The 56,532-nt window shown below is 67.0% G+C and carries 54 protein-coding genes (2 of these 54 cut by a window edge); 27 read left to right on the top strand and 27 right to left on the bottom strand.

All coding sequences use genetic code 11. The annotated features are described in order from the left end of the window. A protein-coding gene (locus HDC95_RS08570; RefSeq protein WP_259062978.1) for a PadR family transcriptional regulator crosses the window boundary here: on the top strand, nt 1–17 show its end. Its footprint begins 619 nt before the window's first position; the window shows 17 of its 636 coding nt (coding positions 620–636); its start codon lies beyond the left edge, outside the window; it ends in the stop codon at nt 15–17. 112 nt (nt 18–129) lie between these two features. On the opposite strand, the gene HDC95_RS08565 is transcribed toward HDC95_RS08570, so the two are convergent. Then, nucleotides 130–672 (bottom strand): universal stress protein, encoded by a 543-nt coding sequence (locus HDC95_RS08565; protein ID WP_259062977.1) that lies wholly within the window; start codon nt 670–672, stop codon nt 130–132. 149 nt (nt 673–821) lie between these two features. Here HDC95_RS08565 and HDC95_RS08560 point away from each other — a divergent pair, with 149 nt between their 5' ends. Then, entirely contained in the window at nt 822–1,007 is a 186-nt protein-coding gene (locus HDC95_RS08560; protein ID WP_188438153.1) for a DUF3073 domain-containing protein, read from the top strand. A gap of 78 nt (nt 1,008–1,085) precedes the next feature. Here the strand turns inward: HDC95_RS08560 and HDC95_RS08555 are convergent, their stop codons facing one another. From HDC95_RS08555 to purM, 3 genes are read right to left on the bottom strand one after another with little or no spacing between them, the layout of a single operon-like run. Beyond that, entirely contained in the window at nt 1,086–2,399 is a 1,314-nt protein-coding gene (locus HDC95_RS08555; RefSeq protein ID WP_259062972.1) for a CynX/NimT family MFS transporter, read from the bottom strand. Continuing rightward, nucleotides 2,396–3,853, bottom strand: coding sequence for an amidophosphoribosyltransferase (gene purF / locus HDC95_RS08550; RefSeq protein WP_259062971.1), 1,458 nt, complete (start codon nt 3,851–3,853; stop codon nt 2,396–2,398). The genes HDC95_RS08555 and purF overlap by 4 nt, the downstream gene beginning before the upstream one ends. 6 nt (nt 3,854–3,859) lie before the next feature. After that, nucleotides 3,860–4,978 carry a phosphoribosylformylglycinamidine cyclo-ligase gene (purM, locus tag HDC95_RS08545; protein WP_259062970.1) on the bottom strand — a complete coding sequence of 373 codons (1,119 nt, stop codon included), beginning with the start codon at nt 4,976–4,978 and terminating at the stop codon, nt 3,860–3,862. Between the two features lie 79 nt (nt 4,979–5,057). On the opposite strand from purM, the gene HDC95_RS08540 reads away from it, so the two are divergent. Next, on the top strand, nt 5,058–5,663 hold the full coding sequence (locus HDC95_RS08540) for a zinc-binding alcohol dehydrogenase (RefSeq protein ID WP_259062969.1): 606 nt from the start codon (nt 5,058–5,060) through the stop codon (nt 5,661–5,663). A gap of 7 nt (nt 5,664–5,670) precedes the next feature. Here the strand turns inward: HDC95_RS08540 and HDC95_RS08535 are convergent, their stop codons facing one another. Genes HDC95_RS08535 through HDC95_RS08525 form a run of 3 tightly spaced genes read right to left on the bottom strand, consistent with a single transcriptional unit; the run spans nt 5,671 to nt 10,206 of the window. Then, on the bottom strand, nt 5,671–5,985 hold the full coding sequence (locus HDC95_RS08535; RefSeq protein WP_259062968.1) for a potassium transporter Trk: 315 nt from the start codon (nt 5,983–5,985) through the stop codon (nt 5,671–5,673). A 53-nt stretch (nt 5,986–6,038) separates the two neighbouring features. Next, a complete protein-coding gene (locus HDC95_RS08530) occupies nt 6,039–6,869 on the bottom strand; it encodes a siderophore-interacting protein (RefSeq protein WP_259062967.1) in 831 nt (276 codons plus the stop codon). A gap of 4 nt (nt 6,870–6,873) precedes the next feature. After that, nucleotides 6,874–10,206 (bottom strand): HtaA domain-containing protein, encoded by a 3,333-nt coding sequence (locus HDC95_RS08525; RefSeq protein WP_259062965.1) that lies wholly within the window; start codon nt 10,204–10,206, stop codon nt 6,874–6,876. A 168-nt stretch (nt 10,207–10,374) separates the two neighbouring features. On the opposite strand from HDC95_RS08525, the gene HDC95_RS08520 reads away from it, so the two are divergent. From HDC95_RS08520 to HDC95_RS08510, 3 genes are read left to right on the top strand one after another with little or no spacing between them, the layout of a single operon-like run. Beyond that, nucleotides 10,375–11,490 (top strand): hemin ABC transporter substrate-binding protein, encoded by a 1,116-nt coding sequence (locus HDC95_RS08520; protein ID WP_259062963.1) that lies wholly within the window; start codon nt 10,375–10,377, stop codon nt 11,488–11,490. Then, entirely contained in the window at nt 11,487–12,560 is a 1,074-nt protein-coding gene (locus tag HDC95_RS08515) for an iron ABC transporter permease (protein ID WP_259062962.1), read from the top strand. The genes HDC95_RS08520 and HDC95_RS08515 overlap by 4 nt, the downstream gene beginning before the upstream one ends. Next, on the top strand, nt 12,557–13,348 hold the full coding sequence (locus HDC95_RS08510) for a heme ABC transporter ATP-binding protein (RefSeq protein ID WP_259062961.1): 792 nt from the start codon (nt 12,557–12,559) through the stop codon (nt 13,346–13,348). Before HDC95_RS08515 ends, HDC95_RS08510 begins: the two co-directional genes overlap by 4 nt. A 13-nt stretch (nt 13,349–13,361) precedes the next feature. Here the strand turns inward: HDC95_RS08510 and HDC95_RS08505 are convergent, their stop codons facing one another. Then, nucleotides 13,362–13,730, bottom strand: coding sequence for a sterol carrier family protein (locus HDC95_RS08505; RefSeq protein WP_259062959.1), 369 nt, complete (start codon nt 13,728–13,730; stop codon nt 13,362–13,364). A 139-nt stretch (nt 13,731–13,869) separates the two neighbouring features. Between HDC95_RS08505 and HDC95_RS08500 the strand changes: the two genes are divergently transcribed. Together HDC95_RS08500 and purD are read left to right on the top strand one after the other, a co-directional pair. Then, complete coding sequence (locus HDC95_RS08500) at nt 13,870–14,553, top strand: CoA pyrophosphatase (protein ID WP_259062958.1); 684 nt, start codon at nt 13,870–13,872, stop codon at nt 14,551–14,553. Nucleotides 14,554–14,584: 31 nt separating this feature from the next. After that, nucleotides 14,585–15,877: a phosphoribosylamine--glycine ligase gene (purD, locus tag HDC95_RS08495; RefSeq protein WP_259062957.1), complete on the top strand. Its 1,293-nt coding sequence runs from the start codon at nt 14,585–14,587 to the stop codon at nt 15,875–15,877. A 16-nt stretch (nt 15,878–15,893) separates the two neighbouring features. Here purD and HDC95_RS08490 read toward each other — a convergent pair whose 3' ends face one another. The 3 genes from HDC95_RS08490 to HDC95_RS08480 form a co-directional block, all read right to left on the bottom strand. After that, complete coding sequence (locus tag HDC95_RS08490) at nt 15,894–17,072, bottom strand: ROK family transcriptional regulator (RefSeq protein WP_259062956.1); 1,179 nt, start codon at nt 17,070–17,072, stop codon at nt 15,894–15,896. 102 nt (nt 17,073–17,174) lie between these two features. Next, entirely contained in the window at nt 17,175–18,227 is a 1,053-nt protein-coding gene (locus HDC95_RS08485; protein WP_396652689.1) for an ABC transporter permease, read from the bottom strand. Nucleotides 18,228–18,229: 2 nt separating this feature from the next. Beyond that, nucleotides 18,230–19,714, bottom strand: coding sequence for a sugar ABC transporter ATP-binding protein (locus HDC95_RS08480; RefSeq protein WP_259063156.1), 1,485 nt, complete (start codon nt 19,712–19,714; stop codon nt 18,230–18,232). A gap of 309 nt (nt 19,715–20,023) precedes the next feature. Between HDC95_RS08480 and HDC95_RS08475 the strand changes: the two genes are divergently transcribed. The 3 genes from HDC95_RS08475 to HDC95_RS08465 all read left to right on the top strand — a co-directional run bounded on the left by HDC95_RS08475 (nt 20,024) and on the right by HDC95_RS08465 (nt 23,344). Continuing rightward, nucleotides 20,024–21,076, top strand: a complete 1,053-nt coding sequence (locus HDC95_RS08475; protein ID WP_259062955.1) for a substrate-binding domain-containing protein — start codon at nt 20,024–20,026, stop codon at nt 21,074–21,076. Nucleotides 21,077–21,160: 84 nt separating this feature from the next. Continuing rightward, on the top strand, nt 21,161–22,300 hold the full coding sequence (locus HDC95_RS08470; protein WP_396652688.1) for a Gfo/Idh/MocA family protein: 1,140 nt from the start codon (nt 21,161–21,163) through the stop codon (nt 22,298–22,300). Between the two features lie 39 nt (nt 22,301–22,339). After that, the gene (locus HDC95_RS08465; RefSeq protein WP_259063155.1) at nt 22,340–23,344 is read left to right on the top strand and encodes a sugar phosphate isomerase/epimerase; all 1,005 of its coding nucleotides are present in this window, start codon (nt 22,340–22,342) and stop codon (nt 23,342–23,344) included. Between the two features lie 49 nt (nt 23,345–23,393). On the opposite strand, the gene HDC95_RS08460 is transcribed toward HDC95_RS08465, so the two are convergent. Together HDC95_RS08460 and HDC95_RS08455 are read right to left on the bottom strand one after the other, a co-directional pair. Next, on the bottom strand, nt 23,394–23,924 hold the full coding sequence (locus HDC95_RS08460; protein ID WP_259062953.1) for a GNAT family N-acetyltransferase: 531 nt from the start codon (nt 23,922–23,924) through the stop codon (nt 23,394–23,396). Between the two features lie 56 nt (nt 23,925–23,980). Continuing rightward, nucleotides 23,981–25,408 carry a DHA2 family efflux MFS transporter permease subunit gene (locus tag HDC95_RS08455; protein ID WP_259063153.1) on the bottom strand — a complete coding sequence of 476 codons (1,428 nt, stop codon included), beginning with the start codon at nt 25,406–25,408 and terminating at the stop codon, nt 23,981–23,983. A gap of 132 nt (nt 25,409–25,540) precedes the next feature. Here HDC95_RS08455 and HDC95_RS08450 point away from each other — a divergent pair, with 132 nt between their 5' ends. After that, the gene (locus HDC95_RS08450; RefSeq protein WP_259062952.1) at nt 25,541–26,401 is read left to right on the top strand and encodes a phosphoribosylaminoimidazolesuccinocarboxamide synthase; all 861 of its coding nucleotides are present in this window, start codon (nt 25,541–25,543) and stop codon (nt 26,399–26,401) included. Between the two features lie 92 nt (nt 26,402–26,493). Beyond that, nucleotides 26,494–27,834, top strand: a complete 1,341-nt coding sequence (locus HDC95_RS08445) for a uracil-xanthine permease family protein (protein ID WP_259062951.1) — start codon at nt 26,494–26,496, stop codon at nt 27,832–27,834. A 129-nt stretch (nt 27,835–27,963) separates the two neighbouring features. Here the strand turns inward: HDC95_RS08445 and HDC95_RS08440 are convergent, their stop codons facing one another. The 4 genes from HDC95_RS08440 to HDC95_RS08425 all read right to left on the bottom strand — a co-directional run bounded on the left by HDC95_RS08440 (nt 27,964) and on the right by HDC95_RS08425 (nt 33,469). Next, nucleotides 27,964–29,676 (bottom strand): biotin carboxylase N-terminal domain-containing protein, encoded by a 1,713-nt coding sequence (locus HDC95_RS08440; protein WP_259062950.1) that lies wholly within the window; start codon nt 29,674–29,676, stop codon nt 27,964–27,966. Continuing rightward, nucleotides 29,673–31,328, bottom strand: a complete 1,656-nt coding sequence (locus HDC95_RS08435; RefSeq protein WP_259062949.1) for an urea amidolyase family protein — start codon at nt 31,326–31,328, stop codon at nt 29,673–29,675. The genes HDC95_RS08440 and HDC95_RS08435 overlap by 4 nt, the downstream gene beginning before the upstream one ends. Before the next feature lie 78 nt (nt 31,329–31,406). Next, nucleotides 31,407–32,171 carry a LamB/YcsF family protein gene (locus HDC95_RS08430; RefSeq protein ID WP_259062947.1) on the bottom strand — a complete coding sequence of 255 codons (765 nt, stop codon included), beginning with the start codon at nt 32,169–32,171 and terminating at the stop codon, nt 31,407–31,409. Between the two features lie 2 nt (nt 32,172–32,173). After that, nucleotides 32,174–33,469, bottom strand: a complete 1,296-nt coding sequence (locus HDC95_RS08425) for an NRAMP family divalent metal transporter (protein ID WP_259062945.1) — start codon at nt 33,467–33,469, stop codon at nt 32,174–32,176. Between the two features lie 128 nt (nt 33,470–33,597). Between HDC95_RS08425 and HDC95_RS08420 the strand changes: the two genes are divergently transcribed. Continuing rightward, nucleotides 33,598–34,236, top strand: a complete 639-nt coding sequence (locus tag HDC95_RS08420; protein ID WP_259062943.1) for a GntR family transcriptional regulator — start codon at nt 33,598–33,600, stop codon at nt 34,234–34,236. A 34-nt stretch (nt 34,237–34,270) separates the two neighbouring features. After that, nucleotides 34,271–35,122: a VOC family protein gene (locus HDC95_RS08415; RefSeq protein WP_259062942.1), complete on the top strand. Its 852-nt coding sequence runs from the start codon at nt 34,271–34,273 to the stop codon at nt 35,120–35,122. Between the two features lie 41 nt (nt 35,123–35,163). Here the strand turns inward: HDC95_RS08415 and HDC95_RS08410 are convergent, their stop codons facing one another. Further along, nucleotides 35,164–35,460: a hypothetical protein gene (locus HDC95_RS08410; RefSeq protein ID WP_259062941.1), complete on the bottom strand. Its 297-nt coding sequence runs from the start codon at nt 35,458–35,460 to the stop codon at nt 35,164–35,166. A gap of 81 nt (nt 35,461–35,541) precedes the next feature. Here HDC95_RS08410 and HDC95_RS08405 point away from each other — a divergent pair, with 81 nt between their 5' ends. Further along, nucleotides 35,542–37,506, top strand: coding sequence for a TPM domain-containing protein (locus HDC95_RS08405; protein WP_259062940.1), 1,965 nt, complete (start codon nt 35,542–35,544; stop codon nt 37,504–37,506). A gap of 30 nt (nt 37,507–37,536) precedes the next feature. On the opposite strand, the gene HDC95_RS08400 is transcribed toward HDC95_RS08405, so the two are convergent. From HDC95_RS08400 to HDC95_RS08380, 5 genes are all read right to left on the bottom strand, one after another. Beyond that, entirely contained in the window at nt 37,537–38,535 is a 999-nt protein-coding gene (locus HDC95_RS08400; RefSeq protein ID WP_259062939.1) for a LacI family DNA-binding transcriptional regulator, read from the bottom strand. 84 nt (nt 38,536–38,619) lie between these two features. Beyond that, the gene (locus tag HDC95_RS08395; protein WP_259062938.1) at nt 38,620–40,050 is read right to left on the bottom strand and encodes a GH1 family beta-glucosidase; all 1,431 of its coding nucleotides are present in this window, start codon (nt 40,048–40,050) and stop codon (nt 38,620–38,622) included. A gap of 5 nt (nt 40,051–40,055) precedes the next feature. Further along, nucleotides 40,056–40,943 (bottom strand): carbohydrate ABC transporter permease, encoded by an 888-nt coding sequence (locus HDC95_RS08390; RefSeq protein WP_259062937.1) that lies wholly within the window; start codon nt 40,941–40,943, stop codon nt 40,056–40,058. After that, nucleotides 40,940–42,043 (bottom strand): carbohydrate ABC transporter permease, encoded by a 1,104-nt coding sequence (locus HDC95_RS08385; protein WP_259062936.1) that lies wholly within the window; start codon nt 42,041–42,043, stop codon nt 40,940–40,942. The genes HDC95_RS08390 and HDC95_RS08385 overlap by 4 nt, the downstream gene beginning before the upstream one ends. 97 nt (nt 42,044–42,140) lie before the next feature. Next, nucleotides 42,141–43,448: an ABC transporter substrate-binding protein gene (locus HDC95_RS08380; RefSeq protein ID WP_259062935.1), complete on the bottom strand. Its 1,308-nt coding sequence runs from the start codon at nt 43,446–43,448 to the stop codon at nt 42,141–42,143. A 250-nt stretch (nt 43,449–43,698) separates the two neighbouring features. Here HDC95_RS08380 and HDC95_RS08375 point away from each other — a divergent pair, with 250 nt between their 5' ends. Continuing rightward, entirely contained in the window at nt 43,699–44,232 is a 534-nt protein-coding gene (locus tag HDC95_RS08375) for an adenine phosphoribosyltransferase (RefSeq protein WP_259062934.1), read from the top strand. A 10-nt stretch (nt 44,233–44,242) separates the two neighbouring features. Here the strand turns inward: HDC95_RS08375 and HDC95_RS08370 are convergent, their stop codons facing one another. Next, nucleotides 44,243–44,917, bottom strand: a complete 675-nt coding sequence (locus HDC95_RS08370; protein ID WP_259062933.1) for a MerR family transcriptional regulator — start codon at nt 44,915–44,917, stop codon at nt 44,243–44,245. 312 nt (nt 44,918–45,229) lie between these two features. Between HDC95_RS08370 and purS the strand changes: the two genes are divergently transcribed. Both purS and purQ read left to right on the top strand, forming a co-directional pair. Continuing rightward, nucleotides 45,230–45,478 (top strand): phosphoribosylformylglycinamidine synthase subunit PurS, encoded by a 249-nt coding sequence (gene purS / locus HDC95_RS08365; RefSeq protein ID WP_033105327.1) that lies wholly within the window; start codon nt 45,230–45,232, stop codon nt 45,476–45,478. Beyond that, nucleotides 45,475–46,182 (top strand): phosphoribosylformylglycinamidine synthase subunit PurQ, encoded by a 708-nt coding sequence (gene purQ, locus HDC95_RS08360; RefSeq protein WP_259062932.1) that lies wholly within the window; start codon nt 45,475–45,477, stop codon nt 46,180–46,182. Before purS ends, purQ begins: the two co-directional genes overlap by 4 nt. A 141-nt stretch (nt 46,183–46,323) precedes the next feature. On the opposite strand, the gene HDC95_RS08355 is transcribed toward purQ, so the two are convergent. Together HDC95_RS08355 and HDC95_RS08350 are read right to left on the bottom strand one after the other, a co-directional pair. Beyond that, complete coding sequence (locus HDC95_RS08355) at nt 46,324–47,205, bottom strand: hypothetical protein (RefSeq protein WP_259062931.1); 882 nt, start codon at nt 47,203–47,205, stop codon at nt 46,324–46,326. A gap of 46 nt (nt 47,206–47,251) precedes the next feature. Then, on the bottom strand, nt 47,252–47,680 hold the full coding sequence (locus HDC95_RS08350) for a DUF1761 domain-containing protein (protein WP_259062930.1): 429 nt from the start codon (nt 47,678–47,680) through the stop codon (nt 47,252–47,254). Nucleotides 47,681–47,915: 235 nt separating this feature from the next. On the opposite strand from HDC95_RS08350, the gene HDC95_RS08345 reads away from it, so the two are divergent. From HDC95_RS08345 to HDC95_RS08320, 6 genes are all read left to right on the top strand, one after another. Then, nucleotides 47,916–49,133 (top strand): four-carbon acid sugar kinase family protein, encoded by a 1,218-nt coding sequence (locus HDC95_RS08345; RefSeq protein WP_259062929.1) that lies wholly within the window; start codon nt 47,916–47,918, stop codon nt 49,131–49,133. Then, nucleotides 49,081–50,202, top strand: coding sequence for a 4-hydroxythreonine-4-phosphate dehydrogenase PdxA (gene pdxA / locus HDC95_RS08340; protein ID WP_259062928.1), 1,122 nt, complete (start codon nt 49,081–49,083; stop codon nt 50,200–50,202). Before HDC95_RS08345 ends, pdxA begins: the two co-directional genes overlap by 53 nt. A 26-nt stretch (nt 50,203–50,228) precedes the next feature. Continuing rightward, nucleotides 50,229–51,185 carry an aldo/keto reductase gene (locus HDC95_RS08335; RefSeq protein WP_259062927.1) on the top strand — a complete coding sequence of 319 codons (957 nt, stop codon included), beginning with the start codon at nt 50,229–50,231 and terminating at the stop codon, nt 51,183–51,185. Nucleotides 51,186–51,241: 56 nt separating this feature from the next. Beyond that, nucleotides 51,242–52,018 (top strand): SDR family NAD(P)-dependent oxidoreductase, encoded by a 777-nt coding sequence (locus HDC95_RS08330; protein ID WP_259062926.1) that lies wholly within the window; start codon nt 51,242–51,244, stop codon nt 52,016–52,018. Nucleotides 52,019–52,190: 172 nt separating this feature from the next. After that, entirely contained in the window at nt 52,191–53,081 is an 891-nt protein-coding gene (locus tag HDC95_RS08325) for a 2-dehydropantoate 2-reductase (RefSeq protein ID WP_259062925.1), read from the top strand. Between the two features lie 59 nt (nt 53,082–53,140). Then, nucleotides 53,141–54,094 (top strand): DUF4862 family protein, encoded by a 954-nt coding sequence (locus HDC95_RS08320; protein ID WP_259062924.1) that lies wholly within the window; start codon nt 53,141–53,143, stop codon nt 54,092–54,094. Nucleotides 54,095–54,099: 5 nt separating this feature from the next. On the opposite strand, the gene HDC95_RS08315 is transcribed toward HDC95_RS08320, so the two are convergent. Continuing rightward, nucleotides 54,100–54,867: an IclR family transcriptional regulator gene (locus HDC95_RS08315; protein ID WP_259062922.1), complete on the bottom strand. Its 768-nt coding sequence runs from the start codon at nt 54,865–54,867 to the stop codon at nt 54,100–54,102. A 128-nt stretch (nt 54,868–54,995) separates the two neighbouring features. On the opposite strand from HDC95_RS08315, the gene HDC95_RS08310 reads away from it, so the two are divergent. Both HDC95_RS08310 and HDC95_RS08305 read left to right on the top strand, forming a co-directional pair. Further along, nucleotides 54,996–55,850 (top strand): transketolase, encoded by an 855-nt coding sequence (locus tag HDC95_RS08310; RefSeq protein WP_259062921.1) that lies wholly within the window; start codon nt 54,996–54,998, stop codon nt 55,848–55,850. Then, nucleotides 55,847–56,532, top strand: partial view of a transketolase family protein gene (locus tag HDC95_RS08305; RefSeq protein WP_259062919.1) — the 5' portion only. The gene runs 298 nt beyond the window's last position; the window shows 686 of its 984 coding nt (coding positions 1–686); the start codon lies at nt 55,847–55,849; its stop codon lies beyond the right edge, outside the window. Before HDC95_RS08310 ends, HDC95_RS08305 begins: the two co-directional genes overlap by 4 nt.

Genomic DNA, 56,532 nt, shown 5'->3' with positions numbered 1-56,532 from the left:
GCGCGCCCGCCCCCTGACTCACGCCACGACCACGCCGGTGCCCCCTCTGCTCGCCGATGCCCCCTCGAACTCGCGCGGCCGCGGGGGGCATCGATCATGCGAGGGGGCGTCGGCGAAGGTATGCCCGGGCTACTCGGTCCAGATCTCGGCCTGGTCGTCCGGGACCGACTCCTCTAGCGGCACCACCAGGATGGAACGGTGCTGCCTGTGAGCGAGGCGCGCAGCGACGGATCCGGTGAAGAACTCCCGAATGGACTCACCGAGGCCGCGTTTGCGCGTGCCGACGACGATGAGCTGCGCGTCGAGCTTGTTCGCAAGCTGCTTGATCGCGAGAGCGGGATCGCCGACGAGCTGACGAGCGGTCCACGTCAGGCCCTTGCCGTCGAGTTCCGCGGCGGCAGCGGCCTGGACCTCCTCGAACTCGGCGACGCCCGCCTCGATGTTGAGATCGATCGGTGCGGAGTGCACGTAACCATCCGGATCCTCATATGTGACGAACCGCGTGACGTCCACATGGGCGACGACGAGCGGTGCGCTCAGCAGGCTCGCGTAATGCGCGGCCTCCTGCAGCACATGCGCGGACTGGCCTGGCTGCATGCCGACGATCACGGCCTTCTGCAACGCGGCGTTCTGCGCCGATTCGTCGGACGGGGAGGAGGCTGCATCTGTCATGTCAATCGTTCCCTTCACCTGCCGGCGAAGGCCAGCACACCTGGCCCTCGTGCTATCCTGAATGCTACTCTTACCGGCCGCACGCCGGTGTCGTGAATGCCTCGGGCACCTGATTGTCCGACAGCTTAAATCGTTAGGGGGTCTCGCGCATGGGCCGTGGCCGTCAAAAGGCGAAGCACACCAAGATCGCTCGCGAACTAAAGTCCTTCAGTCCTTCGGTGAACTACTCCGCGCTCGAGCGGGAGCTTGCTCATCCGACGGATGAAGACGCCTACGTGGACAAGTGGGCGGATGACTACGCGGACGAAGACGAAGACGAACTAGAAAAGGCCTGACCGCCTGATCTGACAACCCCCGCACGTAGTGCGGGGGTTTCGTCGTACCCGCATGATCATCGTTTCCGGCACCGCGCCTCACCAGCGCCCGTGCCGGCGCTCCCACGCGTCCTCGATCGTCTGCCGCCGGCCGGCGATCAGTCCGAACGGGACGGCGGTCACGAGGACGGCGCCGATGATCAGCAGCGGCAGGAGCCAGTCACCCGTCCGATCGTGAACGATGCCGAGCAGGATCGGAAATGCCGCAGCGCCGATGTAGCCCGCGCTCTGCACGAAGCTGCTCAGCGCGACGGCTGTCTCCGGTGTGCGCGCGCGAACGCTGATCAGGACCAGCGCCAGCGGGAAGAGCACGCCGACGATGCCGAACAGCGCGACCCACAGCCCCACCAAGGCGATCGATGGCAGCAGGATGAGCCCTGCGAGGCCCACGATGCCGCACGCGACGGCGACGAAGAACAGCGGTCTGGTCGCCTGGAAGCGCACGACCAGCAGTGGGACGAGAAGTGAGGCGGGCAGTCCCATGAACGCGAAGAGCGAGAGCAGCAGTCCCGCGACGGATGCCGTGACCCCTACGCGGTCGACCAGGATCGTCGGCAGCCATGCGAAAGAGATGTAGGCCATCGTCGACGACGTCCCGAAGACGACCGCGATCGCCCAGGCCAGCGGCAGACGCACGAGCCGCGCGAACACCCGGGAATTGGCCGGCGCGACGGCGATCGGTCCGGTGACGAGAGTCGCGGGATCGGATGCGTCGGCATCCTCATCATCGACACGCGAATGCGCCGCTTCACGGGAGACGGGCGCCGACACACCATCCGTGCGCCCGCGCAGCAGCATGAGCACCCACGGGATACTGCCGGCGAGTGCGAACACTCCCCACATCGCCAGCGACACACGCCAGCCGGCGGCATCCGCCACCGGCACCGCCACCAACGGCGGGATGAACGTCGATAGCGCCATAGCCGTCGTGTACAGCGTCATCATCAGGCCGAGGCGGTCGGGGAAGTGCTTCTTGACCAACGGCGGCAGCAGGATGTTCCCCATCCCGACACCGGCGAAGATCAACGCGGTGGACAGCAGAAGCGTGATCGCGTCCACTGAGAATCCGCGCAGCACGAGCCCGGCGGCGATCGCGATCAGGGCGATGACGGTGACCCGCTCCAGACCCAGCCGACGCTCGAACAGCGGCGTCAGCAGACCGAAGACGGCGAAGCAGACCGGCGGCGCAGTGCCGATCAGACCGACCACCGCAGAGGAGAGAGGGAAATCGGCGGCGACGTGATCGAACAGGGGCGACAGAGAGGCGACGGCGGAGCGCAGCGAGAAGGCGCACAGCAGTATGCCGAGCACCGCGAACACCCGACCCTGCCAGAGCGGGCGCGACGTGGTCACGACGACTGCGAGCTCTCGACCCAGGAGAGGTACTCGTCGGTGACGGTACCTGTGACGTAGCGGCCGTCGAAGCAGCTCATGTCGAGGTCGGTGACCTCTGACCCCTCGATGATCGCCGCCTTGAGATCCTCGACCTCCTGGTACACCAGGTGATCGGCACCGAGCTCGGCGGCGATCTCGGGGATCGTACGGTCATGTGCGATCAGTTCGTGCTTCGAGGGCATGTTGATGCCGTAGACGTGCGGGTACCGCACCGGTGGTGCAGCCGAGGCGAACGTGACGGAGAGAGCGCCGGCATCCCGCGCCATCTGGATGATCTGCTTGCTCGTCGTGCCACGCACGATCGAATCGTCGATCAGCAGCACGTTCTTGCCCTGGAACTCGGTCGACATCGCATTGAGCTTCTGTCGCACGCTCTTCTTGCGCACCGCCTGGCCCGGCATGATGAAGGTGCGTCCGACGTAGCGGTTCTTGTAGAAGCCCTCGCGATACTCGATGCCGAGCTTGCGGGCGACTTCCATCGCCGACGGACGCGCGGAGTCGGGAATCGGCATGACGACGTCGATCTTCTCGCGCGGCACGTGCTTGGCGATCGTATCGGCGAGGCGCTCCCCCATGCGCAGGCGAGACTCGTACACGGCGATGCCGTTCATGGTCGAGTCTGGGCGTGCGAGATACACGTACTCGAACGCGCAGGGTGTGAGTGTGGGGTTCTCGGCGCACTGCCGGCTGAACAGCTCCCCCTGGTCGGTGATGAAGACGGCCTCGCCCGGTGCGACCTCGCGGACGACCTCGTAGTCGCCGTTCTCGAGCACGAGCGACTCGCTGGTGACGACCCACTCGTCGTGCTCAGCGCCATCGCGGCGACCGAGGATCAGCGGACGGATGCCGTAGGGGTCGCGGAACGCCAGCAGCCCGTAGCCGGCGATCACGGCGATCACGGCGTACGCGCCCTCGATGCGCTGATGCGTGCGACTGACGGCTTCGAAGATGCGCTCGGGGTCGAGATCGACGTCGCTCGTCGTCGCCTGCAGCTCGCCGGCGAGAACGTTCAGCAGCAGCTCGGTGTCGCTGGAGGAGTTCAGGTGGCGGCGGTCGCGCTTGGCCATCTCTGCAGTGAGTTCACGCGTGTTCGTGAGGTTGCCGTTGTGGATGAGGACGATACCGTACGGCGCGTTCACATAGAACGGCTGCGCCTCCTCCTCGCTGGATGCTGTGCCCTTGGTCGCGTAGCGCACATGGCCGAGGCCGACGTTGCCGAGAAGGGCGCGCATGTCGCGGGTACGGAAGGCTTCGCGCACCATGCCTTCGGCCTTGATCGTGTGCATGACGCCGTTGGGCTCCGCGGTGGAGATGCCCGTGGCATCCTGCCCGCGGTGCTGCAGCAGCAGGAGAGCATCGTAGATGTCCTGATTGACCGGGCCGCCAGCGACCACTCCGACGATTCCGCACATGGGGTATTACTCTGCTCCGTCCGCGTATGCGCCGACGAGACGCACCGCACCACCATCGACGCCCTTGGCGCCCTCTTCGAATTCTCCGGTCGGGCGTGCACCCGTTCCGACTGTCGCGACCTGCCAGGCGTCGATGCCTTCTGCGGCGAGCGCTGCGATCGCGGCATCCTTCTGGCTCTGATCGATGACCGCGAGGAAGCCGATGCCGAGGTTCCAGGTGCCCTCCGCGGACTCCAGCGTTGAGCCGGCGATGTCGCTGAGCACGCGGAAGATCGGACTCGGCGACCAGGTCGCGCGGTCGACCTCCGCCCAGCTGCCCACCGGGAGCACGCGGGCGAGGTTCGCGGCGATGCCGCCTCCGGTGACGTGGCTGAGCGAGTGCACGCTGCCGTCGGCGAGCGTCTCGATCAGACGCAGCAGCGGAAGTGTGTAGAGACGTGTCGGCTCGAGCAGCGTCTCTCCCCAGGTGGCACCGAAATCGGCGGCGTTGTCGCCATAGCCGATGCCGGCACGGGTGACGATGTGGCGCACGAGCGAGTAGCCGTTCGAGTGCAGGCCGCTCGACGCGAGCGCCAGCACGACGTCGCCGTCCTCGACGCGCTCGGCACCGAGTACGGCATCAGCCTCGACGACGCCGGTGGCGGCTCCTGCGACGTCGTAGTCGCGGGGGCCGAGAAGCCCGGGGTGCTCTGCGGTCTCGCCGCCGACCAAGGCGGTGCCGGTGGCGGTGCAGGCGTCGGCGATGCCGCGGACGATGTCGGCGATGCGCTCGGGGACGACTTTGCCGCACGCGATGTAGTCGGTCATGAACAGGGGCTTCGCCCCCACCACGACGATGTCGTCGACGACCATGCCGACCAGATCTTGTCCGATCGTGTCGTGCTTGTCGATCGCCTGCGCGATCGCGACCTTGGTGCCGACGCCGTCGGTGCTGGTCGCGAGCAACGGCTTGGTGTAGCCGAGCAAAGCGGTGGCATCGAAGAGACCGGCGAAACCGCCGACACCTCCGAGCACTTCAGGTCCGTGCGTAGCGCGCACGGAAGACTTCATCAGCTCGACGGCACGATCACCTGCAGCGGTGTCGACGCCGGCTTCGGAATAGGAATTGGTGGAGGAGGCAGCCACCTCACAAGACTACCGGTGCCTGGACGGTCGAATCTCCGCGCAACCTCCACAGGACGCACGATCTCCATAGGATGGGGCCATGGCCGAGAAGCCGCAGTGGTTGATCCGTGAGGACGCCGGGATGCCGACGCTCGTCGCGCTCGCCCTGCGACAGATGCTCGGTATCCGCGAACCGGAGGGGCTGCCGAGCCTGCGCGATCTGCAGGTGCGCGCGCCGGACGCTGCCGACGCCAGCGCCGAGCTCGAAGCACAGTGGCGCGCCTACTGGGATATGGCCGTGGAGCCGCGTGCGCATCCCGCCGGGGGTCCGCTGGAACTGGTCGACGGGTTCGACACCCTGGTCGCGCTGCCCGCCACCGGCGCGGAAGAGCTGCGCGACGCGATCACCCCGCTCGCGGCATCCGCTCTGCAATACGCCCGCGATGCGCACAACCGGTATCTGGGCACCATGAAGACTGCCACCGGGGGCGGCGCGTACCGTGCCTACGCGAGTGCGATCGCCGAGTTCGAGCGCGAGATCGGCCGCCGCGCGCACTCGTTCGAACTGAACGTGCAGGTGCTGCCGTTCACCCAGCGCGGAATCTGGTGGATCGGTGCGCTCACCGTCGCCGTCACCGACGGCCTCAGACGCGACGTGGTCGCGTTCGACGCCGCCATCCGTCCGATCATCGCCGAACTGGCGTGAGCTGCGGTCAGTCCGACTCGATGATCGTCTCGTGGTCGACGCGCACGACGCGGTCGTGACGGCGGGCGACGCGCTCGAGGATGATCGCGACCACGCCGCCCAGAGCGAGCCCGATCGGAACCGTCCACAGCAGCGCGAAGCCGAATACCTGGCTGGGCGGGTAGATGACATCGAGCGCCTGGGAAGGCTCGTAGCCTCCGACCATGGTGAGGATGCCGGCGGCGATGATTCCGAGCACGACTCCGATGCCCATGAAGACGCCGTAGCGAGGCACCCGCCGGACGGTCGCCTCGACGGTCTCGTGAGAATCGGTGGAGGACATACGTCCATTGTCCCACTGTTCACCCATGACTGGACCTCGGATGCGCGTCAGCCCTACACCTGTCCGACGGCCTCGCGCTTCTCGGCCTGGAACGCATCCTCGCGACGCCCGTATGCCCAGTACGCCGACAACGACAGCTGTGCACGGTCCAGTCCGCGCTCATCGGTGAGGAACGGACGAAGCTGCTTCATCGCGCCGCGCTCACCGTGGGCGAAGACCTGCACGCGGCCGGCACGCCACTCCAGGGCGCGCACCGCATCGATGAGCTCGGTCGTCGTCCCCGCCTCACGATCACCGCGGTGCAGCCAGCGCACATCCATCCCCTCCGGCGCGCTCAGCTCGAGATGGTCGGACTCGTTCTGCACCTCCAGGAACACGGTGCCGACGGCATCCGCAGCCATCGCCTCCAGCGCCGAGGCGATCGCCGGCATCGATGACTCGTCGCCGATGAGCAGGTGCCAGTCGTACGTCGTGTCCGGCGCGTAGCCGCCTCCGATCCCGCCGAGTACGACAGGGTCGCCGGGTTTCGCATTCGCCGCCCACGGTCCCGCGACTCCTTCGTCACCGTGCGTGACGAAATCGATCCAGATCTGTCCGGATGCCAGATCGAAGCGACGGATCGAATAGGTCCGCACCGACGGCAGCAGTTCGACGGGCAGCCGCTCGCGCAGCTCTTCCATGTCGTACGGCGGCACGATTTGCGCCTCGGCCGGCGCGAAGTGCATCTTCGTGTAGGCGTCGGTGAAGCCGTTGTCCTCAACGGAGGCGATGCCCGGACCGCCGGCGATGATGCGCACCAGATGCGGGGTCAGCCGAATGCTCTCGATCACCTCCAGCACGATCTGCGGACGGGGGCGTCGCTGGGCACGTTCGCTGATCGTCATGGTGTCAATCCTCGCCGATGATGGCGGATGCTGCATCCCGACGCCGCTTGACGATGACGCCGGTGCCGACGCCCGCTCCGACGACGAGCAGACCGATGACCACCCACGCCCAGATCGGGAAGCCGGCGGTCTCAGCCGGGATCGGCGACACCTCGGCGCTGATCGCGGCGAACGGCTCGTCGACGCTCTTTTCCTCCACGGGGGCGATGCCGCAGTCCGCGCCGACGGGGAGGCGGAACGACACCGGGTCGAATGCATCTCCGGCCGCGTAGGTGCCGAACGCTGCGGCTCCGCTCTCGGTGAGCGTGGATGCCGCGTCGCTCAGCGTCAGCACGCCGTCGACGGTCTCGGCATCCGCGATGGAGAACTCGACGAAGCGCACGCTCTTCTGGTCGATCTGCTCGCCGCCCTGCGTGGCGCCGGCGATGTCGAAGAGGATGTATCCCTTGTCTCCGGCCAGTTCGACGCGCGCGTTGTTCAGCTTCGTCTCGAGCGCACCGTCGTGCCCATGGAACGCGATGGTGCCGCCGAAGTCGACGAGGCCGCTTCCGGCGTCGGAGTCGAACGAACCGGTTCCCGCGGACCAGACGAACTCGGGAAACTCGTACACGACACCGGTGAGGTTCCAGCCGCCGTGCGCGATGCCCTCGATGTAGTTGCGGAAGCTCTCCTTATACCCCCACTGGAGCGTTGCTCCCTCGACCGTGCAGACGCCGATCGCCGCGGTCGTGCGGTTGAGCGTGAAGGCGAGCCCGCGGTCGACCGAGCCCTGGAAGGTCAGGGTGTGCGCGCCGGCCTCGAGAGTGGCGGGCAGCGCACCCGTCCACGTCGCCAGGCCGTTCGCGTCGGCCGTGACCGTGTCGAGCAGCACCGGCGTCGAATACACGACGACCTTGATGTCCTGCTCATTCGGCTGGAAGCCGGACGCGGATACGGTCGCGGACGCTCCGGACTCCAGCGCTTTGAGGCTCTGCTCGTCGATCTCGATCCCGTCCGTCGCCGGCGCCGTGGTCGGCAGTTGCGACTTCTGCTGGACGGATGCCGTTGCCACCGTGCCGACCGTGCCGTTGGGCGCCGCGGCCGGTGTGCCGATCGTGAACGTCACAGGGTTCAGGGTCGTGCTGTAGCCGCCGAGCACCTGGTTCTGTCCGGCAGCGGTCAGGGATACGGGCGCGGCGGTGAACGTCGTCGCACCACCGGCGGTCGTCTTCGAACCGGAGGCGAGATCGATCGTCGCGAAGGGCACGCGCGTGCCGTCATGGGTGACATGGAGAGTCGCCGCGGCTGTCGAGGTGATCTCGACCCGGGGGTTGGAGATCGTCACGTTGAGCACGCCGTGGTGACCGGTGAATCGCACGGAACCTGTGTAACTGACGGCGCCGAGTCCGGTTGCAGGGTTGTACGTGCTGCCGGCGGCCTGTCCGAACTGGAACTGACTGCCAGAGCGCGTCGCACCGCCGGTGACTCTGATCTCGCCCTGGGCGATGGGTCCGGTGATGTAATTCACGAACGACGAGGAGATCGCCCAGCGCAGCGAACCGCCGGCGACGGGCTGCTGCGGTGTGGTCGGAGTCGTGGGGGGCGTCGTCGGGGGCGTCGTCGGCTTCGGCGTCGGCTTCGGCGGCTTGGGCGTCTCGGGCGTGAGCAGCTTCCATTGCTCGGCTGTGATCGTCACTCCACCGCGCGCGCGGATGGTGTCGGCGTTCGGCATCGTGTGCTGCTTCCAGACGATGACCTCATAGGACTTCGTCTGATCGAGCGTGCCGCCGGGTGCAGTGAGAGCTGTCGCGAACGCGCCGTCGGTGATGTTTCGCACGTACTGCATCGCGAGGAAGCCGCCGCCGGCGGTGACATCCGCCTCCGTGCCCTCCTCGATCAGCGCCGCGTACACGCCGGGTTCACCGTCGAAACCACGACCCTCCACGTCGACGACGAGATCGGTCCCGTCCACGGACGCCACCGCGTTCACCGTCGTGTCGATCTTGGTCGAGTAGTTCAGCTTCACGCTCTGCTCTTGCGTGGCATTCTTCACACCTCCGGCAGCGTAGGTGTATACGCCGTATGCACCGTCCTCCGGATCGGCCGGTGCATCCTTCAACGTCAGCGTCGCGGTGAAGGTGCCGTCTGCGGCGATGTCGACCCACTGCGCACGGATCGCACCCTGGTACTGCGCCGGAACCTGATCGAGCACGCCCTCCGCCAGTGCCCACACCTGCGTGCCCACTGATCGCGCGCTCGACGCCGCCCCCGTCGACGGCTGCCAGTTCGCGGCGAAGTCGCCGAAGACCACGTAGGTGCCCTGGGGCAGGTTCGACGGGATCGGCACGCCACGTCCGCCGACGTTCGCGGTCGGGTCGTAGCCGCTGCCCTTGACGACGATCTCGTCTCCGGCTTTGAGGGCTGCACCTGCGGCCGGAGTCGTGCCATCGGCGAGGAAGACCCGGAGGGAGGGCTGCAGCGGGGCGGGCTTCAGGGCTGCCCACTGCTCGGCGCTGATAACGACATCGGCTCTCGCATGGATCGTGTCGGCATTCGGCATCGTGTGCTGCTGCCACGCGATCACCTCGTATGACGCGGTGGGGTCGAGGGCTTCCGCAGCAGCGGTCAAGGTCACCTGGAACGCGCCGTCAACGATGCCGCGAACGTACTGCATCGCGAGGAAGCCTCCCCCGGCGGTGACATCCGCCTCGGTGCCCTTCTCGATCAGCGCGACGTACTCGCCGGAGGCACCGGCGAAAGCGGAACCTTCGACGCTCACGACCGGACCGTCATCGACGGATGCCGATGAGACCCCGGCAGTGACGGCCGGTGCCGGGACCTCCGGCTCGACGGGCGTCTCCGGCTCGACCGGTGTCTCCGGCTCGACCGGCGGGAACACTTCGTTCCACTGCCCGTCAGAGATCGACACGACCGAGCGGCCGTAGACGTTCTCGGGCGTGAACGCACTGTGCTGCTTCCACATGACCACCTCGTATGTCTGCGCCCGGTCCAGCTTCGGGGTCGCAGCCGTCAAGGCGAAAGATGTCGTTCCCCCCGTGACCGCGGGGAAAGGCAGCGCGAAAGCGACGTACTCCTGGCTGTTCAGCGCCTCGTCTTTGCCCTGAACGATGAGGGCCGCGTACGTCCCGGTGATGTCGGCGGGAAGCCCTTCGGCGTTCACCTGGATCATCAGACCGGACTCGGATGCCGCGCTGACCTGCGGCACGACGCTCACGCCGTCGGCGGCGAAGGCTGCCGGTGCGGTCAGCGTGCCGAACACGGTCATCAGCACGGCCAGCACCGCCGCGAACGCTGTTCGGATGCGACTGTTCGTCGCACGGGACTCGGTGTGATTCACGGATGCCTCCAGGCGTGAGGTCGCGAGCGACTGTTCACCAGGGCGCGCGCGACGGCAGAACCTCTTCAGGTCTGATGCGGTTTATGTTGGTTAGGCTTAGCTAACCTCCGCTTCCGACCATAGACTGATCCATGTCATCTCGTCAAAAATTAGGACAGGCTAACCTCAATGCGCTCTCGTCTCTCCCCGCTCATCGCGGCCGTTGTGATCTTCGGCCTCACGGGGTGCGCGGCACCGACGGCCACCGCGGGATCAGAGCGCGCAGCATCCGATCTCTGCCCCGCCGCGGCGGTGCAGCTCTCCGATCTCGCGCTCGTCGATGATGTCCGCACCGCGACCGGCGGGTCGACCGCTTGCCTTCCCAGCCATGCGATCAGTTCGGTGTCCGACACCACCACGCCCGACCTTCCCGTCACCATCACCGATGCCGAACGACGCGACGTCGAGATCACCGACGTCAGCCGCATCCTCCCGATCGACATCTCCGGCACCATCGCCGCCACGGTCTTCGCGCTCGGATTGGGCGCCGACGTCGTCGGTCGCGATTCCTCGACGACATTCGACGGGACGCAGGATCTGCCCGTCGTGACCAAGGCCGGCCACGCGCTCAATCCGGAGGCGATCCTCGAGCTCGCGCCGACCGTCATCCTCACCGACACCACGATCGGTCCGAAAGAGGTCCGCCAGCAGCTCCGCGACGCCGGCATCCCGATCGTCGTGATCTCCGACGAGTTGCGCCTTGACAACACCGATCAGCTCATCGAGGAAGTGGCATCGGCCCTCGGCATCCAAAGCCGTGGTCAGGAGCTCATCGCCCAGGTCGACACCGACCTCGACACAGCTCTCGCGGAGATCGCCGAGGTGGTGCCGGCGGACGAGTCTGATCGCGCACGGATGCTGTTCCTCTATGTGCGCGGCAGCGCGAACGTGTATTACATCTTCGGCAAGGATTCCGGCGCCGATTCGCTCATCGAGGCGGTCGGCGGCATCGATGTCGCAAGCGAGATCGGTTGGGAGGGCAACAAGCCCATGACGGCCGAGGCGCTCGTCGCCGCACAGCCCGACGTGCTGGTCATGATGACCGATGGGCTGGAGTCCGTAGGCGGCATCGACGGGCTCATCGAACGGGTGCCGGCCGTGGCCGAGACGCCCGCCGGAGTCAACCGCCGCGTAATCGACATGGCGGATGGCGAGATCCTCAGCTTCGGCCCACGATCGCCGGAGATCATCCGCGCGATCGCGCGCGCGCTCTACGCGCCCGCCTCCGGCGAGAGCGCAGAATGACGGCAGAGGTCATCACCCGCACACCCGAGCAGCACCGCGGAACACGGTTCACCGTGGTCACTCTCGGCCTCGTCGCCGTTCTCGTGGCCACCTGTATCGTGTCCCTCGCGAGCGGACAGTACTCGCTGTCGCCGACCGAGATCATCGGCGTCCTGCTGCACGGCGCTGGCATCGACACCGCCTGGGCCCCCGGGAACGTCTCGGACTCGGGGGTGATCTTCAACATCCGTCTCCCCCGTGTCGTGCTCGGCATCCTCGTCGGGGCTGCGCTGGCGGTCGCCGGCGTGCTGATGCAGGCGATCTTCGGCAATCCGCTGGCGGATGCCAGTGTCGTCGGAGTCTCGTCCGGCGCAGCCCTGGGCGCTGCGGCCAGCCTCACGTTCGGGCTGTCGACCTTCGGGATGTGGACTACCCCTGCCCTGTCGTTCGTCGGCGGGCTCATCGCGGTGTTCGCGGTGTATTTCATCAGCCGATCCGGCGGGCGGACAGAGGTCGTCACGCTCCTGCTCACCGGCATCGCGATCAACGCGATCGGCGGGGCCGGCATGGCCTTCATGACGTTCCTCGGCACCACCTCGACGCGCGAGCAGATCGTCTTCTGGCAACTCGGCTCGCTGAACGGAGCGCTGTGGCCCAACATCGCGGTCGTCGCGCCACTGACCGGCATCGGCATCGTGATCGCGGTGATCGTGGCGCATCAGCTCGACCTCTTCGCCCTCGGCGAGCGCACCGCCAGGCACCTCGGCGTGCATGTCGAGCTGCTGCGGATCATCGTGATCGTGACCGTCGCGATCCTGGTCTGCGCAGCCGTCGCGTTCGCGGGCATCATCGGTTTCGTCGGGCTCGTGATCCCGCATCTCATGCGCATGATCATCGGACCGGCACACCTGCCGCTCATCATCTCCTCGGCGGTCGGCGGTGCGCTGCTCATCGCCCTCGCCGATCTCGTCGCCCGCACCGCCGTGCCGTTGGCCGACATGCCGATCGGGATGATCACCTCGCTCGTCGGCGGGCCGTTCTTCCTGTGGTTGCTCGTACGCACCCGCCGTCGTTCGGGAGGCTGGGCGTGAGCGTGCAGCTTCGGGCGAGCGACGTCACCGTCCGGGTCGAGGGAGGAGGGCGGATCGCGGGAGGGCGCGCCATCCTCGAAGACGCCTCGATCGAAGTGAATCCCGGCGAGATCCATGCGCTGGTCGGCCCCAACGGCGCAGGGAAGTCCACGCTGTTCAGCGTGCTCGCCGGGGATCTCGCGCCAGAAGCCGGCTCTGTGGAGATCGATGGGCGGGCGATCGCCGGTATCCGTCCCCGTGATCTCGCCCGCACCAGGGCGGTGCTGCTGCAGGAGAACGCGGTGTCCTTCCCATTCAGCGCAGAACAGGTCGTGCGGATGGGGAGAGCGCCGTGGGCGCGCACGACGCTCGAGAACGACGACGACGCTGCGGTCGCGGCGGCGATGGTCGCCACCGAAATCGATGGCCTCGCACTCCGGTCGGTATCGTCGCTGTCCGGAGGCGAGCGTGCGAGAGTGGCCATCGCCCGAGTGCTCGCGCAGTCGACGCCGATCATGCTGCTCGACGAGCCGACCGCGTCGCTCGATCTCAAACACCACGAAGACGTCATGCGTCTGGTGCGTGCGACCGCGGATGCCGGTACAGCCGTCGCCGTGGTCCTGCATGACCTCAACGCCGCACTCGCCCACGCCGACCGGCTGACGCTGCTTGCCCACGGACGGGTGATCGCATCGGGAATGCCGGCGGAAGTCCTGACGGCAGAGCGCATCGAGCAGGTGTACGGGCAGTCGGTGGATGTGTTCCCGCATCCGGTCACGGGCGTTCCGCTGGTGGTTCCGAGGCGGTAGTCGAAACGTTCGTCTAGGGGCGCAGCGGCATCAGATCCGACAGGTCGGCGCGCGTGCCGGACGCCTGCACGCGGCCTGCGGCGACCACCTCGGCCCACGTCTCTGCGCCGGTCGCGAGGTCGATCCAGGTCGCGGCATCCATCTCGATGACGTTCGGCGGTGTGCCGCGGGTGTGCCGCGGGCCCTGCACGACCTGCACGGCACCGAACGGCGGCACCCTCACCTCGACGCTGTTGCCCGGCGCCTTCTCGTCGAGCAGCTGCAGCAGGTAGCGCACCGCTGTCGCGAGGTCGGCGCGAGCGGGCTTCGCTCCTGCCGCGGACGCGATACGCGCAGCATCCAACGCCGCCCGCCCGTCGCTGACGTCGATCTTCCTGGCCATGCGATCAGCCTACGACCGAGGCGCGACTCGCCGGGCGGGACCGCATACCTGAACTTGCCGCATTCCGGGCCCGGAAACTGTCATTCCATGCGCCGCGGACACGCGTCCACGGGTTCGCGCGCGGCGTATGCTCGTCTGGATGAGTGTCTCGCAGCATCCGGAAGGCGCCCGTGCCGAGCTGCTCGCCGCCGCACGATCCGAGAGCTGGGGCACGCGCATCCTGCCGCAGCTGGCCGATCCGGACGCCGCCCGCGAGTCCGCCGTACTGATTCTGTTCGGCGTGCTCGACAGCACGCCGGCCCCGACCGTCGACGCGGCCGTCGCGAAGGACCTCGATGTGCTGCTGCAGCGACGCGCATCCACTCTCTCGTCGCACCCCGGCCAGGTGTCGTTCCCGGGCGGTGGCCGCGATGCAGACGATGCGGACTTCGTCGCCACGGCGTTGCGCGAGGCCGTGGAGGAGACCGGCCTGGACCCGGACGGCGTCGAGATCCTCGGTGTGCTCCCCGAACTTCCCCTCGCCGCCAGCAACCACCTGGTGACTCCGGTGCTCGGCTGGTGGACGAAGCCGTCGAAGGTGGCTGCGGTCGATCACGCCGAGACCGTCGAGGTGTTCCGGGTGCCGGTCGCGCAGCTGCTCGACCCCGCGACGCGCTTCACCTCGGTCATCACTCGCGACGGGTTCCGCTTCAGCGGACCCGCGTTCGACGTCGACGGCACGATCGTGTGGGGGTTCACCGCGCTGGTACTCGACCGCATCTTCGACGTCTGCGGGTGGACCGTGCCGTGGGATGAATCGGTCGAGCGTCCCGTGACCGTCTGACGTGGCTCGACCGGCTCGGTAGTCTGGATGGGTGAAGATCCTCGTCCTCGGTTCCGGTGCCCGTGAGCACGCGATCATCCTCGCCCTGAAGGCGGAGTCCCTCAAGGCGGAGGGTGCGCAGCATGAGATCCTCGCCGCGCCTGGCAACGCCGGCATCGCACAGGATGCGACCCTCGTGAGCCTCGACCAGCTCGACGGCGGCGCGGTCACCAACTTCGCGAATGAGAACTCGATCGACCTCGTCGTGATCGGCCCCGAGGCGCCTCTCGTCGCCGGCGTCGCGGATGCGCTGCGCGAACGCGGCATTCCCGTGTTCGGTCCCGGCAGGGCGGCCGCACAGCTGGAAGGTTCGAAGGCCTTCGCGAAGCGCGTGATGGACGCGGCGTCAGTGCCGACCGGACGCGCCGTGCGCGCGGCATCCGTCGCCGACGTCGAGGCCGCATTCGACGACCTGGGCGCACCGTACGTCGTGAAGGCCGACGGGCTCGCGGCCGGCAAGGGCGTCATCGTCACGTCCGACCGGGCCGAAGCCCTCGCGCACGCCTCCCACTATCTCCCTCAGGGGCCGGTGCTGATCGAAGAGTTCCTATCCGGCCCTGAGGTGTCGCTGTTCTTCGTCTCCGACGGCGACACCGTCCGTGCGCTGAGCCCCGCGCAGGACTTCAAGCGCGCCTACGACGGTGACGAAGGCCCGAACACCGGCGGAATGGGGGCGTACTCGCCTCTGCCCTGGCTCGACGAGCAGTTCGGAAGCGAGAAGGAGTTCGTGAAGCTGGTGACCGAGCAGGTCGCCCTGCCGGTGATCCGTCAGCTGGATGCCGAGGGCACCCCGTTCATCGGGCTGCTGTACGCCGGGCTCATCCTCACGGACAAGGGCGTGAAGGTCATCGAGTTCAACGCACGCTTCGGCGACCCCGAGACGCAGGTCGTGCTGCCGCGCCTGCGCACCCCGCTGTCCGAACTGCTGTTCGCCGCGGCATCCGGCACTCTCGAAGACCAGCCGGAGCCGGAGTTCTCGGATGAGGTCGCGATCACGGTCGTGCTCGCGAGCGAGGGCTACCCGGAGGCACCGCAGACCGGACGCCAGATCTCGGGACTTTCGGATGCTGCGAGCGTCGACGGCGTGCGGATCGTCCACGCCGCGACGGCGGGTCCGGACGCTCCTGGCGGAGACCTGGTCGCGACCGGCGGGCGCGTGTTGAACGTGGTGGCTGTCGGCTCCGACTTCGCCGCGGCCCGAGCCCAGGCGTACGACGCGATGAACCGCATCGGCCTGGACGGTGCGCACTTCCGCAGCGACATCGCGGCCCGCGTCGCGAAGTAGGCGCGTCGGCGCAGCCTCAGTCGTCGAGCGCGAAGCTCTGGGGAAGGATCTCCGGGCTCAGCGCGTGCTCGATCGCGAGCAGGCTCGCCCCGCGCACGGCAGCCTCACCGGCCGTGACGGATTGCACGATCGCGAGATGTTCCGTCGCCAGCGGCATGGAGTGCGTGTAGACGACTTCGCGGACCCCGGCGATCAGATGCTCGCCGACGCGTGCCATCGCACCGCCGATGGCGATCACCGACGGGTTGAGCAGGCTAACGGATGCCGTGAGCACCTCGCCGAGGTCGCGCCCTGCCTGGCGCACGGCCTGTATCGCTTCGAGGTTGCCGGACTTGACCAGTTCGACGACGTCATTGCCGTCGGCCGCCGCGATCCCGCGCTGGCTGAGTGACCGCGCGATCGCGGGGCCGGATGCGAGAGCCTCGAGACACCCGGTGTTCCCGCAGTGGCACGGCACGTCCGCTCCCCTCGCGACGCGCACATGTCCGAAGTCGCCTGCGATGCCCTGGGCTCCGCGAAGCAGCCGTCCGTCAGAGATGATCCCGGCGCCGATGCCGGTGGCGACCTTGACGAAGATCATGTGGTCGGTCAACGGCCAGGCGGCAACGCGCTCACCGAGTGCCGAGATGTTGACGTCGTTGTCGACGAGCACAGGAACCTGCAGGTGCTGCTGCACCCAGCCCGGTACGTCGAATCCGTCCCACCCCGGCATGATCGGCGGTTTCGCCGGGCGGCCCGTGGCGTGCTCGACGGGGCCCGGAACGCCGACGCCGACGGCCGCGACGCGGTCATGAGTGAGCCCTGTCTCGGCGATCATCTCGTTCGCCGCTTCGACGAGCCATGACAGCACTGTCTCCGGACCGAGCGACACGGCGAGCCTGCCGGTGCGTTCGGCGAGGATGGTGCCGGCGAGATCCGTCACCGCGACTGTCGTGTGCGATGCGCCGATGTCGGCGGCGATGACGACCCTCGCCGTGGGGTTCAGGGCGAACTGGGAGGGCGGTCGCCCGCCGGTCGAGGCGGCATCCGCTACGGGGGCGATCAGGCCCTTGCGCATGAGCTCGTCCACGCGGGCCGCCACCGTCGACCGGGCCAGGCCCGATGTCTTCGCGAGTTCCGCTCTGGTGCGAGGCTCACCATCGCGCAGCAGCTGGAAGAGCTGTCCGACACCGCCGGCGTTGAGATTGCTTGCCATTCTTAACCTGTACTTCTCGTGAACGGCCCGGTGCATCTCGAGGACGGCACCGCATCCACGCCCTGGAGGCCATCGTTTTCGGCGCTTCCGCGTCTGTCGATTCTACGCGGACGGCACGTCGTGACCGATCGGCTGCGGGCGGCTCCGCTTGACACGCCCGACCGCGAACCGCTGCTGCAGCAGCACCGCGACGACGATGATCACGCCCTTGGCGACGGCCTGCGCCGAGGAGGTGAGGTTGTTCTGCACGAAGACGTTCGACAGCGTCGCGAAGATCAGCACGCCGAACACCGTGCCGGTGATCGTGCCCCGTCCGCCGACGAGCAGTGTGCCACCGACGACGACGGCGGCGATGGCATCGAGTTCGTACAGGTTGCCGTGCGTCGAGGTGCCGGCCGTGGTGCGGCCCATGAGCATGACGGCGGCGATGCCGGCGGTCAGTCCGACGAGCGCGTACAGCCACATCGTGTGCCGCTTGACCTTGATGCCTGCCAGGCGCGCGGCCTCCGGGTTGCCGCCGATCGCGACCGTGCGGCGTCCGAACGTGGTGCGGTTGAGCAGGAACCACCCGGCGACCGCGACGACGACGAAGATCCAGATGAGGATGTCGACACCGAGGATGTCGATATTCATGGCGCGCACGAAGTCGCGGTCGGAGATCACCAAGGTGCGGTTGTTGGCGAGGATCTCGGCCAGGCCACGAGCACCCACCATCATCGCGAGCGTCGCCATGAACGCGGCAACCTTTCCGTATGCGATCACGACTCCATTGATGAGGCCGGCACCGACGCCGACGAGCAGCGCGACGACGACCGTGACGATCCAGTGGCTCGAACTGGCGATGTCCTGGATCGCGGACAGCGAGCCGACCACCGATGCCAGCGCCAGCACCGCGCCGACGGATAGGTCGATGCCACCGGCGATGATCACGAAGGTCATTCCGACGCTGATCACGCCGATGATCGACGCCTGGCGCAGGATCACGAGCGCGTTGTCGAAGTTCAGGAAGTTCGAAGAGGTCACCGCCCCGACGACGATGATCACCAAGAGCGCCAGGACCAGGCCTAGATTGCGCCCGACGGATCCGGACAGCAGCCGACGCAACGCCGGCGTGTTCTCAGCCTCGGTCTGGCCGGGCGAAGTGGGGGTCTGCACGCTCACGCGGCGACTCCTTTCATGACGAGGTCGAGCACGCCGTGCTCATCGATCTCTGTTGCGGGAAGTGTGGTGAGGACGCGTCCGTCTCCGACGACGAGGACGGAGTCCGCGAGACCGAGGACTTCCTCTATTTCACTCGAGATGACGACGATCGCGTGCCCGGATGCTGCGAGCCTTCGGATCAGCCCATAGATCTCCGAGCGCGCCCCGATGTCGACTCCTCGGGTGGGCTCATCCAGAAGCAGCACGGAGCTGCCGTGCACCAGCCAGCGCGCGAGCAGGATCTTCTGCTGGTTTCCGCCGGACAGGGTCGCCGCCGGGCGGTCGGGATCTGCCGGCCTCAGCTCGAGGGCTGCGATCTGCTCCCTGGACGTGCGGCGTTCGGTGCGCTCATCGAGAACCGGCCCCTTGGCGAACCGTGTGAACGACGACAGGGTGACGTTCTTGAAGATCGGCTCCCCGAGCACCAGTCCCTGGAACTTGCGCTCCTCGGGACTCAGCCCGACTCCGGCGGCGACGGCGGCGGAGACCGACCCGCGCGGGAGCGCCTTCCCGCTGACGCGGACCGTTCCAGTGGATGCGCGCCTCGCGCCGTAGATCGTCTCGATGATCTCGCTGCGTCCTGATCCGACGAGCCCGGCGAGACCGATGACCTCTCCCGCGCGCACCGAGAACGACACGTCCTCGAACACTCCGTCGAGGCCCAGTCCTTCCACCTCGAGCAGCACGGGTGCGTCGGCAGCGATGGGCTCGGCCGGAGGGAACACGTTCTGCACCGCGCGACCGGTCATGTGCTTGATCAGCTCGGCAGTGGTGGTATCGGCCACTGACAGGTTGCTCGCCACCGAAGAGCCGTCCTTGAGGACCGTGATGCGATCGCCGATCTCGCGGATCTCCTCGAGGCGGTGAGTGATGTACACGACCGCGATGCCCTGCGAGGTCAGTTCCCGCACGACTGCGAACAGGTTGCGCACCTCGTGGGAATCGAGCACGGCGGACGGTTCGTCCATGATGATGAGCTTCGTGTCGTGCGACAGCGCGCGGGTCATGCTGACGATCTGCTTCTCGGCTGCGCTGAGCGAGCCGACATCGGCGTGCGGTGACATCGAACCGTGGCCGAGCCGCTCGAGGAGCCTGCGCGTCTCCTGGATGAGCTGACCGCGGCGCGTGAAGCCGAACCTGTCGAACTCGTGGCCGAGGAAGACGTTCTCCGCCACAGTCAGGCCGTCGACGACGTCGAGCTCCTGATACATGGTCGAGATGCCGAGCGAGATGGCCGCCTGCGGGTTCGCGATCTCGACCGGATCACCCATCCAGCGGATCTCGCCCGCATCCGGTGTGTGCACGCCTGCGAGAGTCTTGATCAGCGTCGATTTGCCTGCACCGTTCTGGCCGAGCAGGCAGTGCACCTCGCCCGGCATCACCTCGAGGTCGACACCGCGCAGCGCGCGCACACCGACGAAGCTCTTCTCGACACCGCGCATCTCCAGTAATGCCGGAGTCTGGTCATCTTTGATCACGCAATGAACATAACATGCTTGATTCATGAACGCGAGAGGCGAGCTTTCGACGGATCTACCGATCGGCGCGGTGCCTCGATCGCCCACTGACGCCCGTAGTCGAGTGCCTCAGGCGCGAAGGCAGCACTTTTGATCTTGTTGCGACAAAAGCTGGCCAGAGCGAGGCATGTTCTGCTAACTTGACCTTGTCAGTGCCCGGTGCGCACCAAGTCGTTTCCCGACAGGCATTTCCCGCACCGCACGCATCTGCATCACATTTCAAGGAGGAAAGACATGCACAGCATGCGCACACGCGGGCTCCGCCCGTTGATGGCAGGAGCGGCAGCACTGTTCGCCGTCACCCTGCTGGCCGGATGTACCAGCGATGGTGCAGAGGGTGAAGGGGAGACCGAGAACCAGGGCACCACGAGCGAAGAGAACACGGCCTCGGGCGACACCGTCGTCATCGGCTGGTCAGGACCAGAGGCCGACCACGGATGGCTCGGCGCGATCAACTCGGGCGCCATCAATGCCGCAGAGGGCTTCGACGACGTCGAGCTGCGTCAGGCCGAGGGCACCAATGACGCCAACCAGCAGATCGCCGCAGTGGAGCAGTTCATCAACGAGGACGTCGACGCGATCGTGCTCCTTCCGACGGACGGCGCTGCGCTCACCCAGGTCGCGCAGAAGGCGATGGATGCCGGCATTCCCGTCATCAACGTCGACCGCGAGTTCTCTGACACCTCTGCATCGCGCATCACGATCCTCGGCGACAACTACGGGATGGGCGTCAGCGCCGGCGCCTACATCTGCGAGCAGCTCGACGGTCAGAGCGATGCCGTCGTCGCCGAGATCGCCGGAATCGACTCCCTGCCGCTGACACAGGACCGTTCGCTGGGCTTCAGCGATGCGCTCGAATCTTGCGGCCTCGAGGTCGGCCCTCGAGTCGCCGCTGACTTCACCGTCGCCGGCGGCGAGAGCGCAGCATCCCAGCTGCTCTCCGCGAACCCGCAGATCGACGCGATCTGGAACCATGACGACGACCAGGGTGTCGGCGTCATGGCCGCCATCGAGTCGGCCGGGCGCGACGAGTTCTTCCTCGTCGGCGGCGCAGGCAGCGTCAACATGATGGACCGCATCGCAGCCGATGACAGCGTCATCAAGGCCACCGTCATCTACCCGTCGACGCAGGCCGCGGACGGCATCGCCCTGGCACGCCTCATCGCGCAGGACAAGACGATGAGTGACCTGATCACGCCGAGCGTTCCTTACCGCATCGTGCTCGACGCACCAGTGGTGACCAAGGACAACGTCGAAGAGTTCATCGACCTCGCATTCGAGTCCTGATCATCAACCGCGGGGCGAGCGCCGATGCGCTCGCCCCGCACCGTTTCCCCTGGAGTAGATATGACAACTGAGCTGCGTGTGGCCATGATCGGCCACGGATTCATGGGAGCGGCGCACTCCGTCGGCTGGCGTCAGGCGCCTGCGGCGTTCGACCTCCCTCTCTCGCCACGGATGGCGGTGCTCGTCGGACGCGATGCCGACAAGACTGCGGCCGCGGCCCGCAAGTGGGGGTGGGCCGAGTCGTCCACCGACTGGAGGGCCGTCATCGCTCGTGACGACATCGACGTGATCGACATCGTCACCCCAGGGGAATCGCACGCCGAGATCGCGATCGCCGCGCTCGCGGCCGGCAAGCACGTGCTGTGCGAGAAGCCGCTGGCGAACACGGTGGAAGAGGCCGAGGCGATGGAGCAGGCTGCGCAGGACGCTGCGGCCTGCTCCATCCACGCCATGGTGGGATTCACCTACCGCCGTGTGCCCGCCGTCACTCTCATGCGCGACATGATCGTGGCCGGACGCGTCGGCACCGTGCGGCAGGTGCGGGCCAGCTACCGGCAGGACTGGCTCGCCGACCCGGAGTCGCCGATGACCTGGCGGCTCGACAAGGACCGCGCAGGATCCGGCTCGCTCGGAGACATCGGCGCACACATCATCGACATGACCCAGTTCGTCACCGGACAGTCGCTGACCCAGGTTTCCGCCGTGCTGGAGACATTGGTCGAGGAGCGCCCGCTGCTCGGCGAGTCGGTCGGGCTCAGCGGCACCGCGAGCGATGAGCGCGGGAAGGTCACGGTCGACGACGTCGCCTTGTTCACCGGACGACTCGAGTCGGGGACGCTGGCGACTTTCGAGGCGACACGGTTCGCGACCGGACGCAAGAATGCGCTCGACATCGAGATCTCGGGTGACGCCGGCGCGCTGCATTGGAATCTCGAGGACATGAACGTGCTCGAGTTCTACGACGCCACCCAGCCCGCAGGAGAGCAGGGCTTCACCCGCATCCTGGTCACCGAACCGGAGCATCCGTACCTTGCGGGATGGTGGCCGACCGGGCATATGCTCGGCTACGAGCACGGTTTCTCGCACCAGGCGAAGGATCTCGTCGAGGCGATTGCGAGCGGCGATGCACCGCACCCGACGTTCGCCGAAGGGCTGCACGTGCAGCGGGTGCTGGATGCCGTCGAGCGCAGTTCGTCGAACGGCTCCGCCTGGACCGGCGTCTGAAGACCACCACGATACGAATCTCACGAGAAGAGGACGATGATGTCACGACCAGTCACCCTGTTCACCGGCCAGTGGGCCGACCTGCCTTTCGAAGAGGTCTGCCGGCTCGCAGGCGAGTGGGGCTATGACGGCCTCGAGATCGCGTGCTGGGGCGATCACCTCGACCCGTGGCGCTGGGATGACGATGCGTACATCCAGGACCGCCTGGCGATTCTGGAGCGCAACGGTCTGAAGGTCTGGACGATCTCGAACCACCTCAAGGGCCAGGTCGTGTGCGACGACCCGATCGATCAGCGCCACCGCAACATCGTCTCCGATCACGTCTGGGGAGACGGCGATCCGGAGGGCGTGCGTCAGCGTGCCGCGGAGGAGATGAAGAACACCGCGCGTCTGGCTGCGAAGCTCGGCGTGAAGACGGTCACCGGATTCACCGGCTCGTCGATCTGGAAGTACGTCGCGATGTTCCCGCCGGCCACCGACGAGATGGTGGAGGCCGGATACCAGGACTTCGCCGACAGGTGGAACCCGATCCTGGACGTGTTCGACGAGGTGGGCGTGCGCTTCGCGCACGAGGTGCACCCGTCGGAGATCGCGTACGACTACTGGACCACCAAGCGCGCGCTCGAGGCGATCGGGCACCGCGAGGCGTTCGGGCTCAACTGGGACCCGTCGCACATGGTGTGGCAGGACATCGACCCGGTCGGTTTCCTGTGGGATTTCCAGGACCGGATCTACCACGTGCACTGCAAGGACACGAAGAAGCGCCTCGGCAACGGCCGTAACGGCCGCCTCTCCTCGCACCTGCCATGGGCCGACCCGCGTCGCGGCTGGGACTTCATCTCGACCGGTCACGGCGACGTGCCCTGGGAAGACGCGTTCCGCATGATGAACGCGATCGGCTACGACGGCCCGCTGTCCGTCGAGTGGGAGGATGCCGGGATGGATCGGCTCGTCGGTGCGCCGGAGGCGCTGGAGTTCGTGCGGAAGCTGTCGTCGTACAAGCCGTCGGATGCCGCGTTCGACAGCGCCTTCTCCACGAAGTGAGGGCGATCCTGGCCCACTGAAGGCGGCGCTCGCTACTGGATCGCGCTGACTACAGCTCGATCCAGTAGCGGCGCAGCCGCGGGTGGCCCTCTGCAGATGCGTCGATGATGTCCTGCAGCACACCGCCGGCGCCCTCGATCGTGCGGAATGAGCCGGCGTTGTCGTCATCGCAGGTCAGCATGACGCGGTCGAGTCCTTGCCCGCGGGCCGTCTCGAGCACGAGCCTCAATGCCTCCTTCGCGATGCCCTCACGGCGGCGCGACGGTCGCACGGAGTAGCCGATGTGTCCACCGAACTGCCGCAGGTGCTCGTTCAGTTCACGGCGCAACGCGATGAAGCCGACGACCTCGCCCGTATCGGTTATCCAGAGGAAGTCGCACGGGACGTGGCCCTCGGGAAGCTCGGCGTCAGGGGCGGCGTAGCGCATCGCCTTCTCGACCGAGGCCTCGCACGCTGCCCGATCAGGCACCATCCCGGCGTCGTACCCTCCGCCGTCGATGTGACCGCCCTCGAACTCCGCCGCGGCGGCCGCCCAGGAGTCGAAGAGGTCGGTCGTGGGACGGGTGAGCTCGATCTGCATCGCAACAGAACATCACGCAGGCATCGCGCGGCGCAAACCGGCTCGCCGCCAGGTCGTCACTTCTTCCGCGCACCGAGGTGCGCCGGCCGGCGCAGCACCAGCACGGCCGCGACGCCGAGCAGGATGACCGCCGCAGGCAACAGCATCGTCTGCGCCATCGCATCCGCGAAGGGGCCGGTGACAGCATCCGGCATCTTGCCTTCACCGAATCCGCCCGTGGCATCAGATGCACCCGGCAGGTTCGTCTCGAGACGGTTCTGCATGAACGCGGCGATCGCGGCCGACCCGAGAACCGAGCCGACCGTGCGCATCGTGTTGTAGATGCCCGAACCTGCGCCCGCCTGATGCGGCGGCAGGTCGCGCGTGGCAGTGGTTGCGAGCGGGCCCCACATTCCCGCGTTGCCGAATCCGAGGATGGCCGAGGGGATCAGCAGCCAGCCGATCGGGATCTCTGTGTTCATCATCATGGCGAACAGGAACAGCGAGATCGACACGAGCAGCAGGCCCGGCACGAGCATGAGGCGCGGGTCGATACGGTCGAGCAGCTTGCCCGCGAACGGCGAGACGATGCCGGCGGCGAGCGCCATCGGGATCAGCAGCAGCGCAGACTCGGTCGGGGTCAGGCCCCGCGCGAGCTGGAGGAAGAACATCAGCGGCAGGCCCTGCGCCGTCACGGTGAACCCGACGATGGCGATCGCGATGTTCGACCAGGCGAAGTTGCGGTTGCGGAACAGTTCCAACGGTACGAGCGGTTCGTTCTTCGTCCTCGATTGGTACCAGAGGAAGATCACCAGCACGACGACGCCGGTGATGATCAGGCTCAGCACCGAGATCGGTCCCCAGATCGTGCCCCAGTCGTACGCCTCGGCCTCCTGCAGCCCGAAGACGATGAGGAACAGGGCGATCGCGCTGAGGAAGACGCCGGGCACGTCGAAGCGGTGCTTGTGGGTCTGCAGCTTCGGCACGAGGATGCACGCGAGGATGAACCCGATCACGCCGACCGGCAGGTTGATGAAGAAGATCCACTCCCAGCCGAGCCCGTCGACGAGGAATCCTCCGGCGAGCGGGCCGACGAGCATGGCGACGCCGGATGCTGCGCCCCACAGACCCATCGCCGCGCCCCGCCGCTCCGGCGGGAAGGTGCGGGTGATGACGGCCATCGTCTGCGGTGTGAGCAGCGCCGCGCCGAGCCCCTGCACGGCGCGCGCCCAGATCAGGCCGTCCAGTGTCGTCGACAGGCCGCACCACAGCGAGGCCAGGGTGAACACCGCGAGGCCTATTAGGTAGATGTTCTTCGGGCCGAAGCGGTCACCGAGCCGTCCGGTGATCAACAACGGCACGGCGTAGGCGAGCAGGTAGGCGCTCGTCACCCATACGACACGGTCGAGGTTGTTCGACGTCGGATCCAGCGCGTTTTTGATCGCAGGGTTCGCGACGCCGACGATGGTCGTGTCGACGAGGATCATGAAGAACCCGATCACCATCGCCCACAGCGCTGGCCACGGACTGCGCGGGCGATGCCCGGTCGCGTAGGTTCCGGTGGACGGTCCGGAGGATGCCGTGGAGTCAGTCACCCGGCAACGCTACACCCGGGCGCCGACAGGGATAATGGGCAGATGAGCGATGCACTGAACATCCCCGGCTGGCGTCATCTCTATTCCGGAAAGGTCCGCGATCTCTACGCATCGCAGGATCCTGCCGACACCCGCATCCTCGTCGTCGCGAGCGACCGGGTCAGTGCCTTCGACTTCGTGCTCTCGCCCGGCATCCCCGAGAAGGGCGCCCTGCTGACGAAGCTCAGCCGCTGGTGGTTCGCGCAGCTCGACTTCCCGAACCATCTCGCCGAAGGTGAGATTCCGGATGCCGTCGCCGACCGGGCGATGCTCGCGCAATCGCTGGAGATGCTGCCGATCGAGTGCGTCGTACGCGGATACATCACCGGCACCGGATGGGCCGAGTACCAGCAGAGCGGAACCGTATGCGGCATCCCTCTGCCTTCAGGGCTCGAGAACGGCGACCGCCTTCCCGAGCCGCTTTTCACCCCTGCGTACAAGGCGCCGATGGGCGAGCACGATGAGAACATCACCTTCGATCGCGTGGTCGAACTGGTGGGCGCGGAGCGCGCGGCCGAACTGCGCGACGCCTCGCTGGCGATCTACGCGAAGGCTGCGGCCGTCGCCGAACAGCACGGGCTCATCCTCGCCGACACCAAGTTCGAGTTCGGAACGGATGCCGACGGCACTCTGCGCCTGGCCGACGAAGTCCTCACGAGCGACTCGTCGCGCTACTGGGATGCAGCGACGTGGGAGTCCGGCACGACCCCGGCCGAGCGGATGGCGAGCTTCGACAAGCAGATCGTCCGCGACTGGCTCGCATCGAACTGGGACAGGCAGGGCGAACCGCCTGCACTGCCCGACGAGATCGTCGAGCGCACCGCCGACCGGTACCGAGAGCTCATCGAGCGCCTGACCGCGTAAGCCGGGCGGGCCGCGCTCTCGCCGTGAGAAACGAGCGCTCGGCAATCGGTAGTGTTTCTCCAGCATCCCACCCCGATTTCCGAGGAGCCCCCATGCCCGTGTGGAAGATCCATGGCGACGGTCACACCGTCGCCCCCGGCGAGGTCGTCCGGCCTGAAGAGCGCCTGAACTGGCCCGCGACCTTCGCGATCGGTGCGCAGCACGTGGTCGCTATGTTCGGTGCGACCTTCCTGGTTCCGATCATCACCGGCTTCCCGGTGTCGACGACGCTGCTGTTCTCCGGTCTCGGCACCCTGCTCTTCCTGCTGCTCACGCGCAACCGCCTGCCCAGCTACCTGGGCTCGTCGTTCGCATTCCTCGCGCCGATCACGGCGATCAACGCGGGTCAGGCGCTGGAGACCGCTCAGCAGATCACGCAAGCCCTGGTCGGTGTGCTCGTGGTCGGCGCACTGCTGGCGGGTATCGGCTTCCTCGTGCAGGCGGTCGGCATCGGGTGGATCGACCGCCTCATGCCCCCGGTGGTCGCCGGCTCGATCGTCGCTCTGATCGGCTTCAACCTCGCTCCGGCCGCATGGAACAACTTCACGCTGCAGCCCGAGCTGGCCTCCGTGACGCTGATCGCGGTGGTGCTGTTCAGCGTGCTGTTCCGCGGGTTCCTGGGTCGCATCTCAATCTTCCTCGGTGTGATCGTCGGCTACGTCGTTGCGATCTTCACCGGTCAGGTGACCTTCGACGGGGTCGCCGAGGCCGCCTGGATCGGACTGCCCGACTTCCACCTCGCCGCCGTCACCGATCCGATGGCATGGGCGTACGTGCCGATGTTCCTGCCCGTCGTGCTCGTGCTCATCGCCGAGAACGTCGGGCACGTGCGCGGCGTCGCCACCATGACGAACGACCCGTCGATCAACAAGCACACCGGACGCGCCCTGGTCGCCGACGGTCTCGCCACCACCCTCGCCGGTGGCTTCGGCGGCTCGGCCACCACGACCTACGGTGAGAACATCGGAGTGATGGCCGCGACCCGCGTCTACTCCACCGCCGCGTACTGGGTGGCCGGCTTCGCCGCCATCCTGCTCGCCTTCTCACCGAAGATCGGCGTCATCTTCAACACGATCCCTCCGGGCGTGCTGGGCGGCGTGACCACAGCTCTCTACGGCCTCATCGGCGTCATCGGCATCAAGATCTGGGTCGACAACCGCGTCGACTTCTCCCGCCCGGTCAACCAGTACACGGTCGCGATCTCCTTCGTGATCGCCGTCGGCGGCTTCGCGATGCAGTGGGGCGCCTTCCAGCTCGGCGCCATCGTGATCGGCACGGTCGCAGCCCTGCTGGTGTACCACGTCGGCAATGCGATCGCCCGTGCCCGCAAGACCGGAGCGGATGACGGCGGCCCCATCCCCGCGGTCGGTCCTCTGGGCGGCGACCCGGAGTAGGCCGTCTCACGAGTTACGCCTGACGGAGGTTGTTGCGCATGGCGGATGTTCTGACCGAATTCCTCCGCCACACGTGACAACCTCCGCAGTGTGTAACAGCCGGGCGGGCAAGAGGGCGGATGCCGCGGCTCAGCCGATGCGAGCGAGCACTGCATCCGCGGCGATCGAGTCACCGACGGATGCCGCGTGGCCCAGAGCCCCGGCGCGGTGAGCCGTGACCTGAGTCTCCATCTTCATCGCGTCGAGCACGGCGACGGCATCACCCTCAGCCACCTCGGCTCCGTCTTCCACGATCCAGCGCACCAGCGTGCCGGGAGCCGGTGCGCGCAGTTCGGCAGGATCAGCGGATGCCGGAGCAGCCGTCGGCGCGGTCGAAGAAGCGAACCTGCGCAGCAGCGCCGAAGGCACTCCGAGCATCACGCGTCGACCGTCGATCTCGACCAGGAAGCGCTGCAGCGCGGCATCTTCGACGGGCGCCGGCCGCAGCTGCGGCTCCAGCCGCGGAAGCAGCGTGCTCTCGATCCACTGCGTGTGCACGGCGAATGTTCCGGTCTGAAACTCGGGCTCATCGACCGCCAGGCGATCGAACGGGATGACGGTCGCCGGACCCTCGACCGACAGCTCCCGCAGCGCGCGACGCGCACGGATCAGCGCCGCATCCCGCGTATCAGCGTGCACGATCAGTTTCGCGATCATCGAGTCGAACGCCGACTGCACTGCATCCCCCGCTTCGATCCCGCTGTCCCACCGCACGCCGGGGCCGCCCGGGATCCGCAGAGTCTCAACGAGCCCGGGGCTGGGCAGGAACCCGCGGCCGGGATCTTCCGCATTGATCCGGAATTCGAATGCGTGCCCGACGGGCTCGGGAGTCGCGCTGACCGACGACCCCTCGCCGAACGCGATCCGGAACTGCTCGCGCACCAGATCGACCCCGGTGACCTCCTCAGTGACGGGGTGCTCGACCTGCAGCCGCGTGTTCACCTCGAGGAACGAGATCGTGCCATCGGCGGCGAGCAGGAACTCGACTGTTCCGGCACCGCGGTAGGAGACCTCGGCGCAGATCCGTCGAGCGGCGTCATGGATCTCGGAACGCTGCTCGACCGTCAGGACGGGAGCCGGAGCTTCTTCGATCAGCTTCTGGTTGCGGCGCTGCATCGAGCAGTCGCGATCGCCGACGACCACGATCTCACCGTGGCCGTCGCCGAGCACCTGCACCTCGATATGCCTGGGACTCTCCAGGAACCGTTCCACGAAGCACTCGCCACGGCCGAAAGCCACGACGGCTTCACGTGTGGCGGCGTCGAACGCGTCCGCGACCTCCGACAGCTCGCGGACGACCTTCATCCCTCTGCCACCGCCACCGAACGCGGCCTTGATCGCGATCGGCAGTCCATTCTCCTCGGCGAATGCGACCGCCTCGGCCGGTCCCGCGAGCGGCTGATCGGTGCCGGCAGCAAGGGGCGCGTTCACCTTCTGCGCGATCCGTCGTGCGGTCATCTTGTCGCCGAGCGCATCGATGCTGTCCGGCGCGGGGCCGATCCACACGAGTCCCGCGCCCTCGACAGCGCGGGCGAACTCCGCGCTCTCCGAGAGGAATCCGTATCCGGGGTGCACAGCATCCGCCCCCGAATCGGCGGCAGCCCTCAGCAGAGCCTCGACCGACAGGTATGTCTCAGCGGCGGTCGTACCGACCAGCCCGACTGCCTCATCCGCCAGGCGCACGTGCAGCGCATCGGCGTCCTGATCCGCGTAGACCGCGACCGAGGTGTACCCGGCCTCGGCGCATGCGCGGATCACGCGCACCGCGATCTCGCCCCGGTTGGCGATCAGTATCTTCTTCATTGCGGACCTTCTTCGATACGAGCGATGCGGAAACGGATGCGCGCTCCTGGCGGCAGTTGCGCTGCGAGATCGAGGCAGCGGTCGGTGAGCGCGCCGACGATCGGATAGCCGCCGGTGAGCGGATGATCCGGCAGGAAGAGCACCGGCTGGCCCTCGGGCGGCACCTGGATCGCTCCGGTCACAGCCCCCTCGCTGGGCAGTTCGCCGAGAGTGGAGCGTTCGAGGGGCGCGTCACCATGCAGACGGATGCCGACCCGGTCGGAGCGCGGCGTGACCAGCCACTCCTGCGTCGTCAGAGTTTCCAGAGCGGATGCCGTGAACCAGTCGTCGCGTGGGCCGAGGGTGATGTCGAGTTCGACCAGATCGCCGGGTGCCGGAAGTTCGCGCGGGGTGGCCACGGGGTCGACAGAGTGTGGTGCCGCATCGCCGACCCCGATGATCGCGCCGGCGACAAGCGGATCGGGCCCGAGACCCGCGAGCGTGTCGCTGGCGCGGCTTCCCAGAGCGGATGCTGCGTCGATCCCGCCACGGACGCCGATGATGTAGCGCAGGCCATGGCTCGGGTGTCCGAGCGTCAGCTCATCACCGTCGACCGTGGCGAACGGGGTACCGTGCGGGATGCTGCGGTCGACGCCTTCGGCATCCGTCAGCGTGAGCTCGCCGATCGCGCCGGTGACAGCCGCGACACCTGCGCCGTGGAACCGCAGCACCGCTCCGCCCACGCTCTCGAGCACTGCGGCATCCGACTCATTGCCGACCGCGCGATTGGCGTCGCGCAGCGCCGTGCGGTCGGCAACCCCCGATGCGGATACTCCGAGAGCGGCGTGCCCTGGCCGTCCGGCATCCTGCAGCAGCAATTGCATGGAAGGCCGCACCACCTCGACACCGCCGCGTTCTGGAAGACCCGGACGACTTGGCGTGTCGCCGGCGTGGCGAGCTGCGACACTCCGGCGACTCGCCAGTTCGTCTCCGTTTTCCGGTGGTGGAGAATCCGGCAGCGGTGGAGAATCCGGCAGTGGTGGAGAATCCGGAAGCACCACCGACTCCCGACCTGCCCGCTCGAACTTCACCAGCGCCCCCGGCGACAGCAGCGCCGGCGGGTCGCGGTCGATGTCCCACATCACGGCATCCGTGTGCCCGATGAGTTGCCAGCCGCCGGGACTCTCACGGGGATACACGCCCGTGAACTGTCCGGCGAGCGCGACAGATCCCGCCGGCACGCGCGTGCGCGGCGACGAACGGCGCGGCACATCGAACAGTGGGTCCCCGCTCACCACGTACCCGAATCCCGGCGCGAAGCCCGAGAAGGCGACCTGCCAGTCCGCGGCGAGGTGCCGGCTAACGAGCTCCTCCGCCGAGACACCGAGCAACTCGGCAGCTTCAGCGATATCCTCGCCGTCGTAGCGTACCGGCACCGTGACCTCGCGGGTGTGCGGCACGTGCTCGGCATCCACCTGCGTGGCCGAGAGCACCTCAGCCAGCGCAGCGGCCGATGTACGCAGCGGATCGAACCGCACGAGCACCGTGCGGGCGCCGGGGATGCGCTCGACGATGCCGGACACGCCGTCCCAGGCGAGATTCAGGCGCATGGCCTCTTCGAGATCGGCCGCTTCGACGAGCAGGCTGCGGTCGGATACCGTGAGGATGCGCATCAGACGATACACTCCGCATCCGAAGCGCGCGCCGCGCGGGCGGCCGTGAGCTGATCCGAAGTCGCGAGGACAGCCATCTCAGACCTCGGCGAACGGTGCGATCGTGATGCCTGCTGCCTGCAGCATCCGTTTCGTCTCCGCCGCCATCTCTATCGACCCAGGGCTGTCGCCGTGCACGCAGATCGACTGCGCCTCGACGCGCACGTCGGTGCCGTCGATCGCGCGGATCACACCATCGGACGCCAGGCGCACCATGCGCTCGGCGACAGCGGCGGGGTCATGCAGCACGGCACCCTCCTGGGTGCGCGAGACGAGCTGACCGTCGGGCTGGTACGCGCGGTCGGCGAAGGCCTCGGCGGCCACGGCGAGCCCGGCCTTCGACGCGACATCCAGGACGACGCCACCGGCAAGTCCCAGCAGCACGAGGCTCGGATCGATCGCCTTGATGGCTGCCACCACATCGGCGGACTGCCGCTCATCGCGGGCGATGGTGTTGTAGAGCGCACCGTGCGGCTTGACGTACGACACCGTGCCTCCGACGGATGCGGCCAGACCCATGATCGCGCCGAGCTGGTACTCGACATGGGCCTGCAGCGTCGGGGCATCGATCTCGACGTTCGTGCGACCGAAGTTCTCGTAATCCCGGTACCCGGGGTGGGCGCCGATCACGACGCCGCCCCGCACCGCGGCATCCAGAGTCTCGCGGATGCCCTCGGGGCTGCCCGCATGGAACCCGCACGACACGTTGGCGCTCGTGACGATCTCGAGCATCGCGACGTCGTCGCTGACGATGCGTTCGGGAACGTTCTCGCCGAGGTCGGAGTTCAGGTCGATGGTGGGCATTGTCACACTCCGATTCCGAGGAAGGCGAAGATGGGTCCGACCGAGACGATACCCATGTACCAGGTGAGCAGCGTCACCAGCGTGCCGGCGATGAGCAGCACCAGCGGGTACTTCCGCGTGCCGAGCAGGTCGCGGCGGAACCATCCGATGTACATGAACACCGTAAGTCCGATCGGGAGGATGAGCCCGTTGAATCCACCGACGAAGACCAGGATCGCGGCCGGGGCCGTGCCGATCGACAAGTAGACGATCAGCGAGACGACGATGAACGCCACGGTCGCGATCTGCAGCGACCAGCCGCCGAGGAACCGCTTGTGGAACGACGACAGGAACGTCGCCGAGGTGTAGGCGGCTCCGATCACCGAGCTGAGGGCTGCGGCCCAGAAGATGGCGCCGAAGATGCGCAGGCCCGCCTCACCCAGCACCGAGCCGAACGCCTGACCGGCAGGGTTGGCTGCCTGGCTGGACAGATCGAGCGCGACACCGGATGCCACGACGCCGAGGATCGCCAGGAACAGCACGTAGCGCATGATGCCCGTGATGATGATGCCGTTGGCGGCAGCCCGCATGACCGGGCCGGCATGCTCCGGACCGGTCTGCCCGGAGGCGAGGTAGCGGTGGGCACCGGAATAGGTGATGTATCCGCCGACCGTGCCACCGACGATCGTGGTGATGGTGGCGAAGTTCAGCTCATCCGGAACGATCGTCTGGCGCAATGCCTCGCCGATCGGCGGCTGGGCGATGATCGCGACGATGACCGTCATCACGATCATGCCGGTGCCGAGGACGACCAGCAGGATGTCCATCACCTTGCCGGCCTTCTTGATGAGGAAGATCACGATTGCGAGCGCAGCGGTCAGCAGGCCGCCGATCTTGGGGTCGACGCCGAGCAGAGCGTTCAGTCCCAGCCCGCCACCGGCGATGTTTCCGATGTTGAAGGCGAGGCCGCCGATCACGACGAGGATCGCGATCACGTGCCCTGAGAAGGGGATCGCCGAGTTCGCGAGCTCGCCGGCGCGCATGCCGGAAGACGTGATCATGCGCCAGACGTTCAGCTGCACGGCGATGTCGATCAGCACCGAGACGAGGATGGCGAACGCGAACGCAGCGCCCATGGATGCGGTGAAGGTCGCGGTCTGAGTGATGAAGCCGGGGCCGATGGCCGAGGTGGCCATCAGGAAGATCGCGCCGATGACGGCGCTGCGGCCGACGCGCTTCTTCACTGCGGCGAGTTTGGCGGCTGTCTCGGGGTCGGTCTGCGGATCAGTATGGGCGTCGGTCGGAGACTGCTCGGACATGAAGTGGGTTCCCATCGTCTTTGGCGGGTGTCGGGTGACACCGAGTGTAGGACAGATTAGGTTCGATTGTTCAACAATTATGTTTCCGGGATGCTACACGGGAGGTCTCCTCCGCTTAACATGAAGGCGTGAACCATCAGGGAGCACTGGCGGCTGTGCTGCGCCAGACCATCATCGACGGCGAGTTCGCACCAGGGGCGCGACTCTCGGAGGCTGCGCTGGCCGAGCGGTTCGAGGTCTCACGCAACACGCTGCGGGAGGCGTTCCGCGTGCTGGCCGAGCAGGGGCTCATCGAGCACATCCCGCACCGCGGCGTGTCGGTCTCGGCTCCCTCGATCGCCGACGTCATCGACATCTACCGTGCGCGCCGCGTGATCGAATGCTCCGCACTGCGTCAGTCCGAACCGGAGCATCCGGCGGTGCAGCTGATGCGCTCCGCGCTCGCCGAGGCCGAACAGCACCTCCCGAACGAGGAATGGCACAGGGTCGGCAGCGCGAACATGGCCTTCCACGATGCGATCGTCGCCCTCGCCGACAGCCCGAGGCTCGCCCGCACCTATCGCGATGTCGCGGCCGAGCTTCGCCTTGTGTTCCTCGAGATCGACGATCCCCGCGCGCTGCATGAGCCGTTCGTGCGCAAGAACCACGTCGTGCTCAAGACCCTCCTCGAAGAGGGTCCGCATGCCGCGGCCGATGCATTGGAGAGCTACCTCATCTCATCGGAGCGCACCGTTCTCGGAGCGTTCGCGCGCATGGGTCGCGGCTAGGAATACTTCTCAGCCCTCTCTGGCTTGCATTGACATGAATGAAAAACTTGCCGCGGCAACTTCGATGGGTGCCGTCACCCTGCTCGTCGCCGACCTCGACGCGATGACGGCGTTCTACCGAGACGTCGTCACGCTGCAGGTGCTGGATGCCGACGGCGACACCGTGACGGTCGGTCGCGCCGGCGTGCCTCTGGTGATCCTCCGCCACGAGCCGACGCTGCGACATGCTCTGCCCGGCTCGGCTGGACTCTTCCACACTGCGATCGTGTTCGAGTCGCAGGCGGCACTCGCGGGTGCTTTGTCTTCTGTGGCGCAACGCGCGCCGCACACGTTCACCGGCAGCGCCGATCATCTGGTGAGCCAGGCGTTCTACCTCACCGACCCAGAGGGCAACGGCATCGAGCTGTACTGGGATCGCGACCGCACCGAGTGGTCGTGGACGCACGGCCAGATCGAGATGGCGACCCTCTACCTGGACCCGAATTCGTTCCTGCAGGAGCACCTGGGCGAGGATCCGACCGGTGCGGCAGCCGCGCAGATCGGCCACGTGCACCTCTCGGTCGGCGATGTCGACACCGCCCGCGAGTTCTATGTGAACCGCCTCGGCTTCGACGCCACGGCATCACTCGGCGAACAGGCGCTGTTCGTCAGCGCGGGTGGATACCACCACCACATGGCGATGAATGTCTGGAACTCACGCGGTGCGGGTCCGCGGATGCCGGCGCTCGGCCTGGGGCAGGTCGACCTGTTGCTGCCCGACGCCGATTCGCTCGGTGCGTTGAACGAGCGCCTCACGCACTTCGACACAGACGTGCAGGACGACGGCCGGGCTCTGACCTTCCAGGATCCGTGGAACAACACGCTGAAGGCTGCGCTGGCGGCCTGAGGCCGGGTCCGCCCCGTTGCGACGCGGGAACTCCGTCGCGGTCAGGCGCCCTTGCCTACGACGTGCCGGTTGTGGAGAGCGATGACAACCAGCGCAACCACGGGGCCGGCCAAGACGACGACGAGTGCCCAATACCAGGCGCCCGTTCCGAGCAGGGCAGCGCCGAGCACGACAAGGCCCGCCCCGATGCCGCGCATTGCGACCGACCCGACAGGGTTGATGTCGGCATTTCGGTAGAAAGGCATTCTCTTACCCGGGTTCGCGCGCAACGTCATTCGGAGCGCCCCATGAAAGAGCACGACCCCGACGACCGCCACGACCACTCCGAACACGAGCATGTCGACGAGCGTACCAACGCCGATTCTCGTCCCGGCCCTCATGCCATGATGGGCCGGACCACAATTCAGGCTGGGGGCGCCATGACGAACCGGGTACGACGTGCGATGACAGTGGGAGCGGCCCTGTTGCTCAGCGCCCTCATCCTCACCCCAGCCATCGCCGCAGGCGCCGAGACTCCGCCGCAACTCGACCCGGGATACGTCAGCGACCTTTCCGACGTGCTCGACGACGCAGATGAGACGCGTCTAGAAGAGCGTCTCGGCGAGCTGGCATCCGATGATCGCCTCCCCGAGCTCTACGTCGTATTGGTGCCGGAGTTCGAGAACCCTCTCAACGCGCTCGCCTGGGCAGACGACACCGCGCAGCGCAACAACCTCGCGCCGGACCAGTACCTTCTCGCGATCGCCACCGACGGCCGCAGTCTCGCCATCTCGGCGGAGTACGGTGGCGACGGCGTCTCAGCCGGACCGCTCTCCGAATCCCGGGTGCTCGACATCGAGAACGGGCTCGGAGGCGGCTACCTCGCGGACGACGACTGGGCCGGCGGAATCGAGTACGTCGCCGACGAGTTCTCGAAGGTCCCGACACCATGGTGGGTGTGGCTGCTGTGGGCAGCCGGACTTGTTCTGGCCATCTTCCTCATCACGCAACTCGTGCTGTTCCTGCGGCGCCGTGCGAGCCTCGCCGCCGAGCTGCGAACCCTGGAGGGACAGAAGAAACGCGCCGCGCGCCAGCTGGTCCAGACCGATGAGGCGGTGCGCACCAGCCAGCAGGAGCTCGGCTTCGTGACCGCGGAGTTCGGCGAGGAGATCACCGCCGAGTACGCCGACGTCCTCACCGAGTGCAGATCCCGACTGCAGGAAGGGTTCCAGCTTCTCGAGAAGTTGGAGGACGCCGACGCGGACACCCCGCAGGAAACCCGTTCCTGGACAGACACGATCATCCGGCTGTGCAAGGAGGTCGACAGCGACCTCGAAGGGCGCAAGCGCGAGATGGCCTCACTCCGAGCTCTGGCCGATGGAGGGCCCGACACCCTGACCCGTCTGAAATCGGAACGTGAAGACGCCGCGGCTTTCCAGAACGAGGCGGCGGATCGGCTCGCCTCCCTCGCTGGCGCTTTCCCTGCCGCGGACCTCGTCGGAGTGGCGGACAATGCCGACGAGATCGGCGGGCGACTGGCCGCCGCAGACGCCGAGCTCGACGCGCTGCAGCAGGCGGTGCACGCGCGCAGACCGCGAGCGATCACCGGGGCAGTGCACGAGATCGAACGGCTGCTCGCAGAGGCGAAGGATCTTCGCGACGCCGTCGGCGCCCAGGCGGATGCGCTCGCCGCACGGTCTGTGCCGTCGGCCGAAGAAACGGGCTCGATCATCGACCGGGCCAAGGCAGCCGTGCACGCGGCGGAAGTCTCGGTGCAGGCGCGACCAGGCGAATTGACCTCCTTCCCGCTGATGCGCCTGCAGTTCGCCCAGCGGCAGCTCGCCGAGTCCCTGGCTGCCGCCGACACGGATGCCGCGGAGCGGCTGGCGGCATCCGCTCTTTCCGCCTCCGAGCAGGTGCAGAGCCTCGTGGGCTCGTCGACCGCCCCCGAGAGCGGCCGGTTCGTCCGATCCGCACAACCATCTGGAAGCGGTCCCGTCATGTACGACTCGCCTTCCTCTCGCGCGACAGGACGCTCGGCATGGCAGCGCCCGCGCGTGTATGAAGAGGACGATGGGAGAGCAGGCAAGGCCGTGTGGGGCGGGGTCTGCGGCGGCGGACTCGGGTTCTTCAGCAGCTTGAGCGTCGCCGACGAGCAGCCGGGACTCATCCTGCTGTTCGTCATCGGCGGAGTGGTGATAGGCGCCCTCTCCGGTGCCTTCGGCGGCAGCGGCGGTGATGGCGGCGGCGGCAGCTCTTCCGGATGGAGCGGCTCCTCGCGGAGCAGTTCCTCACGGAGCAGTTCCTCACGGAGCGGCTCCTCGCGCTCATCCAGCAGCCGGTCCTTCAGCAGTTCCTCCGGTGGCAGCAGATCATCAGGGCGTTCCGGCGGCCGTCGGTTCTGAACGGCGTCGCAGGTCAGGCGCGACTGTCTGCTACGCCGACCCGCGCACCACCAGCTCGGTCGGCAGGATCGTCATCTTCTCCGGCTCTCCGCCGGCGAGACGCGACAGCAGCACGGCGGCCATGGTCTCTCCCTGCAGATACATCGGCTGACGCATCGTCGTCAGCGGTGGGTCGGTCGACAGCGCCACGGCGGAATCATCGAACCCCAGCAGGGCGACGTCTTCCGGCACCCGCAGCCCGACCGAACGCATAGCGTTCAGCGCACCGCGCGCCATGAGGTCGCTCGCGACGAAGATCGCGTCCGGCATGCCGACCGAGAGGATGCGGCGAACCGCCTCCGCACCGCTTGCCTCACCGTAATCGCCCTCTTCCTCCGCGAACGGCGTGAGTCCAGCACCCGACAACGCATCACGAAAACCCTGCACGCGATCGACCGAAGCGAGCATGCTCAACGGACCGGAGATCGTCGCGATGCGGGTGCGACCGATGTCGATGAGATGCTGCGTCGCTGAGCGAGCGGCAGCGACGTTGTCGACGTCGACCACGTAGTCGCTCAGCCGCTGGCGCAGCGGACGCCCGCCCCAGACGACGGGCACAGCATCGGCTATGCGATCGATGAACGCGTCACTCGTGTGATGCGAGACGATCAGCGCGCCGTCCACGCCGCCGTTGCGCACGAAGCTCGTCATCTTGTCGCCGGGGTCGTCGCTGGCGATCAGCAGGTTGAGGAGGTAGTCGGAGCCTCCGAGCGCACCGGTGATGCCAGCGACGATCGAGGCGAAGAAGGGGTCACCGAAGAAGCGCGTCGTGTCTTCGGGAACGATCAAGGCGATCGCGTGCGTCTGCTTCGAGGCCAGCGAGCGGGCAGCCCGATTCGGCACATAGTTGAGCTTCACGATCGCGGCCTGCACCGCTTCGAGCGCCTCAGGGCTGACGGCGGTCGACCCGTTGACCACGCGTGAAACAGTCGAACGTGATACGCCGGCGGTGGCAGCCACCTCTTCGATCGTCGCGCGTGTCATCGGCATCCTTCCTCGTTCGAATCGCGCAAAGTGCAGCTTTCGGCACTCGAATGCAGCACTTTGCGCGATTCGAATGCCGCCGGCACCCGCCTACAGTGCCCGCGAAGCGATGATGCGAGCGTACTCCCGGGCGCTGTCCTTGAGGCTGCGCTCCTGCGTGTCGTAGTCGACGCGGACGATGCCGAATCGCTTGTCGTATCCCCACGCCCACTCGAAGTTGTCGAACATCGACCAGTAGAAGTAGCCGCGCACATCGACTCCGGCATCCGCCGCATCCAGCACGGCATCGAGGTGCAGGCGCAGGAACTCGGTGCGATCCGCATCGTGCACGCGCGTCTCGCCGTCTTCCACGACCACGACGTCGTCATACGCTGCGCCGTTCTCGGTCATGTAGAGCACGGTGCCTGCCGGCTCGGCGTACTCGGTCCAGACTCGCTGCAGCAGGCGGGTCAGCCCTTCCGGCTGCACCTCCCAGTTCTGCGCCGTGCGAGGCAACCCGCGCTCGACGGAATGGATGCCGTTGCTCGACGGGTACGGACTGCGCGTCGCCCGTGCGGATCCGGGTCCGCCCGACACCGGCCGCTCGGCCGGGACCGTGCCGGAGAGCAGGTCGCCGTGGTAGTAGTTCACGCCCTGCGTATCGATCTTCTGCCCGATCATCGCCAGGTCGCCGTCGTGGATCGCGGCCTCGAATCGGGCGACAGCATCCGCATCGACCGCACGGACGTCCTCGACGATGTCCGCCGGATACTCCCCTCGATAGATCGGATCGAGAAACCAGCGATTGAACTGCCCGTCCACTCGCCGGGCGGCGTCGACATCCGCCGGATTCTGGGGGTCGGCCGGATCGGCGACCGTGTGGTTCAGCGTTATGCCGAGGTTCAGCGCAGCGTCGCGTCCGCGCAGTTCCTGCACGGTGCGGCCGTGCGCAAGCAGCAGATGATGCGAGGCGAGCAACCCCTCCGCAACACTCGTGTGACCCGGCGCGTGCTCACCGCCCGTGTAGGAGAGGAACGACGAGCACCACGGCTCGTTCAGCGTCGTCCACACATTCACCCGATCGCCGAGCGCGTCGTGCATGGTGCCTGCGTACTCGAGGAAGCGATCGACGGTGTCGCGGTCGGTCCATCCGCCGTTCTCCTGAAGCGCCTGCGGCATATCCCAGTGGTACAGCGTGAGCCACGGCAGGATGTCGGCACCGAGCAGCTCGTCGACGAGTCGACTGTAGAAGTCGACACCGGCCTGGTTCACTGCGCCGCCGTCGGGGCGCACCCGCGACCACGAGGTCGAGAAGCGGTATGTCTGCAGTCCGAGCTCGGTCATGAGCGCGACGTCTTCGGGGTAGCGGTGATAGTGGTCGCAGGCCATATCGCCGTTGTCGCCGCCGACGACCGCGCCTGGCACCCTGGCGAACGCATCCCAGATGGAATCCGTGCGACCGTCCTCGTGCGCCGCACCCTCGATCTGATATGCGGCGGTGGCCGCTCCGAACAGGAAGTTCTCGGGGAAGGGGCGGGTCATAGAGGTCATCCTTTCACCGCGCCGGCCATGATTCCACTGACGAGCTGCTTGCCCGCGACAGCGAAGAGGATCAGCAGCGGCAGCGTCGCGAGCACCGCGCCGGTGAGCACGATCGAGTAATCGACGTAGTACCCGGACTGCAGCTGGCTCAGCGCCGTCTGCAGCGTCGGGTTCTGGGGAGAGAGCACGATCAGCGGCCACAGATAGTCGGTCCACGCCGTCATGAAGGTGAACAGGCCGAGAATCGCCATGGCCGGTCGCGCGGCGGGGATGCCGACGGTGAGGAACGTGCGGAACTGGTTGGCGCCATCCATGCGCGCCGCCTCGATGAGCTCATCGGGGATGACGTCGACGAGGTACTGGCGCATGAAGAACACGCCGAACGCCGTGACGAGCGTCGGGATGATCACTGCGCCGATGGAGCCGGTCCAGCCGAGCTCGCGCATCACCATGAACAACGGGATGATGCCGAGCTGCGTCGGGATCGCCATGGTCGCGATCACGAAGATCATCAACCCCTCGCGGCCCTTGAAGCGCAGCTTCGCGAAGGCATAGCCGGCGAGGGTCGAGAAGGTCACGACCGAGAGGGTGATGATCGTCGACACGAGGAGCGAGTTGCCGAGTGCGAGCCAGAACGGGATGGCGTCGAGCACCTTCGCGGCATTCACGAAGAAGTTTCCGCCCGGGATCATGGGCAGCGTCTCGCCGCGAGTCGAGTTCGTGCCGCTCGCGACGACGACCGACCACCACAGCGGGTAGATGCTGCCGATGATGAAGGCCGCCAGCAGCCCGTAGGTGAGGAATCCCGGTCTGCTGCCGATACCCGCGTTGCCGCCGGTGCTTCGACGCCTGCGGATCTTCTCGGGCACGCTGAGTGCCTGGGTGGCGGTCATCGCGTCTTCTCCTGGCTGGCGGTGCGGGCGTCGGTGGCGGTGCCGGCGCTGCTGGCGGTGTTGCGGGCGTCCGTGGCGATGCGGGCGCGGCGGCGCGCAGCGCGATCGGCCTTCGGTGCGGATCCGGTGGCGATCCGGCGGGAGAGCAGGAAATTGATCACGCCGATGCCGACGATGAGCAGGAACAGCAGGATGGCGACGGCGGATGCTTCGCCGAGGTTCCGCCGGAAGAACGCGAGTTCCCAGAGGAACAGCACCGTGGTCTGGAACTGCCGGTCGCTGCCGCCGATGCCGCCGGCCGTCGACACGTCGAACAGCCGCGGTTCGGCGAAGATCTGCAGCCCGCCGATCGTCGCGGTGATGATCACGAAGATCAGCGTCGGACGGATCGTGGGGATCGTGATGGAGAAGAAACGCCGAGCAGGCCCAGCACCGTCGATCGCGGCGGACTCGTAGAGATCACGCGGTACGGCCTGCATCGCGGCGAGCAGGATGAGCGCGTTGTAGCCGGTCCAGCGGAAGTTCACCATGACGGCGATCGCGATATGCGAGAGGAACGTGTCGTGCTTCCACTCCTGATCGACGATGCCGATCAGATTGAGCAGGTTGTTGGCGAGGCCGTCGGCCTCGTTGAAGATGCTGGAGAAGATGATGGCGACGGCGACCGGGGTGACCACGAACGGGATGAGCACGCTCATGCGCCAGATGGTGGGAGCGCGCAGCCCGCGATCGAGCAGGTAGGCGACCAGTAGGGCGACGGCCAACTGCGGGATCGCGGAGAGCAGGAAGATGCTCAGGGTGTTGAAGATCGAGTTCCAGAACATCGCGTCGCCGAGGATCTCGACGAAGTTGCCGACGCCGACGAAGTCGCCCTCGCCCTTCAGCAGATCCCACTCGTGCACGGCCACGTACACCGTGTAGATCAGCGGGAAGAGCCCGACGATACCGAACAGCAGGAAGAACGGCGCGACATACGCGTACGGCGAGGCATTCTGATCGAACCGCGAGAGGCGGTGGCGCCAGGAGGGCCTCGGCACGGCATCCGGCTGCTTTGCGGATGCTGCGTCTCGGCGCTCCTTGGGCGGAGCGGTGAGAGTCATCTGTTCATTCCTGTCTGGCGCAGTGGTGACTCGACAGGCTCAGAGACCGGGTGAGGGTCCCTGAGCCTGTCGAAGGGGTGAGCTTGTCGAAGAGGCGTCAGCCGACGAGGTCGTTCAGCAGCTGGAGCGCCTGGTCCCAGGCACCCTTCGTGTCGGTCTCACCGCGGTCGAGGCTGCTCAGCGCCGGGCCGAACACGTTCTCCTGGATCACCGAGTCATCGGCGCCCTTGAACTGCGCGACGACACCCTTCGCTCGCTCGGCGAGGATGGCACCGGTGGGCGCATCGTTGAAGAACTCGTTCGGCGTGGCAGCAGCGGCGAGCTCCTCCTGGGCCCCGGTGGTCGACGGGAAGTTGCCCGCGGCCTCAGACTGCTTGACCTGCTGCTCCGGCTGCGTCAACCAATCGGCGAGAGCCGCTGCGGCTTCCTTGTTCTCAGAGCTCTCCGGCACGGAGAGGAAGGCGCCGCCCCAGTTGGCCGCGCCGCCGGGGAAGACATCGGCAAAGTCCCAGCCCGTCGTCGCGTCGCCGCCGCCTGCTTCGACCTGACCCTGCACGACGCCCAGCATCCAGCCGGGGCAGACGAAGGTCGCGAAGGTGCCGTCGACGAACGACTTGCCGCCGTTCCAATCCCATGCTGCCTGCGCAGCGGACTGGCCACCCTCGGTCGCTGCGCCCAGCAGCTCGAAGCGCTCCTTGAGTTCCGCATTGCCCTCGACGTTCAGCTCGCCGTCGGCGGTGTAGTAGCCCTCGTCGAGCTGGTTGACCATCGAGTTCCAGACGAAGCCGGAGTGGTCGTACCAGGCCTTGCCGGTCTTCGCCGTGTAGTCGGCGCCGACGGCGAAGTAGTTCTCCCAGTCGCCGGTCAGCAGTTCGGCGACCGACTCGCGATCGCTGGGCAGGCCGGCCGCTTCGAAAGCCGCGCCGTTGTAGCAGATTCCGCTCGGACCGATGTCGGTGCCGTAGCCGATCACGCGGCCTTCGGCGTCTGTTCCCTGGGCGTACTTCCAGTCGACCCAGTCGTCCTTGCGGTCCTCGATGCCGTAGTCACGGAGATCGACGAACGTGTCGGAGACGTCCATGATGGCACCGAGCCAGCCCTCTTCGATCGCGACGACGTCACTGAGGCCGGAACCTGCGGCGATCTTGGTGAAGGCATCGGTGCGGGCGTTGCCGCCGGTGTCGATGTTGGTCGCCTCGATGGTGACGTTCGGGTTCTCCTCCTCGTACTGCTCGTAGAGGTCTTCGTACCCGAAGGTGCCGAACGTGGTGACGGTCAGCGTGACCTTCTCATCGGCATCGCCACCGCCGGTCTCGGCGTTCGCGGCGCAGCCGGCGAGGGCCAGGGCGGAGACGGATGCTACGGCGACTGCCGTGGTGATCCGGCGCTGTGCGTGTGTGTTCACGATTCACTCCTTTGTGTGTGCAGGTTTTTCGTGCGGGTGGTGCTGCGGGGTTCCGGATGCGCGTGGGAGCGCTCCCATGAATTGTTGAGTCACTCTATGGGAGCGCTCCCACGCATGTCAAGCGCGCATTCATTCGGGCTTGTTGCGCCGCACGACTCCGGAGCTTTTCGCCGATTCCGGTCTCGATACCGCCGGAATCGTCCGATTAGGGCAAGTTCTCCGCAGTTGTGCGGGCGGGTAGCCTTGGGCGGTGCCCTCCGCCGAACTCTCCGCTGCTCTCGCCCGCGCCGAATCGCTGATCCGCAGCATCCCGGACTACCCGGAACCGGGCATCCTGTTCCGCGACATCACGCCGCTGCTCGCAGATGCGGAGGCGCTGCGCACGACCACAGAGGCGATCATCGAGCCCTTCACGGGCCAGTTCGATGTGATCGCCGGGATCGAGGCACGAGGATTCCTCATCGCCAGCGCTGCGGCGATCGCCGCAGGCGTCGGACTGATCCCGATCCGCAAAGCCGGCAAGCTGCCGCGCCCCGCAGCATCCGTCGACTACGCCCTCGAGTACGGCACCGCAACGATCGAGATGCACGACGACCTGCCGGCCGGCTCACGAGTGCTCCTGATCGACGATGTGCTCGCGACCGGCGGCACACTCGCGGCAGGGCGTCAACTGATCGAGCGGCTCGGATCGCACGTCGCCGGCATCTCGGTGCTGTTCGAGATCGACGGCCTCGGCGGCCGCGACCTCATCGGCGATCTGCACACGGTCTTCCACTCGGCCTGAGGCCCGAGCGCTACGCTCCGGATGCGGCCGGAGGCTTCGCGAGGTCGGGCGGTGCGACACCACGATCGATCGCAGAACGGATGGATGCCGCCGCGTGCGCGAGGCTGCTGACCGCAACGAGCTGTCGAGCGCGAGCGTGGACGGCGAGCAGCATCCTCCGGGCGATCTCGTCCCGGGAACCATCCGGCCGGAGGGCCGCTATGTTACGACCGGCGAGCGGCTCTAGCGCGTCGGCGTAGTCCATGAGCTCGTCGACGTCGTAGTCCAGACCGACAGCCGATGCCTCCGCCAGCGCCAGCGCGAGGCCCTGCTCGGCCGCGCCGGGGTAGCCGCGCCAGTCACGACGCCGCATCAGCTCGTGGGAGCGCTCACGGAAGACATCGTGGTCAGGATCGAACGCGACACCGTCGGAGATTCCGAGCGCGAACGCCTGGCACGCGTTCATCACTTCGAGGGTTGGCACGTCAGAGTCGATCACATCGGTGAGCGATCTGATCGCTGCGGTGGAGGCGTTGTACGAGTCGCGCAGCACGACGATCAGCCGCGCCCTGTCGACGTGTTCCTGCTCGTACACTGCCGTCGTGCGGTTGCGCAATCGCCCAGCGGGCAGGATGCCCACGCGGATCCAGTGCTTCAGAGTCGTCGTGCTGACTCCGCTCTCAGTCGCGAGCTCGTTGAGCCTCATGCGTTCTTCCCCCTTGAAGTCGACCATTGGAGAGCGGCAAGCCCTGCAACTCTCCACGGTGCGGCTTCTGTGCGATGACTCTAACCTGCTTCTGGAGGGACTTTGTCGCCGCTGGGGATCCGCGGGCGGGAGCTTCGATGAGTAAGGGGACTCCTCGACTTGCCCGGGCGGTTGCACCGAGGGGGGTGCGTCATCCGCCCGGGCACTCTCGCCGCACAGCTGCAGACCGCGCGAGTTCTCCGAGCATCGGGGAGCCGCCACCCGGACGCTAGACTGAGATCGCCCGCCTTCCCGCGACTTCCGGAGCCTTCAATGCCCACCATCGTCGTCGACGTCATGCCCAAGTCCGAACTGCTCGACCCGCAGGGGAAGGCCGTCTCCGGCGCTTTCGCACGCCTGGGCGTGGAGGGCTTCAGCGATGTGCGCATCGGCAAGCGCTTCGAACTCACGGTCGACGGCGAAGTGACGGATGCAGTGCTCGCCGAGGTCAAGAAGCTCGCCGACGATGTGCTCTCCAACGCGGTCATCGAAGACGTCGTCGGCATCGAGGTGGTCGAGTGACCGTCCGCATCGGCGTCATCACCTGGCCGGGCTCGCTGGACGACCGCGACGCGCAGCGCGCGATCCGCATCGCCGGCGCCGAGCCCGTCGCCCTGTGGCACGGCTCGCACGACCTTGAGGACGTCGACGCCCTCGTGCTCCCCGGCGGCTTCAGCTACGGCGACTACCTGCGCTCCGGTGCGATCGCCGCGCTCTCGCCGATCATGACCGAGGTGAAGACCGCTGCCGCATCGGGCATGCCGATCCTCGGCATCTGCAACGGCTTTCAGATGCTCGTCGAGGCGCACCTGCTGCCGGGCGGCCTGATCCGCAATCATCACCAGCACTTCGTGCGCCGCGACCAGAAGCTCACCGTCGAGAACACGACTTCGGCGTGGACGAGCGAATTCACCGCCGGCGAGGAGATCGTCATCCCGCTGAAGAACGCCGAGGGCGGCTACATCGCCTCGGAGGAGACGCTGGATCGCATCGAGGGTGAAGGCCTCGTCGCGTTCCGCTACGCCGGCGTGAACCCGAACGGATCGCTGCGCGACATCGCCGGCCTCACGAACGAAGCAGGAAACGTCGTCGGCCTCATGCCGCACCCGGAACACGCCACCGAGGCGGGTTTCGGTCCGAACACCGCGGACGCCATGCGCTCCGGCACCGACGGACTCGCGTTCTTCACGAGCGCGATCGCCGCCGTCAGCCGCGTCGCCGCGTAGCCTGCCAGACGACCCAGCCCACCGGTTCCACGGATCAGTCGCACGGGCCGGGCACACCTGCACGATCTGACGGGCGAATAGGTCGTGCATCCGTTCCCGGGTCGTGCATCCGTACCTGCTTCAGCCGGCGGACCCGCGCGATCAGACGCCGAGTTCGGCTGTGATGCCGGTGAGGTGCGCGGCGAACGCCTCGTCGTGGATGAGATCATCCTCCGTGAGCACCGGGTATGGACGCTCGAGCATGCCGTCGCCGGGGCGAACGTCCAGATGCGCCGTGTCGAATCCCTCCGCGTGGAGCTGATCGGCCATCAGGTAGTCGCTGCGTGAGTCGCCGACGCTGAGCCAGCGGCGCGGCATCGGTCCGTGCGCGCGGAAGTGCTCCAGCGCGCGCTGCGCGGCATGATCCTTGTCGAGCCGAATCGACTCGATGTCGGTGGAGATCACCGTCGGGTCGATCCGGAACGGCACGGCACCGTCCGCGTCGGCAACGGACTGCTCTGCATAGCGCAACCCCACTCCCTGCGCGGTCAGGATACGGAAGGCCTCGTCCTGGAGCTCCTGCTGCGCCGGTCGGTAGTCCTCGGTTCCGACATCCGTGCGCTGCTCCACGGAGATCATCGCTCGCTTGGTCTCATCGAAGAACATCGTGTCGGCGAAACGCCGTTCGACCAGATCGCGGATCGCATCGACAGCATCCGCGCCGAGCGCCACCGTCTGATCGATCGTGGGCTCGCTCATGCCGTCCGCGTCGATCGTCGACCACGCGCCGCCCTTCTCGAACACACCGAACATGCGCGCACCCGGCTTGAGCAGGGCATCGCGCAGCCCGACATCCTGCAGTGCCGGGATCACCACGTCGGCGATGAACTCGTGCGAGCGTCCGGTGATGAACGCGATCGGCACACCGGCCGCGACGAGGTCCACGAGGTCGCGGGCGATCGATCCGATCGCAATCGTGCGGGTGACGGGGCTGGCGACCGGGCCGTCGACGTCGAGCAGGAGACCGAGATCAGGAGGATTCACCCTCCCAGCCTAGGCATTCGGCCGGCGCTCTCACGCCAGGTGCGGGTCAGATCCCTGCCGGCGGCCAGACGCCGATCAGCACTGCCATGATCACGAGAGTGACCAGCTCATGCGCGATATTCATCGTGGTGAGTGCCGTCGGTCGCCCCTCGAAGGCGTCATGGGTGATGAACCGTGCGGCGGTGAATCCGGCCCACAGCAGGATCGCCGTCACGACGGCTGCGACGAAGAACGATCCCTCGTAGAAGTGCCAGGCGATCGCGGATGCTCCGGCCAGCACCCACGCCGTCACGAAGCTCACGATCACCGTGGTGACGATCGGCCACACTGCGCTCTTCGCAGAGCCGCTCATGTCGACGTTCGCGAGCTTCGCCCAGCGGGTGCCCAACACCTTCGGGGCGTACCAGACAGACCCGACGATCATGCTCGAGATCATGGCCAGCAGCACGGCCCAATAGTTGATCTCCGGAATCATGTTGTCCTCCTCCTCAACGCATGGCTCTACGAGTGCAAGGCGACGCTCGCATGTGTGCTGGCTTCAGTATGTCGCTCAGCCCCGGCTCTCCGGCCCGGCCACGCGGAGCGAATAGATGTGCGTTTGCCGCTTGCCGGTTGCGCACCACCCTGCAATGATTGGCGAGCGACGCCGCTAGAGGGCGTAGTCGGCCCGACCATTCCGTGGGAAGCGGTCGCCGTCCGAAGGGAACATTGTGGGGCGCACAGTCGCGGACATCCTCGTCATCGCAGACGACCTCACCGGCGCGGCCGAGGCCGCGGCTGCATTGGTCGGCCCAAACGGCGGTCATGCCGTGCCGGTACATCTCCTGCGGGAAGGAGATGACGCGCTCGAATTTGATCATTCCCGACCCGTTGTAATCGATACCAATTCGAGAAACGCGCGGGCTGATCACCTCTCCACGCTCCTTGCCCCTGCGGCAACGCTCGTCAAGGACTGCGCCGTTGTGATCAAGAAAATCGATTCCCTGCTGCGAGGCGACATCGCCGCGGAGGTCGAGTTGCTGCGCCCTTCCGGACGTCGGGCTGTGATCGCCCCCGCCCTCCCCTCCGCGGGACGAGTCATGCGCGACGGCCAGATGTTCATCGCTGGCGTTCCACTGGTCGAGACCGCAGCATGGGTTTTCGAGCAAGAAACGGCGCCGCGTCGCTTGTCGAAATCGTTTTCCACGCAAGAAGTCACCTCGCTCGGTTTGGACATCGTCCGTTCCGGGGAGACGACGCTGAAGAAGGCCATCACGACATCCCCCAACGACATCATCGTCTGCGACGCCGAAACAGACGACGATCTGCACCGCATCGCCGCCGCAGCATTGCATTCCGGCGAACTGTCGCCATTGCTGGTCGGTTCCTCCGCCCTGGTGACTGCCGTCGCCCGCTGCCTCGACTCCATACCCCCGCAGGCCGAGAGCGCTGAGTTGCGCAGGACGAACGTTGCCTTCGTCGTCGGCACTGCCGAACCGTCAGCCCATCGGCAACTCGCTGTTTTGGAGATGCGCGGGTGCGTAACTCTGAGGCTCGATCCCACCGCACTACTCGACGACAGACTCGGCGTCGAGCAGCGCGGCCCCATGACCAAAGTGCTGAGCGCGCCACTCTCGGCGATTGCGATCGATCCGCTCATTCGTGTCGACCGCGATCGCAGAGCACACCTCGCCACCGCGCTGGGGAGGGTTCTTGAGCAGGCGATACAACCGGACACGGTGTTCACGCTCACTGGTGGACAGACCTCGCGCGCCATTCTGGACGTCTGGCGGACGCGCACGTTCAATGTGCATCGCATGGTGAGCGCAGACGCAGCCTGGGGCTTGACCGACGCGGGAATCTCCGTGATCACAAGACCTGGCAGCTTCGGTGACGATGACGGATTTCTCCGCATTCTCACAGAAATCGAAGATCAAGGAAAAGGTTGAAGATATGACAGAGAAACTCGATCCGTCCTTCCCGGCGGACGACGCGCCGTTCGACTCGGCCCCGGACAGACTGCCCGTCATCGCCACGACCATGGGAGATGGGGCAGGCGTCGGACCCGAGGTCACCGTTGCAGCGCTGCTCGCGCCCGTTGTCCTGGAGCGCTCGCGTCCGATCGCGATCGGCGACACGCGTCGTCTTGAGCAAGCTGCAGCATGCTTGGGGTTGACGGCGGAAATCGTTTCCATTTCGCGTGTGAGCGACGCCTTATTCACTCCCGGACGGATCAACGTGATCGATCTCGGCCTCCTTCCAGAGGACCTTTCGTGGGGCGTGCTCTCGCCAATCGCGGGGGATGCTGCCTTCCAGTACGTGCGCGTGGCGAGTGAGCTGGCGATGTCGGGAGAGGTAGACGCTATTTGCACCGCACCACTCAACAAGGAGGCGCTGCATGCGGCCGGGCACATGTATCCAGGCCATACCGAACTGCTCGCAAGTCTTACTGGGACCGAAGAGGTGTCCATGTTGCTTTCAACCCCTCAGATCAAAGTGATCCACGTCACGACGCACATCGGTCTCCTCGACGCGATCGCCAAGATCGAACCGGGGCTTGTAGAGCGCACTGTGCGCCGAGGTATCACCGCCATAAGAGGATCGGGCATTCGACACCCCCGTGTCGGAGTCTGCGCTATCAACCCGCATGCGGGGGAGAACGGTCTCTTCGGCTATGGCGAGGAGGAGTCAAAGATAGCGCCGGCGATCCGCAGGTTGCAGGCCGAGGGCCTCGATGTGCAGGGGCCACTCCCCGCGGACACGGCGTTCTTCTTAGGCGGAAGAGGCGATTATGACCTCATCGTGGCGATGTACCACGACCAAGGGCACGGTCCGGTGAAGGTGCTCGGCATCGAGGCGGGGACGAACATCACCGTCGGATTGCCGGTCATCCGCACATCCGTCGATCACGGCACTGCATTCGACATCGCAGGCAAAGGCGTGGTCGACGTCCGAAGCATGATCGAGGCGCTAAGGCAGGCGGCCGAGTTGTCGCGGGCCCGCTCCCGCGCCGCTTGATCCCCTCCATCGAGTAAAGGAAGCCCATGACAATCGACGCATCCACCGCACCGCTGGTCCTCGGGACCATGACCTTCGGCGACACCACAGACGAGAAGACGGCGGGAGAGATCATCGCCGGCGCGATCGACTCCGGCATCACCTGGATCGACACCGCCAACGCCTATGCCACCGGCGAGTCCGAGATGATCCTGGGACGCGCGCTCAAGGGCCGCGACCGCATCGTGCTGGCGACGAAGGTCGGCCAGTCCCACCCCGAAGTCGGCGCTGAGTCGCTGCTACGCCCCGACCTGGTGCGCACCGCCGTGGAGGGGAGCCTGCGGCGACTGCAACGGGAGCACGTCGAGCTGTTGTACCTGCACGCACCGGACCGGGCCACCCCCATCGCCGACACTCTGGCCGAATTCGCCGAACTCGCCAAGGAAGGCAAGATCGGCGCGATCGGCATCTCCAACTATTCGGCCTGGCAGACGGCGGAGGTGGTCGCCACGGCGCGCGAGGTCGGTGCCCCGCCGGTGGTCGTCGGCCAGCAGATGTACAACCTCGTCGCTCGTCGGGTCGAGGAGGAGTACGAGGAGTATGCGCGGGTCACCGATCTTCCGACGATGATCTACAACCCGCTCGCCGGCGGACTGCTCACCGGGCGCTATCGCTTCGACGCCGAGGCATCCGACGGGCGATTCTCCAGTGCCAGGAACGCGAAGCAGTACCGCGACCGCTACTGGGATGCGCAGCTCTTCGGCGCCGTGGAGAAGCTCACCGCCATCGCCGAGGGCGCGGGGCTGTCGCTCCTGGAACTCGCCCTGCGCTGGAGCATCTCGCGTCCACTGACCGATTCCGTGCTCCTGGGCGGCTCCAGGACTAAGCAGGTGATGGAGAACATCGCCCTGCTCGCCAAGGGTCCGCTCGACGCCGACGTCGTACTCGCGGCGAACGCCGTCGGCGACGACCTCCGCGGCCCGATGCCCGCCTACAACCGCTGAAACCCGCGAAACCCGCAAGCACCCAGACATCTGACCGAGACCGAAAGAGACTTCCGATGACGCAAGCAGCACCTTTCCCCGATTCCCGCACCGCCGTCGTGACCGGAGCCGCCTCCCCCCGGGGCATCGGGCGCGTGACCGCCCGCCGGTTGGCATCCGAGGGGTGGGCCGTGGCGATCGTCGACCTGGATGCCGATCTCTCCCGCGAGGCCGCTGAATCGCTGAACGCGGAGTTCGGAGTACCCGCGCTCGGGGTCGCGGCCTCGGTGGCGGACGAGGAGCAGATACGTGGCGCCTTCGATCTGATCGAGGCCGAGCTCCCGCAAATCGTCGGCCTGGTCAACATCGCCGGGGTGAGCTCGCCCACTCCGTTCCTCGAGCTGACCACCGCCGAGTGGGATCAAGTGTTCGACGTCAACCTACGCGGCGCGTACCTGGCCACCCGGCGAGCTGCCGAGACGATGGTGAACAACTCCGTCGGCCGGGTCGTCTCACTGGCGTCGATCTCCGCCGAGCGTGGTGGCGGGACGTTCTCCAAAGTCCCGTACTCGGCCAGCAAGGCGGGGATCATCGGCTTCTCCCGCGCAGTCGCCCGTGAGCTGTCTCCTCTGGGCGTGACCGTCAACGCGATCTCACCCGGCCCCATCGACACCGACATCATGGGCGGCACTCTCACCGAGGAGCGCAAGAACGACCTGAGCCGCGACGTGCTGGTCGGAAGGGTTGGCCGCCCCGACGAGGTCGCTGCCCTCATCGCCTTCCTCATGCGAGAGGAAGCCGGATACATCACGGGCGTCAACTACGACATCAACGGCGGGCTGCACTTCTCATGAATGGGGTGCGGGGCGAGGCGCGGAACGAAGCACGCCGAGCGGTGGCTATCCTGCTCGACGACGACCTGACCAGCACCCGCGCGGTGGTCACGAAGGGCGAAATCGACACGCCAGCGACCCTCCGAAACGTACTTCGGATCGTGGGACGTGCAGAAGACGAGGAAGGCGCATCATGACCTCTATCGCAGTGGTGGGACCCGGGGCCGTCGGCTCCACGGTCGCCGCCTGGCTGGTCCAGGACGAGCGGCTCGACGTGGTGGTCTGCACCCGGAGTCCGCGGCAGGGGCTGCGGGTCGATTCGCCGTCCGGGATGCTGGAGGTCGATCCGCCGGTCCTGACCGATCCGGCGGCGGCTAAGCCCGTCGACTGGGTCCTCTTCGCGGTGAAGGCCTACGACACCGACGCGGCCTCGGCGTGGCTCGAGGGTCTCGTCGGTCCGTCCACCCGAGTGGCGGTGCTGCAGAACGGCGTCGAACAGGTCGCTCGACTGCTCCCCTATCTCCCGCTCGAACAGATCGTCCCCGTGGTCGTCGACATCCCCGCGGAGCGCCTTCCCGACGGCGTCGTCCGCCAGGGCAAGCCAGGGACCCTCATCGTGCCGAGCGGCCCCGACGGCGACGAGTTCGTCGACCTCTTCGCCGGCTCGCCTATCGACCTATCTGTGACCGCCGACTTCGTCACGACGGCATGGACGAAACTGTGCCTCAACTCGGCAGGTGCAGTCTGCGCCGCACTGCGCCAGCCGTCGGGCATCGCGCATCAGGAACCGGTCGCGGAACTCATCCGAGGCGTCGTCGCCGAGACGGTGCTCGTCGGACGTGCCGAGGGCGCGATCCTGAGCGACGATCTGCCGGATATCGTGGTGGACCGGATGCGCCAGAACCCGCCGCTGTTCCTCAACTCGCTCGTCGCCGATCGGCTGGCGGGCAGGCGCACGGAAGTCGAAGCCCGCAACGGCGCCGTAGTGCGCGGGGGCAGAGCCCGCGGCATCCCCACTCCGATGAACGCCATGCTCACGGTGCTCGTCGGCGCCGCAGCCGTCGAGGGCTTCCCCGAGTCCTGAGCTGAGCCTGCTCCCGCATGACAGACCCACACGAACACCGAGAATCGGAGAACGCACGCATGAAGATCGTCATCGGCTCGTACGGCACACCGCCGCGGCCGCTCGCGTCAGAGGAAGAGTTCGAGCTGCTGACGTCGGGGGCACTCGCCCTCGACGAGGTCGATGGGCTGGAAGTGCCATACTTCGGCGGTTCCTCGCCCTGGCAGAACCCGGCCTACCTCGCCCGCAGCGCGGGCAGCCATGTGCTGACCACCATTCCCGCGATGATGGCCGACCTGCCGAAGCGTCCAGCGCTGGGCCTGGCCTCCGTCGATGACGACTCCCGGCGCGAGGCCGTCGCCCTCATCCGGAGCGCGCGCGAGTTCGTCGAGCAGGTGAACTCCTCCGACGGCAGATCCATCGATGCCGTGCAGCTGCACAGCGCCCCGGGACGCCACCTCTCGTCGGCGGATGCCTTCGCCCGCTCCCTCGAGGAGATCCGCTCCTGGGATTGGAAGGGTGCCGAGCTCGCGATCGAGCACTGCGACGCCGACACCGGCCTTCACAAACCCTCGAAGGGCTTCCTCTCCCTCGAGCAGGAGCTCGCCATCGCTACGTCGCAGGGCATCGGGATCGTCATCAATTGGGGACGCTCGGCGATCGAGACCCGCGACGCCGAGGGTCCCGCCACCCATATCGCCGCCGCCGTCTCCGCCGGGGCGCTCACCGGGTTGATCCTCTCCGGCTGCGCGTCCGTCGAGAGCGCCTACGGGGCGGCCTTCGACGACCGGCACGTGCCGATTCGCGGGTGGGGCGCAGGTCCGCTCTCGGATGCCGCGGATGCCAGCATCCTCACGATCGAGCAGGCACAGCGCTGCGTCGCCCTCGCGCTGCAGGCGCCGCAGCTGCGCTTTCTCGGCGTGAAGGTGAAGGCACCGGCGATCGCCGGTCCGTCGGAATGGCTCGATGTCGTCGGCGGCAACCTGCGTGTTCTTACCGAGGCCGCCCGGACATCGACCTCCGCGATCCTCTGAGCCCGTTATATACCGGAGACGGCCCCGACATGCTGAGCGAGGAAGGCGTCCACAGCGGTACGCAGCTTCTCCCCGCAATCCTGCAGCGTGCCGGGATCGAGCAGCGAACCCGAGATGCTGACGGTGTAGATGTCGCCTTCAACGGACATCGCCGATCCAACGCATCCGAATCCGAGGTGGTATTCCTCGCGCTCCACGCTGAAGCGCCGATCGCGGGTGGCGTCGAGATCGACCAAGAGGGCGTCGAGGCTCGTGAGCGTGCGCGGGGTGCAGGCGCGCAGCTCTGTGCCGGCCAGTTCCTCCAGCAGGGGCGGACCGCCGAGCGCCAGTGCGGCCTTGCCCCCCGCCGTCGCGTGCAGGGGCATCCGCGTGCCGACTGCCGAGTAGCCGACAGTGGGCGCGGGCGGATCGACCTTGTCCACGATGGTGACCATGCCCGTGCGGACCATGCCGATATGCGCGGTGGCGTGGAACTCCGAGACCAGCGGGCGCACGAGCGGGCGAAGCGCCTGGACGATGTCGATGGATGCGACGGCGGCCTGGCCGAGCTCGACCAGGCGGGTGCCCAGAACGTACTCCATGTCGGAGGGCGAGCGCCGGACGAGTCCGTGCCGTTCGAGCACGCGCAGGGCGCGCAGGACGGTGCTGGGATTGGCCTCAAGCTTCTCGCTGAGCTCGGCGAGGCGCATCCGCGGCCGTACGGCGAGGATCGACAGCACGGTGAGCGCCCGATCGACGCTGCTGAGTTCGTACGTTCCGCTATTCGCCGGCATTCTTCGTCTCCCCTGTCACCCGGTGGAGGTTGTGACCACCCCCCCGCGCCGTTATAGAATTCAGTATACGTAATGGCATTGCGCTATATGAAATTTTCGTCAACGTCGTCGGAAGGACCGGATCCCCGGTGAGCAACAAGCTGAGCACGAGTGAACTCGAAGACAAGGCGGTGGAGATCCGCCGTTCCATCGTCCAGATGCTGGAGAAGGCGGGCAGCGGGCACAGCGCGGGGCCGCTGGGCATGGCCGACATCCTCACCGCGCTGTACTTCCGCATCCTGAAGCACGATCCGACCGATCCCGAGTGGGACGGGCGCGACATCTTCCTGTTGAGCAACGGGCATACCGCGCCGGTGCTGTACGCGGCGATGGCGCACTCCGGATACTTCCCGCTGGAGGAGCTCGACACCCTCCGCCGCTACGGCTCCCGTCTGCAGGGGCACCCGGAACGGGTCTCGCTCCCGGGGCTGGAGAACACCAGCGGACCGCTCGGCAGCGGGCTCTCGCAGGCGGCCGGGTTCGCCTACGTGCTGCAGCACATCGATCCGGATCCGCAGCGGTTCGTGTATGTGATGATGGGCGACGGCGAGCTGAACGAAGGCAACATCTGGGAGGCCGCGATGTTCGCCGGCAAGTACCGGCTGAAGCAGTTGATCGGGTTCGTCGACCGCAACAACATCCAGATCGACGGCGCCACCGAGGACGTCATGCCGCTGGAGGACCTCCGTGGCAAGTGGGAGTCGTTCGGCTGGCACGTCCTCGAGGTCGACGGCCACAACATGCAGGCGATCCTGGATGCCGTGAGCACCGCCAAGGCCGTCACTTACCGGCCCACCGTGATCATCGCGCACACCATCCCCGGCAAGGGTGTGCCGTTCATGGAGTACGACTATCGCTGGCACGGGAAAGCACCGGACGGCGCGCAGCTGGAGCAGGCGCTGAATGCCCTCGCCCTCACCACCCCGAAGGGAAGCCCCTCGTGAGCGACTACCCGCTGAACGAATCCATCCACTCGCCCGATGTCGAGCGCGAGCCGATCAGGGCTGGCTTCGGCCGCGGCCTGCTCGAAGCGGGCCGTAACGACGAGCGCATCGTCGCCCTCTGCGCCGACCTCACCGACAGCACCCAGATGAGCCTGTTCCAGGACGAGTTCCCCGGCCGCTTCATCGAGGTGGGCGTCGCCGAGCAGAACCTCGTCACCGTCGCCAGCGGGATGGCGCTGGCGGGGAAGATCCCATTCACCAGCAGCTACGCGGCCTTCAGCCCCGGACGCAACTGGGAGCAGATCAAGACGACGGCCGCGCTGAACGACCAGCCGGTGAAGGTGATCGGCTCGCACGCCGGTCTCAACGTCGGCCCCGACGGGGCGACGCATCAGATGCTGGAGGACATCGCGCTCATGCGGGTCATGCCCAACATCGTCGTCATCGCCCCGGGAGATAGCATCGAGGCGGAGAAGGCCACGATCGCCCTCGCGGCGAACGGGCAGCCGACGTACCTGCGCCTCGCCCGTGACAAAACGCCGATCTTCAGCACCGCGGAGTCGCCGTTCGAGATCGGCCGCGCCTATGTGCTGCGGGAGGGATCGGATGTGACACTGGCCGGCACGGGGACGATGACGTATGAGCTGCTCATCGCCGCCGAGGCGTTGAGCTCTCGCGGGAT

It is taken from the genome of Microbacterium sp. AK031 (assembly GCF_024807145.1).
Lineage (GTDB): Bacteria > Actinomycetota > Actinomycetes > Actinomycetales > Microbacteriaceae > Microbacterium.
This window is presented reverse-complemented; position numbering and strand designations above follow the sequence as displayed.

What these genes read in the sequence shown, in the direction of transcription:
- HDC95_RS08325 (WP_259062925.1), top strand. Translation starts at nt 52,191, where the DNA reads ATGACCTCTATCGCAGTGGTGGGACCCGGGGCCGTCGGCTCCACGGTC.
- HDC95_RS08530 (WP_259062967.1), bottom strand. Translation starts at nt 6,869, where the DNA reads ATGACGATCAGCGAACGTGCCCAGCGACGCCCCCGTCCGCAGATCGTG.
- HDC95_RS08505 (WP_259062959.1), bottom strand. Translation starts at nt 13,730, where the DNA reads ATGGCCAGGAAGATCGACGTCAGCGACGGGCGGGCGGCGTTGGATGCT.
- HDC95_RS08405 (WP_259062940.1), top strand. Translation starts at nt 35,542, where the DNA reads ATGACGAACCGGGTACGACGTGCGATGACAGTGGGAGCGGCCCTGTTG.
- HDC95_RS08425 (WP_259062945.1), bottom strand. Translation starts at nt 33,469, where the DNA reads ATGTCCGAGCAGTCTCCGACCGACGCCCATACTGATCCGCAGACCGAC.
- HDC95_RS08500 (WP_259062958.1), top strand. Translation starts at nt 13,870, where the DNA reads ATGAGTGTCTCGCAGCATCCGGAAGGCGCCCGTGCCGAGCTGCTCGCC.
- HDC95_RS08490 (WP_259062956.1), bottom strand. Translation starts at nt 17,072, where the DNA reads ATGGCAAGCAATCTCAACGCCGGCGGTGTCGGACAGCTCTTCCAGCTG.
- HDC95_RS08470 (WP_396652688.1), top strand. Translation starts at nt 21,161, where the DNA reads ATGATCGGCCACGGATTCATGGGAGCGGCGCACTCCGTCGGCTGGCGT.
- HDC95_RS08515 (WP_259062962.1), top strand. Translation starts at nt 11,487, where the DNA reads ATGACGGCAGAGGTCATCACCCGCACACCCGAGCAGCACCGCGGAACA.
- HDC95_RS08535 (WP_259062968.1), bottom strand. Translation starts at nt 5,985, where the DNA reads ATGTCCTCCACCGATTCTCACGAGACCGTCGAGGCGACCGTCCGGCGG.
- purS (WP_033105327.1), top strand. Translation starts at nt 45,230, where the DNA reads ATGCCCACCATCGTCGTCGACGTCATGCCCAAGTCCGAACTGCTCGAC.
- pdxA (WP_259062928.1), top strand. Translation starts at nt 49,081, where the DNA reads ATGACGGATTTCTCCGCATTCTCACAGAAATCGAAGATCAAGGAAAAG.
- HDC95_RS08390 (WP_259062937.1), bottom strand. Translation starts at nt 40,943, where the DNA reads ATGACCGCCACCCAGGCACTCAGCGTGCCCGAGAAGATCCGCAGGCGT.
- HDC95_RS08445 (WP_259062951.1), top strand. Translation starts at nt 26,494, where the DNA reads ATGCCCGTGTGGAAGATCCATGGCGACGGTCACACCGTCGCCCCCGGC.
- HDC95_RS08430 (WP_259062947.1), bottom strand. Translation starts at nt 32,171, where the DNA reads ATGCCCACCATCGACCTGAACTCCGACCTCGGCGAGAACGTTCCCGAA.
- HDC95_RS08450 (WP_259062952.1), top strand. Translation starts at nt 25,541, where the DNA reads ATGAGCGATGCACTGAACATCCCCGGCTGGCGTCATCTCTATTCCGGA.
- HDC95_RS08315 (WP_259062922.1), bottom strand. Translation starts at nt 54,867, where the DNA reads ATGCCGGCGAATAGCGGAACGTACGAACTCAGCAGCGTCGATCGGGCG.
- HDC95_RS08540 (WP_259062969.1), top strand. Translation starts at nt 5,058, where the DNA reads ATGGCCGAGAAGCCGCAGTGGTTGATCCGTGAGGACGCCGGGATGCCG.
- purF (WP_259062971.1), bottom strand. Translation starts at nt 3,853, where the DNA reads ATGTGCGGAATCGTCGGAGTGGTCGCTGGCGGCCCGGTCAATCAGGAC.
- HDC95_RS08480 (WP_259063156.1), bottom strand. Translation starts at nt 19,714, where the DNA reads ATGCGCGGTGTCGAGAAGAGCTTCGTCGGTGTGCGCGCGCTGCGCGGT.
- HDC95_RS08475 (WP_259062955.1), top strand. Translation starts at nt 20,024, where the DNA reads ATGCACAGCATGCGCACACGCGGGCTCCGCCCGTTGATGGCAGGAGCG.
- HDC95_RS08335 (WP_259062927.1), top strand. Translation starts at nt 50,229, where the DNA reads ATGACAATCGACGCATCCACCGCACCGCTGGTCCTCGGGACCATGACC.
- HDC95_RS08560 (WP_188438153.1), top strand. Translation starts at nt 822, where the DNA reads ATGGGCCGTGGCCGTCAAAAGGCGAAGCACACCAAGATCGCTCGCGAA.
- HDC95_RS08320 (WP_259062924.1), top strand. Translation starts at nt 53,141, where the DNA reads ATGAAGATCGTCATCGGCTCGTACGGCACACCGCCGCGGCCGCTCGCG.
- HDC95_RS08395 (WP_259062938.1), bottom strand. Translation starts at nt 40,050, where the DNA reads ATGACCCGCCCCTTCCCCGAGAACTTCCTGTTCGGAGCGGCCACCGCC.
- HDC95_RS08440 (WP_259062950.1), bottom strand. Translation starts at nt 29,676, where the DNA reads ATGAAGAAGATACTGATCGCCAACCGGGGCGAGATCGCGGTGCGCGTG.
- HDC95_RS08370 (WP_259062933.1), bottom strand. Translation starts at nt 44,917, where the DNA reads ATGAGGCTCAACGAGCTCGCGACTGAGAGCGGAGTCAGCACGACGACT.
- HDC95_RS08410 (WP_259062941.1), bottom strand. Translation starts at nt 35,460, where the DNA reads ATGCTCGTGTTCGGAGTGGTCGTGGCGGTCGTCGGGGTCGTGCTCTTT.
- HDC95_RS08455 (WP_259063153.1), bottom strand. Translation starts at nt 25,408, where the DNA reads ATGGTGATCGGGTTCTTCATGATCCTCGTCGACACGACCATCGTCGGC.
- HDC95_RS08385 (WP_259062936.1), bottom strand. Translation starts at nt 42,043, where the DNA reads ATGACTCTCACCGCTCCGCCCAAGGAGCGCCGAGACGCAGCATCCGCA.
- HDC95_RS08465 (WP_259063155.1), top strand. Translation starts at nt 22,340, where the DNA reads ATGTCACGACCAGTCACCCTGTTCACCGGCCAGTGGGCCGACCTGCCT.
- HDC95_RS08565 (WP_259062977.1), bottom strand. Translation starts at nt 672, where the DNA reads ATGACAGATGCAGCCTCCTCCCCGTCCGACGAATCGGCGCAGAACGCC.
- HDC95_RS08415 (WP_259062942.1), top strand. Translation starts at nt 34,271, where the DNA reads ATGAATGAAAAACTTGCCGCGGCAACTTCGATGGGTGCCGTCACCCTG.
- HDC95_RS08330 (WP_259062926.1), top strand. Translation starts at nt 51,242, where the DNA reads ATGACGCAAGCAGCACCTTTCCCCGATTCCCGCACCGCCGTCGTGACC.
- HDC95_RS08460 (WP_259062953.1), bottom strand. Translation starts at nt 23,924, where the DNA reads ATGCAGATCGAGCTCACCCGTCCCACGACCGACCTCTTCGACTCCTGG.
- HDC95_RS08520 (WP_259062963.1), top strand. Translation starts at nt 10,375, where the DNA reads ATGCGCTCTCGTCTCTCCCCGCTCATCGCGGCCGTTGTGATCTTCGGC.
- HDC95_RS08435 (WP_259062949.1), bottom strand. Translation starts at nt 31,328, where the DNA reads ATGCGCATCCTCACGGTATCCGACCGCAGCCTGCTCGTCGAAGCGGCC.
- HDC95_RS08350 (WP_259062930.1), bottom strand. Translation starts at nt 47,680, where the DNA reads ATGATTCCGGAGATCAACTATTGGGCCGTGCTGCTGGCCATGATCTCG.
- HDC95_RS08400 (WP_259062939.1), bottom strand. Translation starts at nt 38,535, where the DNA reads ATGCCGATGACACGCGCGACGATCGAAGAGGTGGCTGCCACCGCCGGC.